Genomic DNA, 57,671 nt, shown 5'->3' on the forward strand with positions numbered 1-57,671 from the left:
CGAGATCTACGCCGACCGCGAGGTGATGGACCGCACCGACCTGATCGTGCAGTGCGTCGCGACGTCGGCGATCTCGGACGCGGCGCTGCGCGGGCTGCTCCGGGCGGTGGAGCGGGGGACCGGACTCGCCGGATGGCACCGCGGCATCGCCGACTCGTACGGCAGCAACGCGGACTACCTGCAGCTCATCGGCGGGCAGTTCGTGCCCCGACCGTGGCCGCAGGACGGCGACCGGCCGGCCGACGACGCCGGCCGGTCCTGCTGCTACACGGTGGATCTGACCGACCAGGGCCGCACGCACGAGATCATGGCCGGCATCGAGGACTTCACGCTGCGCAGCGAGCCGTACTGGGTGCTCACCGACGACCTGAACGACGTCCTGGCCACCACGACGTACGGCGCGAGGCCCGACGACCCGTGGCGGCGACCGCTCACCTCGCCCGCGGTATGGACCCGTCAGTGGGGCGACGGCCGTGTGTTCGTCGCCACCCCTGGCCACAGCCTCGTCGTGCTGCGCGATGCCCACGTGCGCGCCATCATCCAGCGCGGGATGCTGTGGGCGTCGCGCACGGCGATGGCGGCGTGAGGGCGTTCGGCGTCAGAAGCTCGTGACGAGGTCGCCGAGCACGGCTTCGAGCTTCGACGGATCGGTAGCGTCGTAGTAGTGCGCGCCGGTGGCGCTCGAGATCGACTGCAGCGTCGGCACATCCGCGTCGGCCCCGTAGGCCAGCGTGAAGATCAGCACCGGCGTCGCGTGGTGCATGTCCTTCAGGTCGGCGATCATCTGGTCGGCGCCGATCGTCGGGGCGTTCGGCGTGTCGTTCTTGCCGTCGCTGAGCAGCACGATGGCGTTGATGTGATCGCTCGACCACGACGCGGCCTGCTGCTTCGCGAAGTCGTCGACCGCCTGGTACAGCGGGGTGTCGCCCATCGAGCTGATGCCGTTGAGCGCCCCCAGGAAGCCGTCTCGCGAGGTGCCGATGTCGGTCACGGGTGCCACGAGCCCCGGCACGAGCGCGCCGTCCGGCGCCTGTGCGAATCCGGCGAGGCCGACGTCGTCGCCCGTCGTGAAGTGCCCGAGGGCCGCCTCGATCGCCTTGCGTGCCTGGGTCAGCTTGGTGTCGGTCGGCGAGATCGGCTCGTCCATCGAGCCCGACACGTCGAGAAGGAACAGGACGTTGGCGCGCTTGCGGACCTCGGGGAACGACGCCTGCACGGCCGTCACGACGTCGGCGCCCGGGAACGCGAGCGCGGTGGTCAGCTCGTCCGACAGCTGACCGACATCGCGCACGCTCTCGTCGAGCGCGCGGTTGAGGTCGCGATAGCCCGCGCCCCGCACGACCGACTGTCCCTGTGCGGTGAGCGCGTAGCGGATGAAGTCGGCGGCGGCCTCGGACTCGACCGGGTCGATCCACGCGCCCGTGAGACGCATCGCGGGATTGTCGGCGGCGAAGTAGCCGTCGGTGGGATAGATCGGGATCAGCTGCTCGACGGGCGGATCCGCCTGCGTGCGGTTGATGCCGTCGCGGCTCGTGATGCCGCGGTTGTAGTCCCACACGGACTTCTCGTCGACGATCACGGCCGACAGGAAGTCGGCGGACGATCCGGATGCCTCGGCCTGACGCGCGTGCCACAGGAAGTGCTCGGGCGTGGCCATGTAGTGGCTCGTGGAGGTCTCGTTCTCGTGGACGGTGGCCTGCACGGCCGGGTCCTCCACCTCGGCGGCGGTGAGGTCGGCGATCGAGCCGGCGGCGGTCCCGTACGAGGCGTACATCGCCGCTTCGCCCGAGGTGGCCACGAGCGGGCTCGTCTTTCCGAGCTTGAAGGCTCCCCACTCGGGGTGGCCGAGGCCGCTCCACAGGTCGGCATCCCCGGCGGCTTCGAACACGGCCGACCAGGTCGGGGCCTCGGACGACCAGCCGATCGCCTGGGCGAGGGGCTTGGGCATCGCCAGCACGATGTTCGAGATCGCGACGCTCGTCCCCTCCTTCGCGATGGCCGTCGCGCCTTCGGACTGCGCGACGTCGACCCAGGTCGACGAGTCGGGCAGCCACACGGTGGGCTTCTGGTCGTCGGGGGAGTTCGGGAAGCCGGCTGCCACGACGGCGGCGGCCGCGCCCGACTTCTCCTTGCTCGCGGTCACGGTGACGCACGACCCGGCGACGTTGCGGGGCTGGGCGTTGTAGGCGCTCGCGAGGTTCTCGACCATCTCGGCGTTCTCGTACGACGACAGCACGCGGACGGCGACGCACGGCTCGGCGCCCGCGGTGGCGGCCGGCTCGTCCTCGGGGAACACGATGGGCTTGACGACGGCCGGTGCGGCGGGAGGCGGGTCGGCGGCGGCGGCCGTCCCGGAGCCGGCGAGGTTCGAGACGATCGCGTACGACACGGTGCCGATCGAGCCGACCAGCACGACGATGCCGGCCACGGTGGTCCACAGCATGATCTGCTTGCGGCGCTTGCGGCGGCGCTCGCGACGCACGTCCATCGCGGTCGGGCGGCCCGGCTTCGCCCCGGCGGGAACGGTCGAGGAGGGAACCCGCGCAGCCGACGATTCGGGGACGGAAGAGGTCGGCAACGCCGCCGTCGGGGGCGGCGAGGACTGGCCGCGGCGAGGTCCGGGCGCGTCCTCGTCACCGCGCGTGCGATCGCGCATGGAGGCTTCCTCGAAGTCGGGTCTGGCCGTGAGGCCGATCGGGGGGTTACCGGCCGGGTCGTCCGGTAAAGCCACAGCCTAACGACGAACGTGCCGCGAGGCGAGTGCGTGCACGCTGTGAGATCACCCGGAGGCGGTGTTCAGCATCCCGATCAGCACGGCGGTCCACCAGCCGACCTGCGAGACGATGGCGCTCCACACGCACCACAGCCGCAGCCGGGCGGGCAGCATCGAGAACCGCACGCGGCCGGGGAGGCGCGCGAGCTCGTCGGTCAGCCGCGTCATCGCGACGCCGTTCATCGCCGCCACGAGCACGGCCAGCATCTTGAGGTCGGTGAGCGGATTGGTGAGGTCGGGCTGCAGGAACGCACCCGAGAAGAACAGCCCGGCGATGCCCAGCCACGCCATCGCGCTCACTGTGCGTTCGACGCGGCGCAGGTCTTCGAGCTGCGTGCGGCGCAGCATCCACAGCAGCCCGCTCATCTCCAGCAGCACCGCCGAGCCGAGCCCCACGATCACGGAGGCGAGGTGGACGAACAGCGCGGGCCGGTGCACCCAGTCGTGCGGGACGACCTGCGCCCCGACCCACAGCGACAGCGTGAGCGAGAGCAGCACCGCCCAGTAGCCGAGTGCGCGGCGATGCCTCGCCGCACGGCGGCTCTCGGTGAGGGTGGCGGACACGGTGCCTTTCGGGGGTGGGCTCGGCGCAGGGAAACGCGCGACCGCCCCCAATCGCATCGGTGAAGAATCCCCGAAGCGAGATTATCGGATGCCGGGCCCGGCGAGATCCGGCCGCCCGGGCGATCTGCGTCAGGCGTCGGCGGCGACCCGCGGCGGCGCCTTCACGAAGACGAGCAGCACGAAGCCGACGGCGAGCACCAGCGCGATCGCCAGGATTCCGTACAGCGTCTGGTTGGCGGCCGCCGCGATGAACACGCCCCACAGCAGCGCCGCCATCCAGCTGGCCGCGCGTCCGGTCGTGGCGTAGAGGCCGAAGATCTCGCCCTCGCGGCCGGCCGGGGTGACGCGCGCGAGGAACGAGCGGGATGCGGCCTGCGCGGGTCCGACGAGCGCGGCGAGGACGATGCCGGCGACCCAGAACAGCGCGCGGCCCGCACCGGCGCCGAGGAACACGGCGAGGCAGCACGCGATGATGCCGCCGATCGCGGCCAGGATGACGGGCTTGGGGCCGAAGCGGTCGTCGAGGCGTCCCACGAAGATCGTCGAGAGGCCGGCGACGAGGTTCAGGACGATGCCGAAGATCACGAGGTCGGTGAAGCCGAAGCCGAAGACGCGTGCGGCGATCACCGAGCCGAAGGTGAAGACGGCGGCCAGGCCGTCGCGGTACACGGCCGACGCCAGCAGGAACCAGAAGGTGGGGCGGCTCTCGCGCCACAGCCGGATGACCGAGCGGACGAGCTCGACGTAGCCCTCGAAGAAGTTGACCTTCTTGGTGTCGGCGCTGGGCGGCGGCTCGGGCACGCTCCGGAAGATCGGGATCGAGAAGAGGAGCGTCCAGACCGTCGCACCGGCGGCGATGAACTGGAACGTGATGCCCTGCGTGCCGTCCAGGACGCCGCCGAGGATGAGCCCCACGACGATCGCGAGCGCCACGATGCCGCCGAGGTAGCCGAAGCCCCATCCGAGCCCCGAGACCCGTCCGACGGTCTTCGGCGTCGACACCGAGACGAGCAGGGCGTTGTAGTTGGCGCCGGCGATCTCGCCGACGACACTGCCGAACGCGATCATCGCCACCCCGAACCAGAAGAGGTCGGCCGTGCCGCCCACGAAGGCCATGCCGAGCTGGCACAGGATCAGCAGGCCCGTGAAGATGCCGAGCATGAGCTTGCGGTGTCCGGTCGCGTCGGCGCGCTGGCCGAGGACGGGCGCGAGCAGGGCGATCAGGATGCCGGCGGCCATGATGCCCCAGCCCAGATTCGCATCGAGCGCACCGAGGGCGTGACAGTACTCGGTCACCGCGTTCGCGCCGGTGTCGCAGTCGATCTTCTCGCCGTCGACGATGCCTGACGCAGCCACGGCTGGGTCGAGGAAGAACGGCGACACCAGGAAGCTCGGCACCCACACGAACGTGAGCAGCACCGTGTTGAACGGCTGCGTGGCCCAGTCCCACAGCGCCCATGCCAGCACGCGGCGGCGCGGCACCGGTGCGTCCGAGAGGGCGCCGGTGTCCAGCGCCGCCGTCGACAGCACGGGTTCGGACGGGCGCGTGACGCGCTGCGTCTCGGGGTCGGGTGCGGGGGAGCTCATGTCGCTCAAAGTAGGGCCCTTCGGTGAACGGCGGGTGCCGCCGCAGCGCGTCACCTCGGCGTGGCGCGTGGCCAGGCTACTGGAGCCGGTGCCCGCCCGGGTCGCGGCATCCCCTCTTCGTTCGCGGCATGATGAGAGGAGTTCGTGCCGGACGAGAAAGGAACACGCCTTGACATCGCGCAAGCAGCGCCCGCTGGTCGCACTGATCGGAGCAGTGCTGTTCTGGCTGTCGGCCAGCCTCACGCTGCTGTTCGGCGCGGCAGCCGTCTGGCTGTTGATCAACGGGCAGCAGCCGGCCTGGATCATCCTCGCCGTGACCGTCCCGGTCTGCGCGCTCGCGGTCGGGCTCATCAAGATCAGCCGGATTCCGTTCGGCGACGCCCTGAACGTCGGATTCTGACCGCCCGGGCCGGTAGCTACTGACCGGTCGCCGAGGTCGACGGCTCCGGCGCCCGTGCCTCGTCCGCGTCGACGGCGTACCAGAGCCGGATGCTCTCGTCGCCGCCCGGACCCGGTGCGTGACTGATCTGCACGGAGGTCGCGAGGTGGCCGGAGCTGCCGCGCAGACCGGTGCGCACGCGCGGCTCCCCGGCGCGGGACGGCTCCAGCGCGGACGCCAGCTCACTCCGCCACCGCTCGATCTCTTCGACGCTGAACCCGAGGACGTCAGCCGCGGCGATGAGCTCGTCGCGCGCCGCGTCGCCGCCGTTGACCTCGACGAAGACGTTGACGGTGTCGACGCGGCCGTCACGCGGTGTCACCGAGACCTGCTCCGCCTGTGCGCTCCAGCTGCCCGCGGGAGTCTCAAGGGTGACGGGGATCAGCTCGCCGTCGGCGCGCGACACCACGGCCATGGTCGTGCCGAGCCCGACGGACGGCGAGGGGATCGCCGCCGTGACGTCCCACTCCATCGGCGCTCCCGCCACGATCTCGTCGATCGTGGGCATGCCGGAGCCCGGCGCGACGTCGGTCACGCCCGGGTCGGGTGGTTCGATCGTGACCGTGCACGCCGTCAGCCCGCAGGTCAGCGCCGCTGCCAGCCCCAGTGCCAGAGTTCGTCGAGAGGTCGGCATGCGGCTCCTATTCGGCGTCCGTGCCCGGCAGCTCGCCGCGCATCGCCATCTGCAGCAGCACCCCTGCGGCCGTGCCGTCCGCCGGTGTGGCGGTGACGCGGAGCACGTCTCCTCCCTGGTGCGCGACCTCGGAGCCCTCGAGGAGCTCTGAGTACGGACGCCCCGACGGCGTCCGCCCACCGTCGATCGCCGAGGCGATCGCCTCTGCGCGCGTGTCGTCCGCCCCCACGACGCACATCACGTTCGTCGCGTGGGCATCGCCTCGCACACCGACCGCGTACGGCGTCCGGACGTCGTCCACGAAGATCAGCGCCGCCGCGACGTCGCCCAGGCAGCCGGCCAAGGCGACGACGCTCGGATCCTCGGCGAGCGTCACCGGATCGTCCTCGCCCCGCGTCCGCAGGTCGACGTCCGGACCCGAGAAGACGACCGAGTCCCCGTCGGCGTGAACGAAGGTCGCCGCCGAGGCGAGTGAAGCGACGTGCGAGCCCGCACTGACGAGAACGCCGCTGTCGTCGGTGGTCTCCCATCCCGATCGCGTGGCAGCGCTGCCCACGCTGTCCGCGGTCTGGCCCCCGGCGACCAGCGTCACGGACTGCGGGATCCTCCCCACGGTGACGAAGGCCTCTGCGGCGTCCACGTCCACGCCGAGTTCCGATCCGAGTGCCTGCGGAGCGAGGTCGCCGAGGCCGATGTACCGCACCGACTCGGCCTGCCGGCTGTCCATCCCTTCCGCCTGCGAGGCACTGCTGAAGGCGATGTACGAGCCCTGAACGCCCTGCACGGCGGGGATGTCCGACAGGAACTCCGTGAGACCCCTGTCGGCCGTGCTCTGCGGCGCGCACCCCGTGAACATGGCGGCCGCGATCAGCGCACCTGCCCCGACGAGCTTCTGTCTGCCCCGCATATCGATGTCCTCGTTCGTACGTCTGTCAGTCAGGGCGTGGGACCCGTCGGCACTCTCACTGTATCCAGGTCGCCCAGGGCGTCATCGCCACGCGGGCGGCATGATGAAGGGACACGAGCGGGGGGAGCAGTCCGATGACGACGGTGCCGCCCGCGCGCTCGGGCCTCTCGCGATCGCTCGGGCGCGCACTCGCGCTCGTGGCGGGGCTGTCTGCGATGCTGACGGTGCTGCTGCTCGCGTTGCTGCCGCTCGGCGATCCGGCCAACCTGCCGCTGCTGGTGCTGCCGGCGATCTTCGTGATCTACGTGGTTGCCGGCCTCGTGGCGTGGGTGCGCCGCCCGCGCAGCGGGATGGGACTGCTGATCGTGGTGGCCGGTCTCGCGGTGTACGCCGGCAGTCTCTTCAACACCGAGGTGCCGGCGCTCGTGGCGATCGGATCGGTGTGCGCGACGCTCATGGTCGCGGCGATCGTGCATCTGCTGCTGGCGTTCCCCACGGGCCGGCTGCCCGACAGGCTCTCGGTGCTGCTCGTGGTCGCGACGTACGCGGTGTGCCTCGTGCTGCAGGCGCCGTTGTACCTGCTCGACCAGGACGGTCCCTTCCCGCCGTTCGCGATCGCCCACCTGCCGCGCGCGGCCGCCTTCTTCAGCCTCCTGCAGACCATCGTCGCCACGGCGCTGATGATCGTGGTCGCCCTGGTCCTGTGGGGGCGACTTCGCCGGGCGGATGCCGCGCACCGGCGCGTCCTCGTCCCCCTCTTCTCGTACGGCATCTTCACGGTGCTGTTCATGCCGCTCATCGCGATCGTGATGGACCGGGTGCTGCTCATCGACCCCACGTTCCGCGGGTTCGCGCAGCTCGCCGTGATCGCCGGCATCCCGATCGCGTTCGCCCTCGGCACCGTCCGCGGCGGCTTCGCCCGGACCGGCGAGCTCGAGGAGCTCGTCGCGTGGCTCGGAGCCGGCGGACAGACGCGCGAGCCGCTCGCGACCGCACTGGAGCGGGCGCTGGGCGACCCGTCGCTGCGCCTGTACTTCCGCACCGACGATCACGATGCGTTCGTCGACGCCGAGGGGCATCCGGCCGATGACGCGGCGCGCTCGGATCCGCGCCGCGGATGGCAGCCGGTCGTGCTCGACGGGCGCGAGATCGGCGCGATCGAGTACGACGCCGCCCTCGTCTCGGATGCCGACCGCGTCAGCGCGGCCGGCAGCGTCGTGGCCATCGAGGTCGACCGCGAGCGCCTGACCGCCGAGCTGCGGGCCAGCAGACGAGCGCTGCTGCGGTCGCGTGAGCGTCTGGTCGAGGCGAGCGACCGCGAGCGCCGCCGCGTCGCGCGCGACCTGCACGACGGCCTGCAGGTGCAGCTGGTGCTGCTGGCGCTGGAGGCGCAGCAGATCGCGGCGGCGCCGGCCGATGCCGTCGCCCAGCGGGCGACCCGTCTGCGCATCGACATCGACACGGCCGCGGCGGACCTGCGTGCGCTCGTGAGCGCGCTGGTCCCGGCGGCACTGATCGAGCGCGGTCTCGAGGCGGCCGCCGAGGACCTCGCCGACCGCATGCCCATCCCGACGCGCTTCGAGGCCGATCTGTCGGGCGGGGCGCTCGGCGACCTCGTCGAGGCGACGACGTACTTCGTGCTCACCGAGGCGCTCGCCAACGTGGTCAAGCACGCGCGGGCGTCGGTCGCCCGCGTCCGCCTCGTGCGGCGCGACGGACGCCTGCGGCTCGATGTCGAGGACGACGGCGTCGGCGGGGCGTCGATGGATGCCGGGACCGGCCTGCGCGGGCTCGCCGACCGCGTCGAGGCCATCGGCGGGACCCTCTCGGTGACGAGTCTGCGCGGCCACGGCACGCACGTGCGAGCGGAGGTGCCATGCGCGTAGCGATCGCCGAGGACGAGACGCTCCTGCGCCGCGGCATCGAACTGGTGCTCCGCGACGGCGGTCACGATGTCGTCGCCGCCGTCGGCGACGCAGATGAGCTGATGGATGCCGTCGCGCGCACTTCTCCGGATCTCGTGGTCACCGACATCCGCATGCCGCCCACCCGCACCGCCGAGGGGTTCGAAGCGGCGCTGCGGATCCGTCGCGAGCACCCCGGGACGGCCGTGGTGGTGCTGTCGCAGCACGTCCAGCGCCGCTACGCGCAGGAGCTGGTCGCGGACGGCGCGGGCGGCGTCGGCTACCTGCTCAAGCAGCGTATCGCCGACATCGGCTCGTTCCTCGACGACCTCGAACGCGTCCGGGCCGGCGGCACCGCCCTGGATCCCGACGTGGTCGCCGTGATGGTCGGGCGGGCGCGGCACTCCGAGTCCCGGATCGGCGGGCTCACCGCCCGGCAGCAGGAGGTGCTGGCGCTCGTCGCCGAGGGGCGCAGCAACGCCGCCATCGCAGCGCGGCTCTTCCTCACCGAGAAGGCGGTGGTGCAGCACGTGTCGCGCATCTACGACACCCTCGGCCTTCCGCCCGATGCCGACAGCCACCGTCGCGTGCAGGCGGTGGTGCGCTACCTCAACGGCGAATGACCCGGGTGGGGACCTAGGTCCCCAATAGGCCTCGAACCCGTGCCCTCGCGGCGCGTCTTCGGTAGCGTGCGAGCGGGGACAGCCGTCTGGGGCGGCTGTCGACGAGCCCGTTCACCCGACGCGCACGTCACGTGGACCTGGGGTACACGCCATCGACGGCGGCGGCTCGTGGAGCCGCCGCCGTCGTGTACGCCCGTCGCGTGGTGCGAGTCAGCGCAGGCGAGGGTCGTTCGCCGCTGCGGTGCTGACCCGCAGCCCCAGCGCATCGGCGACCTCGGCCCAGTCGACGTACGAGAAGCCCGTGGCATCCTCGCGACCGGGGTCGACGTCGGTGCCGGTCTCGGGCTCGTCGTGCGTGACCAGCAGCCCGTGCGGGTGGCCGTCCACGGGGCGGTTCGTGATGGCGAGGCCGTCCGAGCCGTTGACGTCGTCGACGCCGTCGATGCCCGCGACGCGGAAGGTGCCCACGAGGTCGTTGCGTCCCTGCGTGCGGTAGACGGCGAACGTGTCGTCGCCCTGGCTCGACACCACGATGTAGCCGGTGGCGCCGGTGGCGTAGTAGATGTCGACCCCCTCGGCGTCGGCTTCGAGCGCGTCGCCGCCGAAGCCCTCGTCGTCGGGGTCGACGGGCACGCACTCCTCGGTCTGCGGGTCGTACACATCATGCACGCCGAAGTCCTTCACCGTGTCGACGAGCGACGGCTGGCCCTCACCGAACGGGAGCGGCACACGCCAGAGCCCCACGTCCTCCTGTGCGGCGTAGAGGACGCCGGTGCGCTGGTCGACGCTGAGCCCTTCCAGCTGAGGGCCAGTGCCCGGCTCCTCGCACGGGTTCCACGTCGTGCCGTCGCGAAGCGGGAACGACGAGGGCATGACGGTCGACCGCACCTCGGTGTAGCCGAGTCCGCCGCCGGTCTCGACGATGCGCGCCGTAGCGAGCGTGGGTGCTCCTTCCTGCGTCACGACGGCGTAGTCAGCGCCGCCCGCCGGCTGCCAGACGGCGAGGCCGTACGCCGTGTGGTCTTCGGCGACCGTGTCGCGGTCGGGGCTGAACAGGAAGGGCTGGTCGGCCGCGGTGACCTCCACGAGCGGGGTCGCGGCATCCGCGCCCGCGGGATCGATCGTGAAGAAGCGGAGCTGGTCGTTGTACCGATCCGAGACGACTGCGACGTCCACCTGACTGCCGTTCAAGGGCACGTCGTATGCGATGTCGACGTTGTTATAGCGACCCGCGACGCCGTCGGCGCGCGGCGCCGGCGTCGCGGCCAGGGACTGCACCTCTTCGTCGTCGAGGTCGTAGACGCGCAGACCGCCCTCCTTCGCGGTGACGATCACGATCGACGCCGCGGGGTCCTGGGGGTGCACCCAGATGGCGGGGTCGTCGCCGACCGCCGAGCCGCCTGCCTCGTCGTCGTACAGGGCCGGGGTCTCGTTGTCGGTGGTGACCGTCGCGTGCGGGACGGGCTTCTTCTCTGAGGGCTGAGCGGATGCCGCACGCGGCGCCGCGGCGAGGACGAGGGCGCACGCGGCCATCGCCGCGCCCGCCGCCAGGGGGAGTCGTGTGTTCATGCGCGAACTGTGCCGCCGCCGGAAGAACGCCGGGTGTCGGGCAGGTGGACGACACCGGCGGGCACCGCCGCGGCGGTAGGCTCCCGGCAGGCGGGAGGTGTGTCATGTCGGACGACACCCACAGCGTCGCCCCGGATCAGCCCGCGCGCCGACGCCGGGGGCGTTCGGCGCGTGCGCGCGCCCACCTCGAGGAACTCGACGGAGGTCCCGAGGCGTACGTCATGTACTTCAAGGAGCGCGTGTACGCGACCTTCACCGGGCTCGCGATCGTGCTCGTCGTCGCCGCCAACGACCACGCCGATCCCGAGCACGCGTTCTTCGCGGTGATCCTCGGCGTGCTCGGCATCACCGCCGCCGGCTTCGTGTCCGATGTCATCTCACACCTCGCGGTCCACCAGACGTTCCCCGTGGGCGGCGACCTCGCCATCCTGCTGCGGGTCGCGGGCGGTGCGATCAGCACGGTCATCACCCCGGGCATCCTGCTCCTGCTCGCGTGGATCGACGTGATGCCGGTGGATGCCGCACTCCGCGCCGCCGCGATCGTCTACATCGTGACCCTCGGCGTGATCGGCTGGTTCGCCGTGCGCCGCTCGCGTCTGACCTGGGCGAAGCAGCTCCTGGTGCTCGGCATCCTCGTCGCCCTCGGCTTCGCCGTGATCGGACTGCAGACGCTCGCCCACTCGATCTGACGCGGGGTGAGCGACGTCGGCTCGCAGAGATCGCCTGACCCCGAGCGTTCCGGGTCGGACGTCCGAGCGGGGCGAGATCTCCGAGCCGCGTGCGGCCTGCCATTCGCGCTCCAGCAGCGCGTAGTGGCCGGTGTCGGTCCACTCGCCCTTGAGCCACATGTGCTCGACGAAGTGGCCCTCGTGCCGCATCCCGAGCCGTTCGCACAGGCGCACCGACGCGGTGTTGCGCGGGTCGAGCTCGGCGTACACGCGGTGCAGTCCGAGCTCGTCGAACGCCAGGCCCAGCAGCAGGCGCGCGGCTTCCGTGGCGTAGCCGCGGCCCTGCGCGTGCGGCGCGAGGATCCAACCGATCTCGGCGGTGCGGTCCTCGACGCTGTGCAGCTCGAAGTACATCGTGCCCACGAATCGCCCGGACTCGGAGCGGATCGCCGGTTGGAGGTAGTCGCCCTTGCCGGCGAGACGGGTGGCCGCGGCATCCTGTTCCAGGATCTCGGCCACCTGCTCGCGCGACCGCGCCTCGTACAGCAGGTACCGGCAGACCTCGGGATCGCCCTGCATCTCGGCGAGGTCGTCGAGGTCGTCGGGACGAAGCAGGTCGAGCGTGACGCGCTCGCCGCGCAGCGGGCGGAAGTCCCAGTCGAGGCTCATGCCCCCATCCTGTCGGCGGCCGCCGCCTCGCGCGGAGGATTGTGCATGAACTCGAGGCGGATGCCGTCGTCGTCCTCGACGAACGACGCGTAGTAGCGGTCGTTGAAGCGCGGGTAGAGCTTGGGCTCGCGCACGGCGGTCCAGCCGGCATCCATCGCGATCGCGTGCAGGCGGTCCACCTCGTCGCGCGAGTCGACCGCGAAGGCGAGGTGCTGCCAGCCCACGCGGCCGTGCCGATGCGGGCCGGTGCCGGGCTCGCGGGCGGGGAACAGGATGAGCTCGACCTCGCCCTCGGTCCACCACGAGACGCTGGCGTCGGCGTCGGTGCGCTCGAACCCGAGGGCCCGCATGATCGGGTCGTACCGCGCGATGCCGCGCTGGAGGTCATCCACGGTGATGCCCAGATGGTCGAAGACAGCCATGACGGCAGCCTGTCACAGGTGAACTTGAGTCGCGCTGTATCAACTTTGACTTGACGGATGTCGCACCCCGGGTTTATGGTTGAGCCATCGCGACTCAACCTCTGTCGGGTCGTGAGCAGACTTCCGATCAACCCCGGGTGGCGGCATCCGCCGCCGTCCAACAGAAGGAGAGAACAACATGGCACGTGCTGTGGGAATCGACCTGGGTACGACCAACTCGGTCGTGAGCGTCCTCGAGGGCGGCGAGCCCAAGGTCATCGCGAACGCCGAGGGCTTCCGCACGACCCCGTCGGTCGTCGCGTTCACCAAGGACGGCGAGGTGCTCGTCGGCGAGACCGCCAAGCGCCAGGCCGTCACCAACGTCGACCGCACCGTCTCGTCGGTCAAGCGCCACATGGGCACCGACTGGAGCTTCGACGTCGACGGCAAGAAGTGGACGCCGCAGGAGATCTCCGCCCGCATCCTGCAGAAGCTGAAGCGCGACGCGGAGGAGTACCTCGGCGACACCGTCACCGACGCCGTCATCACGGTCCCCGCGTACTTCAACGACGCCGAGCGCCAGGCCACCAAGGAGGCCGGCGAGATCGCGGGCCTGAACGTCCTGCGCATCATCAACGAGCCCACCGCGGCGGCCCTCGCCTACGGCCTGGACCGCGGCAAGGAGGACGAGCTCATCCTCGTCTTCGACCTCGGTGGCGGCACGTTCGACGTCTCGCTGCTCGAAGTGGGCAAGGACGACGACTTCTCGACCATCCAGGTGCGCGCCACCGCCGGCGACAACCGCCTCGGCGGCGACGACTGGGACCAGCGCCTCGTCGACTACCTGATCAAGCAGTTCAAGGACACCACGGGTGTCGACGTCTCGGGCGACAAGATCGCGCTGCAGCGCCTCAAGGAGGCCGCCGAGCAGGCGAAGAAGGAGCTGTCGTCGTCGACCTCGACGAGCGTCAACCTGCCGTATCTGTCGCTCACCGACTCGGGCCCCGTGTCGCTGAGCGAGACGATCACGCGCGCCAAGTTCGAGGACCTCACCAAGGACCTGCTCGACCGCACCAAGAAGCCCTTCGAGGACGTCATCCGCGAGGCCGGCATCAAGGTCGGCGACATCGACCACGTCGTCCTCGTCGGCGGCTCGACGCGCATGCCCGCGGTCGCCGAGCTCGTCAAGCGCGAGACCGGCAAGGACGCCAACAAGGGCGTCAACCCGGATGAGGTCGTCGCCGTCGGCGCGGCCCTGCAGGCCGGTGTGCTGAAGGGCGAGCGCAAGGACGTCCTGCTCATCGACGTCACCCCGCTGAGCCTCGGCATCGAGACCAAGGGCGGCATCATGACGAAGCTCATCGAGCGCAACACCGCCATCCCGACCAAGCGCAGCGAGACCTTCACGACCGCCGACGACAACCAGCCGTCGGTCGCGATCCAGGTCTTCCAGGGCGAGCGCGAGTTCACGCGCGACAACAAGCCGCTGGGCACGTTCGAGCTGACCGGCATCGCGCCGGCTCCGCGCGGCATCCCGCAGGTCGAGGTCACCTTCGACATCGACGCCAACGGCATCGTGCACGTGTCCGCCAAGGACAAGGGCACCGGCAAGGAGCAGTCGATGACCATCACGGGCGGCTCGTCGCTCGCGAAGGAGGACATCGAGCGCATGGTGCGCGAGGCCGAGGAGCACGCCGCCGACGACAAGAAGCGCCGCGAGGCCGCCGAGGTGCGCAACCAGGCCGAGACGCTCGCGTACTCGATCGAGAAGCTCATCAAAGAGAACGACGACAAGCTGCCCGAGGACGTCAAGTCCGAGGTCCAGGGCGACGTCGACGCGCTCAAGACGGCGCTGGCCGGCGAGGACGATGAGGCCGTGAAGACCGCGTTCGACAAGCTCAACCAGAGCCAGGGCAAGCTCGGTGAGGCGATCTACGCCTCGAACCAGGCTTCGCAGTCTGCTCAGGATGCCGGTCCCGGCGCGTCGGGCGACGGCCAGGGTTCGTCGAACCCTGACGAGGACGTCGTCGACGCCGAGGTCATCGACGAGGACGAGACGAAGTAACCATGGCCGACAAGGACTTCGAGAACGAGGTCCCCGGCGGCGAGGACCCGGAGGCGAACGCCTCCGGGTCCGACCCGCAGGAGGGCCCTTCGACAGACGCAGGGACCGGAGACGACGAGCTGACCGTCGACGACATCCTGGGCGCTGAGCAGAACGCCGATGCCGCCGCGGAGGACGCGGTGCTCGCCGACCTCGAGTCGGCGCTGCTGACCGACCTCAAGCGGCTGCAGGCCGAGTATGCCAACTACCGGCGTCGCACCGAAGAGCAGCGCGAGGTCGAGATCGAGCGCGCCCAGGGAGCGGTCGCCAAGGGCCTGCTGCCGGTGCTCGACGACCTCGACCGCGCCGAGAAGCACGGCGACCTCGAGGCGGGCTCGGCGTTCGCCGCGATCGCCGAGAAGCTGCGCGGCGTGGCCGAGCGCATCGGTCTGACGACCTACGGCGAGGCCGGCGAGGTGTTCGACCCGCAGCAGCACGAGGCGATCTTCCAGGTGCCGACGCCGGGAGCGACCGAGCAGACGATCATCGAGGTCGTCGAGATCGGCTACCGCCTGGGCTCGGTGGAGCTGCGTCCGGCGAAGGTCGTCGTCGCCGTTCCCGCCGAGTAAGCCCGAGGAGGATCCATGGCCAGTCAGGACTGGTTCGACAAGGACTTCTACTCGGTGCTCGGTGTCTCGAAGGACGTCAGCGATGCGGACCTGAAGAAGACGTACCGCAAGCTCGCCCGCAAGTACCACCCCGACTCCAACCAGGGCGATGCGGCGGCCGAGGCGAAGTTCAAAGAGATCAGCGAGGCCTACTCGGTGCTCTCGGACGCCGAGCAGCGCCAGGAGTACGACCAGATCCGGGCCATGGGCTCGGGGGCGCGCTTCACGGCGGGCGGCCAGGGCGGCGCGGGCGGCTTCGAGGACGTCTTCTCGATGTTCAACCAGGGCCGTGGCGGCCGCCAGCAGGCGCAGGACTTCGATGACATCTTCGCCATGTTCAACCAGCAGCAGGGCGGCAGCTTCGGCTCGGGACGCTTCGGTCAGTCGACCGGCGGGTTCCGCGGCTACGGCGGCCCCACCCGTGGCGCCGACGTCACCGCGCGCACGACGATCGACTTCGTCACCGCGACCAAGGGCGAGACGATCACGCTGCAGGGCGAGGACGGCAAGCCGTTCAAGGTGAAGATCCCTGCCGGCGTGGCCGACGGGCAGAAGATCCGGCTGCGCGGCCGCGGGCGTCCGTCGCCCGACGGGGGCGAGTCCGGCGACATCGTCGTGCAGATCACGGTGCGCCCGCACCCCGTCTTCACGCGCGATGGCCTGAACCTGCGTGTCACGGTTCCGGTCACGTTCACCGAGGCGGCGCTGGGCGCCACCATCGAGGTGCCGACGCTCGGCGGCGACCCCGTCAAGCTGCGCGTCGCGCCCGGGACGCCGTCGGGTCGCGTGCTGCGCGTCAAGGGCCGCGGCGTCGAGACCACGAAGGGCACCGGCGACCTCCTCGCGGAGGTGCAGGTCGCGGTGCCGTCGCACCTCGACGACGCCGCGCGCGAAGCGCTGGAGCGGTTCCAGAGCCTGGAGCCGAAAGAGAACCCGCGCGCCGACATGATGGCCAAGGCGCGGGGATAGCGGTCACGCGCCTGCTCCCCTGTCACAATCTGTCGGGAGCTCCCACGATTCGTGACAGGGGAACAGCGCCAGAGAAGAGGTGAGGCAGATGGCTGAAGAACGAGAGATCGACGCCGACGCGCCCATCTTCGCGATCGCCGTCGCTGCCGAGCTGTCGGGCATGCACCCGCAGACCCTCCGGCAGTATGACCGGCTGGGCCTCGTGGTGCCGGCCCGCACCCAGGGCGGCTCGCGTCGCTACTCGCTGCGCCATGTCGAGCAGCTGCGCGAGGTCGCCCGCATGTCGTCGGACGGCATCGGCCTGCCCGCCATCACGCGCATCCTCGAGCTCGAGGCCCGGGTGCACGAGCTGCACGGCCGCGTCCGCGACCTCGAAGAGCGCGTGCGCGCCGAGCTCGAGAAGAGGCCGGGCGCGCGCGTGTTCGCCGCCGGCTCGACCGGCTCGGTCGTGACGCTGCGTCACGGCACCCGCGTGCGCCGCGCCACCGAGGTCGTCGTGTGGCGGCCCCGCACCCCCATCGAGGCGGGGGACGAAGGCCCCGGCCCGAAGGACGAGCGCGCCGACTGACCGACGCCCGACGGCGTCCGCGCCGCCACCCGGTGGGACCTCTCCTCCGCTGAGCCCCGATACGCCGCCGTTCGAGCCGGTGTCGCCCAACGGGTGAACGACCGGGTGAAATTCAGATGAGGGCCCTCTCATCTTCGCTAGCGTCACGCCCGAAGTCCCTCGACAGCGTTGCGCCTCGAGGGCGGTGATTCCATCCGCGAACGTGCTCTGTGTTCGCGCGAGAACTCGGGGGAGAGCGGCATGGCGAGTCGTCGGCGCGCTGGTATCGGCACACGAATGGGACGCGCGGCGCGGAGGGTCGGCAAAGCGACGACGGCCACAGTGGCCGCGGTCCTCATGGTCGTCTCGGGCATGGCCGCCACGGCGAACGCCGCGATCGTCGCCGAACACGAGATCACGGCGAACTGGGCGGCGCCGGTCCCCACCAGCGTCCTGTACGGCAACCCGGTCATCGCCGAGTGGCACATCAACACGAATGACGCCGAGCAGCCCGAGACGAACCAGGACGTCACCAACGTCACGGCGACGCTGACGGCGAGCAACGGAAAGTTCGCCAGCATCCCCACGGTCTGCAAGACCACCGGTGTCACCCCGGTGTCGTCGCTCTCGGCCGACGGTGTGACCCTCGTCTGCAACGTCGGCACGGTCAAGTCAGGGACGGCGACCGTCCTCCAGACGCCCATCCGTGCCACGAGTGTGGACGGCCAGCCGCTCTCGGCGTCGGGTTCGGTCAGCTCCGACCAGGCGGCGGCGCCGTCGGCGGTCGCCAGCCAGACGCCCCTGCCCGTGACCTACAACTACGGCATGGATCTGGTCATCTCCACGCCGTCGAGCAACCCGGCGGAGGGCGGCCAGCGCACCCGGTACTTCGAGGGTGCCGCGGAGCGTCAGTACATGATCGTGGACTGGGCTGTCGCCGCGAACGTCGGCAGCCGCCCGGGACCGGCCAACTACTCGTTCATCCTGAACGTCGCGACGTCGACGACCGGCGCGAACCCGAACCTCATCACCCCGGAGGAGTGCCGGCCCGTCAACGGCGAGGTGGCCGCCGGCATCCCGTTCTCGGCGACCAACCGCGCCGACCGCGCAGCGTTCCCCGGAGGCTGCACGATCACGAAGCTCAACGCGACGCAGTACCGGGTCACCCTCACCGGCATCGACTACAGCCTCACCAAGATTCCGGTGAAGGACTCGAAGGGTCAGAACCTGCCGGCCGGCAAGAACTACATCGCATCCGGCGCGCTGATCCTGTCGCACCCGTCGCCGGTGACGGTCACGCAGACGTTCAACTTCACCGCGAACGCTCCGGCGTGGACGTATCCCGGCACGACGCAGACCACGGCCGACCCGACCGCGAACAACACTGACGCGATCACGCTCTACACGCAGGGAGACTTCAGCAATCACTGGGCGGGCACGCCCGCATCCTCGCGCTCCGCATGGGATGACCAGCTCTTCGTGTCGGCGGGGACGGGATCGACCTGGACGCCCGGCGCAGGCGGCACCGCCCTGCCCCTGTACATGCAGGCCAACAGCCTGGCGTGGAACGACTATCGCGGACCGGGAAGCGCCAACCTCGCCGGCGTCTGCACCATGAACCAGTCCGCCACCACCTTCCCTTCTCCCGAGAGCAACAACTTCGTGCTGCGGTACATGGACGGAGCGGGCTGGGATGCCGCGCGCGGCGGATACCAGCAGATGTCGACGCTTCGCTACTGGTACACCACCGCGAACATCGACACGCGCACTTTCACGTGTGACTCGACTGCCGTCAACTGGGTCAACGCGACCCCGGCCGGCGGAGTGGTGGGGGGCGACCCCCGCACCCCCGGCACGAGCGTCGTCGCGCTCCCCGCGAATGTGACGGCGCTCAAGGTCACCTGGAACCCCGCCGTCGACAAGCCGTTGCAGGTCTTCGTCCGCGGCTTCGGCTACATCAAGGCCAACGCCACGCCGTGGGTCGCCGGTGCGCCGAACAACATCCTCGAAGAGGGCTGGACCGTCGGCTCCTTCAACCGTCCCAACACCGTCACCGCGGCAGCGAACACCTGGTACAACGTCGGGCACACCAGTGGGAGTGTGGCCACGGCGACGCCGTGGAGCCCGTACACCGGTGCAGCGGGCGGCACCAACGGCTACCGCGACGTCTTCCGCATCGTCGGCAACACCGGCACCATCTCGAAGTCGGCCAGCCCGCAGACCGCCGGTCCCGGCCAGCCGGTGACCTACACGGTGCGCGCTGCGACGAACAGCACGACGACCCCGCCGACGAACAGCAACCTGACCGTGGTGGACCTGCTCCCCGCGGGCATGCAGTACGTCGCCGGCTCGGCGAAGATCGACGGCACCGCCGTCACGCCGACCTCGGCGACCGTGAGCGGGCGGCAGCAGCTCACCTTCGCCATCACGAACTCGCCGGCGAACACCCAGAGGGTGATCACCTATCAGGCGATGCTGCCCGCGAACGCCACCGTCGCGCCCGGCACGACCCTCACGAACACGGCGGAGGTGCGCGTCCCCGGCGACAACCGCGAGCTGGCGCTGCGCCAGGCCTCGGCATCCGTCGTCGTCCCGAACAACGGCACGACGACGTTCGGCAAGAGCTCGAACGCCACGTTCGTGCCGTACGCGGGCGGCAGCTCGTTCTGGCGCATGACGCTGAACTCGCTCGATCCGTCCTCGAACGCCTACACCGACACGATCGACATCCTCCCGTACAAGGGTGACGAGAACGGCACGAACATCGACGGCGGCTACGAGGTCACCCGCGTGAGCGTGCCCGCCACCACCTGGCGCGTGTTCTACACGACCGCCGACCCCTCGACGCTGAGCGACGATGCGCGGACGAAGTCGAACGGCACGAACCCGGGGAGCATCGCCGGCAACACCGTGGGATGGACCGCCGTCACACTGAGCGGCACGAATGCGCCCATCCCCGCGGACGCCACGGCGATCCGCGTGATCGGCCCGGCGCTGGCCCCCGGCGCGCAGCAGTCGTTCGACGTGCACTTCACCACGGCGTCGCCCACGAGCACCGAGTGCTCGGCGCCGGCCGCCGGCGACAACAAGCCCGGACAGGTCATCGTCAACGCCGCGACCAGCATCGCGGCCCACACCGGGCTGCCGATGAAGTCGTCGGCCACCACGACCATCGCCGACTGCAACCAGATCGAGATCAAGAAGTACGTGCTCGAGAAGGGCGGCGACCCTGATGACGCCTCAGCGTGGCACGACGCCCAGGACGCGAGCGACTTCCCGCAGTACGCCCGCGACGACTCGGTGCCGTACCGCATCACCGTGACCAACCGAGGCACCGGCACGCTCACCGACGTGGCCGTGACGGACCCGATGTTCCCGCAGTGCGCGTTCACCGTCGCCTCCCTCGCCGCCGGCGCGTCGCAGTCGCGCGACTGCACGGCGGGACCGGCCGCCCTCGGCACGACGATCAACGAGGCGTTCGTGAACGTCACGCCCCCGGTGGGCGAGCCGCTGACGGGCAGCGACCCCGCGGGCATCGTCGTGCCGCTTCCGCCGACGATCACCAAGACCTCCGACCCGGCGTCGGGCACCCCGGTCCTGGCCGGTGATCGGGTCACCTACTCCGTCGCGGTGACGGAGCCTGAGGACAGCCCCGCGCCGTTCCTGTCGCCCAGCTTCGTCGACGACCTCACGGCCGTGCTCGACGACGCCGACATCGATGAGGAGAGCATCACCGTCACGACATCGGCCGAGGACGGCGACCCCGGCTCTGCCGTCCTCGACGGAAACGCGCTGCGGTGGTCGAACGATCGCATCTTCCCCGGCGAGACCGTCACCATCAGCTACACGGTCGTCGTGAAGGACTACGACGAGGTCGGCGACTTCCGCCTGCGCAACGTCGTCACTCCGGGCACCGACATCGAGTGCGCCGCGTGCACGACCGAGCACCCGGTTCCCGGCATCCACTTCACGAAGTCGGCGACGCCGTCGACCATCAACCCCGGCGGCACCGTGACGTACACGGTCGAGGTCCGCAACACCGGACAGGTGGCCTACGGCGAGAACGGCTTCGCGGCGGCGTCGGTGACCGACCCGCTGACGGACGTGCTGAAGGATGCCACGTGGGCCGGCACCTCGTCGCCCGGCGTGACCTTCGACCCGGCGACGGGAGTGAGCTGGAGCGGTCCGCTCGCGGTCGGCGCCACCACCTCGTTCAGCTTCGACGTGCAGGTCAAGGCCGCCGGCGTGGACGAAGACGCGCGCGACGACCGGCTCGAGAACACGATCGTCTCAGACACCCCCGGAAGCAACTGCGCCGAGGGATCCGCCGACCCCGACTGCGAAGCCACGGTGCTCGTGCAGTCGTACACCGTCGAGAAGTCGACGGCCGAGGCGCCCGTCGTCCGCGGCGACGTCGTGACGTACACGATCACGGTGCGCAACACCGGTGAGGTCGGCTACACGGCCGAGGCCCCGGCGTCGTTCGACGACGACCTGGCCGATGTGCTGGACGACGCCGACTTCGTCGCGGGCAGCGCGACCGGCGGCGCCGTCTTCGCGGACGGCCACCTCACATGGTCGGGCGCGCTCGCGATCGGGCAGGTGCGATCGTTCACCTACTCGGTGGCGGTGAAGCAGAACCCGAACCCCGAGAGCATGGTGCTGAACAACACGGTGACCCCGACGGGCACCGGTGGATCGTGCGCGGGCGAAGGCCTGTGCGACACGTCGACGCCCATCGCCCAGTTCCACGTCGCCAAGTCGTCCGACCCTGCCTACGTCAACCCCGGCGGCACCGTGCACTACCGCGTCGTCGTCACCAACACCGGCGGCGTGGCGTTCACGGACGGGTTCCCGGCTTCGTTCCGCGACTCGTTCGCGGGAATCGTCGACGACGGCGAGCTCGCCGCGACGATCGACGACGACGGTCAGATCGTCGACGGCAGCGTGACGTGGACGGCGGGTGACCTGCGCTACCAGGGCTCCGTCCTCGACTGGTCGGGCCCGCTGGCGGTCGACGGCACGGTGACGATCGAGTACGACGTGCTCGTCGACAACCCCGATCGCGGCGATCATCTGCTGGCGAACCGCATCACGACGCCCACGGGCCTCGCGAACTGCGACACGGGATCCACCGACCCCGTCTGCGAGACCGAGACGCCCGTGCAGTCCTACGAGCTCGTCAAGACGGCTGACACGGACGTCGCCGAGGTGGGCGACGCGGTGACCTACACGATCACCGTCCGCAACACCGGCAACGTGCCCTATCCGGCCGGTGCGGGCGAGCCGCAGGCCGCGATCTCGGACCCCATCGGCGACGTGCTCGAGCACGCCACCAACCTGGACGACCTGCAGGTCGTCTCGGGCGGCGGCACCGCGACGTACGACGCGGCGGCGCAGACCATCCGGTGGGCCGGCGACCTGCCGGTCGGTGACGGCACCGTCGTCATCTCCTACACGGTGCAGATCACCTCGGCCACCGAGCCTGACGAGCGACTGCTCAACCGGGCCAGCACCGACAGCCCCGGCGGCAACTGCGACCCGGCGACCGACTTCGACGTCGCCGACCCGCGATGCTGGGTCGAGATCCCGACTCGGTCGTACCAGGTTGTGAAGTCCGTCAACGACACCGTCGTGGAGCCCGGGCAGCAGGACCTCACCTACACGATCACGGTCACCAACACCGGGTCGGAGGCGTACACCGGAACGGCCATCGGCGACGAGAACGCGGCCGAGATCCGCGACGACCTCACCGACACCCTCGGCGACTCCGGCAGCCCCGTGCTCGTCTCACAGCCTTCGGGCTGGCAGGTGACGTTCGAGGACGGCGTGCTCGTCGCCGCGGGTCCGCTCGACGTCGACCAGACCGTGACGTTCGTCTACACGGTCGACGTGGACGACCCGGATGCCGGCGACCACCGCATGGACAACCGCGTCGAGACCCCGCCCGGCCGCGGCGGCAACTGCACGCCGATGTCGACCGACGGCGACTGCGACGCCACCGTGCTCGTGCGCGAGTTCACGGTCGAGAAGACGGTTCAGCCCGAGGTCGTCGAGGTCGGCGACACGGTGGTCTACACCGTCACCGTGCGCAACACCGGTGCCGTGGCCTACACGGATGCCGACCCCGCCGGCTTCAGCGACGACCTCACGGACGTCCTGCGCGATGCCGACTGGGGCACGGTGCTCCAGGGTGGCGCGGTCTTCGACGGCGACTCGACGCTCACGTGGTCGGGTGCGCTCCCGATCGGCGGTGAGGCGGTGATCCGGTACACCGTGGTCGCCCACGGCGAGACCGACGACGACATCCTCGTGAACGATGTCGACCCGGTCGGACCCGGCGGCTCGTGCGCCGCCGAGGGCAGCTGCACGACCGAGGTGCCGATCCGCTCATTCGAGTACGAGAAGGAGGTGGACGCGACCTCCCTCACCGAGGGCGACGACGTCACGTACACCATCACGGTGCGGAACACCGGCGCCGTCGCGTACACAGAGGACGCACCAGCGGACGTGGTCGACGACCTCTCCGGCGTGCTCGATGATGCCGGCGACCTCCGCGACATCACCATCACGCCCGACCAGGGCGAGGCCACGGTGGCGGGCAGCGCGCTGCGCTGGGAGGGGCCGCTCGCGGTCGACGGGACGCTGACCATCAGCTACACGCTCACGGTCGATGACCCCGACGCCGGCGATCACTACCTCGTGAACACGGTGACGAGCACGACCGGCGCCTGCACCGAGGAGGGCGCGTGCACCACCGACACACCGGTGCGCAGCTACCTCGTCGAGAAGTCGTCGACGCCCGGCGTCGTCACCCCCGGTGGGGACGTGGTCTACACGGTCACGGTCACCAACACCGGTGCCGTCGCCTACACCGACGACGACCCCGCGTCCTTCACCGACGACCTGACCGACGTGCTGGACGTGGCCGGCGAGCCGTTCGACCTGACCGTCGAAGGCGCCAGCGACAACCCGCCGACGTGGCATGCGGATGACTCCGAGCTGCGCTGGCAGGGCGAGCTCCCGGTGGGAGGCCTCGTCACGGTGAAGTACACCGTCACGGTCGACGCGACCGTCGACGAGGACGCCGACTTCCTCCTCGAGAACGTGGTCGCACCGACCGGTCCCGGCGGCGAGTGCGGCCTCTGCGAGACGATCACCCCGATCCGCGCCTACGACACCGTGAAGACCTCGAGCCACGCGCAGGCGGAGCCCGGCGACGTCGTGACCTACACCGTGCGCGTCGAGAACATCGGTCAGGTGGCGTATGCCGCGCCCACGCAGGCCACGTTCACCGACGATCTGTCGGGCGTGCTCGACGACGCCAGTGGCCCGACGGGCCTGACGGGCGGCGCGACCTTCGCCGACGGCATCCTGTCGTGGGCGGGCGACCTTCCTATCGGGGGTGTGGCGACGATCACCTACTCGGTGACCGTGCTCGACCCGCAGCAGACCCCGACGCCGCCCGCGGACGGGATCCTGCGCAACGCCGTGGTGACGCCCCCGGATGGCGGCTGCGCCGAAGCGACGGCGCCGGACTGCGTGACCGAGACGCCGGTGCGTGCGCTCCACGTCGAGAAGTCCGTCGACCAGGAGGTCGCGCTGGCAGGTGACGTCATCGAGTACACGGTCGAGGTCACCAACACCGGTGCCGTCGACTTCACGTCCGACGCGCCCGCCGCCTTCGACGACGGCCTGGCGCGGCTCATCGACGACGTGACGACCGTCACGGCGGAGTCGCTCCAGCTGACGGCGACCGCCGGTGAGGCGACGTACAACACGACGACGACCACGATCCACTGGGAAGGCCCGCTGGCGGCGGGTGCGTCCGCGACCATCACGTACCGCGTGACGATCGCGAATCCCGACAGGGGCGATCACACGCTCGTGAACCGGATCGTGACGCCGCCCGGCATCCCGTCCAACTGCGAGGCGGAGTCGGAAGACCCGCTCTGCACCACGACGACGCTGGTGAAGTCGTACCACCTGCAGAAGTCGGCCGACCGCACGGAGTTCTTCCCCGGTGACGTGGTGGAGTACACGATCACGCTCGAGAACACCGGCCAGGTGGCCTACACGGACCAGGAGCCGGTGGTGTGGGACGACCCGCTCACGGACGTGCTCGACGACGCGACGTACAACCTGGACGCGGTCGCCACGTCGTCGATGGGCGGCGCGCTGAACCCCGTGACATGGGATCCGGATGCCGGTGCCCTGGCGTGGAGCGGCAAGCTCGACGTCGGCGAGGTCATCACCTTCACGTACAGCGTGTCGGTGCGCAACCCCGCTCCCGAGGGGGCCGACAAGGTCCTGTTCAACCGGGTGACCTCCACGACGCCGGGGGGCAACTGCTCGCCGACGAGTGAGGACCCGGTGTGCGAGGTCGACCTCGGCGGACCGTCGGTGCATGTGACGAAGACGTCGTCGAAGCAGACCGCGTTCGCGGGCGAGGTGGTCGAGTATGCGATCACCGTCACCAACGACGGCGGCATCGACTGGACCGCGGAGCGTCCGGCGCAGATCGACGACTCGCTCGTCGAGGTGCTCGACGACGCCGTCTACAACGACGACGCCACCGAGGGGGCGGAGCTCGTGGGCTCGCGCCTGAAGTGGCAGGGGCCGCTGGCCGTGGGCGAGTCGGTGACCATCGAGTACTCGGTCACCATCAACGCGCCGCGCACCGGCGACGGGATCCTCGACAACGTCGTGACGACGCCGGCCGAGGTGCCGAGCAACTGCTCTGCGATCGCCGTGGAGAACCCGGGCGATCCGTCTGCCGGTGCCGATCCCGCAGCCTCGACCGACCCCGACTGCGCGACGCGCACGCTGGTGCAGTCGTACGCGACGGTGAAGACATCCGATGCCGGCGCCGAGGTGAAGCCCGGCGACACGGTCACGTACACCATCACGGTCACCAACACCGGCCAGGTCGCCTACACCGATGAGTTGCCCGCCACCTTCGTCGACGACTTCGCCGGCGTCCTGGACGACGCGCGATACCTGGAGGACGCGACCGGCGGCGCGACGTTCGACGGCGCTCGGCTCACGTGGGCCGGGCCGCTCGAGATCGGTGCGGTCACGACGGTGACGTACAGCTTCGTGGTGAGCGAGCACGGCGGCGACAACATCATGCGCAACGTCGTGTTCAGCGACGGCGAGATCGGCGGCAACTGCGTCGATCCGAGCGTGGACGGCTGCCTGGTCGAGACGCCGGTGAAGCGCCCGCTCGCCATCACCGGTGGCGGCGGCGTGGAGTGGCCGCTGCTGGCGCTGCTGGTCGGCCTGCTGTCCGCCGGCGGCCTCTTCCTGTGGCTCGGCCGGCGGCGACGCACCCGGCGGGTGGCGTGAGGACGCTGCGCGCTCTGACGATCGCCCTGCCGGCGCTGCTTCTCGCAGCGCCGGCAGGCGCGGCGGTGGCTGAGCCCGACGCCCAGCTGTCGGTGCACCTGTCAGACGGCGTCGAGGAGGCTCGAAGCGGCGACGTGCTCGAGTACGTGGTCACCGTGGAGAACGATGGCCAGACGCCGTTCTCGGGCGTCGTCAGCCTGCTTGCGGGCAACTTCGTCGAGTTCGGCGCGGCGGAGGGCACTGTCGAGGAAGGCACTGCGAGCTGGGCCCTGGAACTCCCTGCCGGAGGATCCGCCACATTCGAGGCCGTGGCCCTCGTGGCCGAGGTCCCCGCCGACGCCTATCAGGTCGTGGGCCTGGCGGAGGTGACAGGCGCCTCGGGGGAGGTCATCGTGCGCGCCGCCGATGCGGACGCCGTTCCCGGGGCAGAAGCCCCACCCGCCGTCGCCGGCATGACCACCGCCGCGACCGGTCTGCCCCTCTGGGTCCTCGGCGCCGGGGTCGTGAGTGCCGCTGTGCTCGGGGCATCCTCCCTCGCGATCTTCGGGGTGCTCATCGCACGTCGGCGTCGCCGCCTCGCCCGCTGACGGAGCGATCAGGTCTGAAATCGATTCCACGCGGGCGCCCCAGGACGTCGTGACCTGTCGTGGCTCGACGCGGCGACCTGCCGCGAGCGCTGCGTTGTGAAATCGATACAGAATGGCGGGATGCCGCATCCCGAGCCGTTTGGCCCATTTTCCGCTCGTCGTGCGCGGTTTCATGCGGCGCCGAGGGGTCCTGGCGGCGATTCGGTGCCGGATGATGCCGTAGTGGGCCATTGCGCATGAAATCGATTTCGTCTACTCTGGCCGAGACGAGGTCAGAGGCGATCCGTGCAGGACGACGGGTGCCGCTCGATCAGGTCGACCGGGCTCCCCTGACCGGCCACAGCTCCGACTCACCGAAGAGTCGTGTTCCTGAGGAGGGACGAATGCACAAGAGAAACAGCAGGCTCTTGCTCGCCGTCGCGGCGGCGACGGCCGCGGGCATGGCGCTCGCGGGTTGCAGTGCCGGCGGCGGCGACGACTCCAGCGCCGACGGCGTCACCACCGTGCAGTTCTGGCACCGCACGTTCACTCCGGTCGAGAACGACTGGTACGCCGACATCGTGAAGAAGTTCAACGCGTCGCAGGACGAGATCAAGGTCGTCGACACCGAGGTGCCCGCCGACGCGTGGGACCAGAAGATGAAGTCGGCGCAGGCCGCCGGCAAGGCCCCCGACATCTACACGTTCTCGGCGAGCATCACCGACGCCGTGAACGCGGGACAGCTGCACGAGCTCAACGACCTCGTTCCGCAGGACAAGCTCGACGAGATCATCGATCCCGCCCAGCCGATCTCGCAGCTCGACGGAACGTACTATGCGTACCCGCTGCTGCTCGAGCCGCAGACGGTGCTGTTCTGGAACAAGGATCTGCTGCAGGCGGCCGGGCTCGACCCCGAGACCGGTCCGACGAGCTGGTCCGAGCTGCTCGACATGTGCGCCACGATCAAGCCGACGCTCGCTGACGGGCAGTACTGCATCTCGCCGGCGAGTGATGCCGTCACCTTCGCCTGGTCGTCCGTGGGTCAGCAGTACAACTTCGCCGGCCACACCGCGCTGAACGACGACTGGACCGCGCCCGACATCGACGACGACGGCTACCGCCAGCTGATGGCGAACTACAAGACGCTGTGGGACGAGGGCTACATGCCCCAGCAGGCGCTGGCCGCCTACGTCGAGGGCAAGGACTTCGGCGAGGAGAAGGTCGCGTTCAAGGTGTCGGGATCGTGGATGATGTCCGAGATCGGCTCCGACTACCCCGACCTGCTCACCAAGACCGGCATCGGCGCCTTCCCGGACGCCGACGACGCCCTCGGCGACACGGCCACCACGCTCGGCAACTTCCGCTGGGTGATCGACGCCAAGTCGAAGAACCCGCAGGCCGCTGCCGACTTCCTGACGTGGGCGCTCGCCGGCGACCCCGACCTGCTGGTCCCGTTCTTCGTCGACACGCAGTTCACGAAGGTGCCGGTGCGCACCGAGGTGCAGGACGCCGTCTCTGCCGATCCCAAGGCCGCCGACGCGCCCTGGTCGCCCATCGTCATGAACGACATCGTGCCGACCGCCATCCCCGAGCCGACCTACCCCTGGGATGTGTCGCTCGCGGTGGGCACCGCGATGGAATCGGTCATGAAGGGTGCGGCGTCGACGGACGACGCGATCAAGACCGCGGAGGATGCCATCAACACGGTGATCCAGCGCGACGATCTGCCCAGCAAGGCACCCAAGTCCTGACGGACGGAAGGGGTCCGGGCCCACAGCGAGGTGAGGAAATGACCGCGACGCAGACGATGATGACCGAGACCGAGACCATGGTGCTGCCCGACGGCCGCCGCGACAGGCGCCGACACGACCGGTTCCGGTACCGCGACGGCAGGATCGCGTACCTGCTGATCCTTCCCGCGGTGGTGCTGCTCGGGATCTTCGTGATCTGGCCGGCGATCTATGCGGGGTTCCTGTCGTTCCAGGACTGGAGCTTCTACAAGGACCCTCAGTTCGTCGGGTTCCGCAACTACACGAACGTGCTGAGCGATCCGCTCTTCTGGGAGGCGATCGGCCGCGGTTTCGTGTTCGTCGCGATGACCGTGCCCCCGATGCTCATCCTCGCGTTCTTCTTCTCCAGCCTCGTGGTGAGCGTGTCGCGCTGGTTCGCGAGCGTGCTCAAGGTGAGCATCTACATCCCCACGATCATCTCGTCGGTCATCACGTCGATCATCTTCGTGCTGATCTACAACTACTCCGGCGGCATCCTCAACGCGATGCTCGGCGGCTTCCGCATCGACCCGATCGCGTGGATCGGCGACCCCGCGTGGGCGCTGCTGGCGATCGCGATCCCGGCGATCTGGCTGGGCATGGGCCTCACGTCGCTCATCATGGTGGCCGCCATGGTCGACATCCCCACGGAGTACTACGAGGCCGCGGCCATGGAGGGAGCGAACTGGTGGGAGAAGACCCGGTTCATCACGATCCCGCAGATGAAGAACGTCTTCCTCTACCTGCTCATCACGGGGTTCGTGGCGGCCATCCAGCAGTTCGAACTGCCCCTCGTGATGACCGGCGGCGGCCCGCTGAACGCGACCACGCTGCCGAACCTGTTCATCTTCAACCACTTCCGCAACGACATCAACGTCGGCTATTCGATCGCCGCGGCGCTGCTGCTGTTCGTCGTGCTGGGCACGGTGTCGGCGCTGGTGTTCCGCTTCGTCAACTCCGAGAGGCTGGTGGACTGACGTGACCGCCGTTCAGGATGCCCCCGTCACGACGGCGCTCGTCCCGCGCCGCCGGCACCGCGACACCGCGTGGTGGCTGTACGCCATCGGCAAGGCGATCGTCGGGATCGTCTTCGTCCTGGCAGCACTGTTCCCGCTCGCGTGGATGGTGATCGCCGGCTTCAAGTCGAAGACCGAGGTGATCCAGACCCCGTTCCAGTTCTTCCCCGAGGTGTGGCGCTGGGAGAACTACGCGCAGATCCTCGCCGACCCGACGTTCACCCGCACGATGCTCTGGACGTTCCTCGGCGCCGTGCTGTTCACCGTGCTCGCTCTCACGGTCAACTCGCTGGCGGCGTATGCGTTCGCGCGGCTCGACTTCCGGTTCAAGCGGACGCTGTGGGTCATCGTCATCACGACGATGTTCATCCCCGGCATGACGATCCTCCTCACGAGCTTCATCGTCGTGACGAACCTGCAGATGCTCGACACCCTCGCGGTCCTGGTCATCCCGGGCGCGGCCAGCGCCGGCATGATCTTCTTCATCCGCCAGTTCTATCTGAGCATCCCGTCGAGCCTGGAAGAGGCGGCGATGCTCGACGGCTGCGGGCGCCTGCGCATCTTCACGAAGCTCTTCCTGCCGCTGTCGAAGCCGCCGTTCGTCGTGATGGGGATCACCGCGTTCCTCGCGTACTGGAACTCGTACGTGTGGCCCATCATGACCATCACGAGCCCCGACCAGTTCGTCGTGCAGCAGTACCTGGCCACGTTCCGCTCCGAGCGCAGCACCGAGCTCGGTCTGCTCATCGCGGGGTCGGTCCTCGCCGCGGCGCCGGTCGTCATCCTGTTCCTCATCTTCCAGCGCCAGATCATCGGCAACATCAAGATGGCCGGCCTCAAGTAGCACCGTCGCGCTGAAGTGACCGCGTCCCGGCAGAGCCGGGTCGACGCGCGACCGTGAAAGACCTCCGCCGAAGGGGCGGGGGACCATACGAAAGGCGCAATGATGCGACGATTCAGAACGACCACCGCCGCCCTCGCGGCGATCGGTGCGCTCGCGATCGGGGCGATCGTCCCGGCGGGAGCAGCGGCGGCGCCGACCGTCGAAACCGCTGTGCCGGCGGCATCCCCCGATCATTCCCCGGCCGTGGTGGTCGGCAAGATGACGGGACCGAAGTCCACGAGTGCCACCGACACACGGTGGCGGGTCACCGGGACCGACCTCGGGATCATGTGGGACAACGGCCAAGGAGAGATCCTCACGGCGTTCGGCGACACGTTCGGCGACTGGACCGGTCCCGGTGGCGGAGGCGGCGACTGGCGATCGAACGTGCTGCTGCGCAGCAGCGACGCCGACCTCACCGACGGCATGACGTTCGACTCCGCCGTGGAGGACGCTCCCGGTCACGCCGGCGAGCTCATCCCGTCGCTCAAGATCAACGGGCAGGAGATCACCACGATCCCGACCGCAGGCATCGCCGTGGGATCGCGGCAGTACCTCGCGTTCATGTCGGTGCGGCAATGGGGCGACCCGGGAAAGTGGGACACCAACTACAGCCGCATCGCGTACTCGGACGACAACGGCGACACCTGGAACTCGACCGACGGCCCGCAGTGGACGAACACCGCCGACGGGCAGGACCCGTTCCAGATGGTCGCGTTCGAACGCCACGACGGCTGGGTGTACATGTTCGGCACGCCCAACGGCAGGTTCGGTGCGGCGCATGTGGCGCGCGTGCCCGAGGCGCAGGTGCTCGACAAGGCCGCCTACACGTACTGGAACGGCTCGGCGTGGGTGGCTGACGAGACGGCGGCCGTCGCCATCGTGCCGCCGAACGTCGCGGAGCTGTCGGTGCAGTACAGCGACTACACCGGTGGCTGGCTCATGACGTATCTCGACGAGAACCTCGACCTCGTGCTGCGCACCGCTTCTTCGCCGGAGGGACCGTGGAGCGACCGCCAGCGGCTCGCCAGCTTCGCGGACTACCCGGGGCTGTACGGCGGGTACCTGCACCCGTGGTCGGACGACGGCGACCTGTACTTCTCGCTGTCGCAGTGGGAGCCGTACAACACCTACCTCATGCGCGCCGAGATCGACCGCGAGGGCAACGTCGTCAACCCGAACCTCATCGAGGACCCGGGCTTCGAGCGTGCGGTCGACGGCACCATGCCCGCGCCGTGGGCGTGCACCGGCAACTGCGGCATCGACATCAACCACACGTGGGCCTACGGCGGCACCAAGCAGGGCTGGATGCGCTTCAACGCCGGCTGGATCGACGTGCACCAGGACGTCGCCGTCGAGCCGAACACGACGTACACCTTCACCGGGTTCGTGGTGACCGGCGGCACGCCGGCCGAGGGCTCGATCGGCGTGCGCGAACTCGGCGCGGGAGGGGCGATGATCGGCGAGACGACGTTCGAGGCGGTGGGCGCGTACACGCGCTACTCCGTCACGTTCCACAGCGGCGACCGCACCGAGGTGCAGGCCTTCGTGGGCACGCACCTGAACGGCGACCGCTGGGTGCAGTTCGACGACCTGTCGCTCGTCAAGGCGAAGGAGCAGCTGCCCGGACTCACGGTCTCGGTGGCCTCCGACCCCGTGGCGGGCTCCGAGGTGGTGCGCGACGACGTCGTGACCTACACCGTGCGGGCCTCGACCGACAGTGCGACGGCCGAGGGCGTGGCCGTGGCCGTGGACCTGGCGGGACTGGTCGACGATGCGACGCTGGATGCGGCATCCCTTCGCTCCTCTCTGGGTGCCCCGGTGCTCGACGGCACGACGCTGCGGTGGGCGGGCGACATCCCGTCCGGCGCGACGCTGGAGCTGTCGTTCGCGGCCACGGTGCGCCGTGACGCGTCGCGCACGGACTCGAGCCTCGTCGTGACGACGTCGGCCACAGCCGACCGCGCGATCCTGACGTCGTGCGAAGGCTGCGTGTCGACACTCACCGCGGTGCACTACGACCCGCGCCCGCCGCGGCCCGAGTTCCCCGACAAGCCCGGCAAGCCCGACAAGCCGGGCAAGCCGACCAAGCCGTAGAACCCGACGCCCGCCGACCGGCTTCACCGGTCGGCGGGCGTCCGGCCGCACCGGCGGCTTCCTAGGATGGGCTGACCACGGAAATCGGGATGCCGCACACGCGGCAGCGGGAAGGCGGACGGATGGCGGGCGACCGGCTGGCAGCGGTGTACGAGTCGTTCGACGAGCGGTTCGCCGACGTCGGCGGAGACCATCACCTCGAGCGTGTGTTCGACGACGGCCGCTGGCTGGAAGGGCCGGCGTACCACCCGGCGCACCGCTTCGTGCTGTTCAGCGACATCCCGAACGAACGCGTGCTGCGCTTCGACGAGCGCACGCGCCGCGTCGACGTCGTCGACGCGGCTTCCGGATTCGCCAACGGCCGCACCGTCGATGAGCAGGGCCGGTTCGTCTGGTGCGAGCACGGCGGCCGGCGCGTCGCGCGCCTCGAACACGACGGCACGACAGCCGTCGTCGCCGACGCCTTCGACGGGCTGACGCTTAACAGCCCGAACGACGTCGCCGTCCACCGCGACGGCTCCATCTGGTTCACCGATCCGACCTACGGCATCCTGAGCGACTACGAAGGCCTCGCGGCGACCCCGCAGCAGGCGGTGCGCGGCGTGTACCGCGTCGACCCGGACGGCTCCATCGCGCTGCGCCTCGCCGACCTCGACCAGCCGAACGGCATCGCGTTCGACCCCGACGGCAGCACCGTCTACGTCACCGACAGCGGCACGCCCGCCATCTGGCGCGCCGCGGTCGGACCGGACGGCACGACGGGCACGCCGGAGCGGATGGCGCAGGCGGACGTCGTCTACGACGGCATCCGGGTCGATGCTCTCGGGCGGCTGTGGGTCGCCGCCGCCGACGGGGTGCGCTGCCACGCGGCCGACGGAACGCTGATCGGCCGCATCCCGCTGCCCGAGACGGTCGCCAACCTCGAGTTCGGCGGTCCGCGTCGCAACGTCCTCTACATCACGGCGACGACGAGCCTCTACGTCCTGCGCACCACGGTGCGCGGGCGCAGGCTCGCGAGCGGCTGAGCCGCGCCCGAGCGCCTCAGTCCTGAGGTGCGCGCGGCGGAGTCGCGCCGATGTCCGGCACCGGGGCGGTGCCTAGGTGCACCTCCATGTCGTCGGCGCTCGGCGACTTGGGGCGGCGGGCCGTCGGCCGGTCGAGGTAGAACATCGCCGTCGACGCGATGTCGTCGCGCAGCGGCAGGTAGCGCCAGCCGCTGCGCCAGCCGAGGGCCTGGATGTCGACCTTCGGGATGCCGGAGCCGAAGAAGATCGGGTCCAGCAGGTGCCAGCGGTACATCCCGAAGCGCTGCTGGCTGACGTACAGGCCGTCGGGGCGGATCACCTGCGGCATGCCGAGGTACGGGGTCGAGAACTCGGTGTAGCCCTTGCCGGGGACGTCGAAGTTCCACGCGCCGCCGAAGTAGTCCTCGGTGCCGGTGCCGCAGATCGTTGGGTAGTCGGTGTCGTCGTCGAGGTAGAACTTGATCTCGCCCTCGCCCCACCAGCCGTTCGAGTTGACGCCCCACGCGATGTACGTGCCGACGTACTGGCCGCGGCCCTCGATGCCCTCCAGGATCGTGTGCGGCACGCGATCCTCGAGCGGGTTCGAGCGGCGCCACTGCGCGTGGAAGTACCCCTCGTTCGAGTAGTCGCCGCCGATCTCGTACGTCACCTGGTAGTACACCCGCACGTCGACGACCGAGGTGTTCTCGATCGTGAGGCGGGCGCCCCTGCGGAACGGCATGGGCCAGTACGAGTTGAAGCCGCCGTTCGGGTTGGCGGCGACGGCCTGGGAGTTGACCTGCGCGAAGACGCCCCAGCCGTTGCAGAAGAAGTCGCCGTACGGCACCTCCACGGCGGGCTCGTCGGCGCCGTCCCAGTAGGCCCGCAGGATCAGCGTGCGCCAGTTGTCGGTGTGCGTGGTGATCCAGATATGCGTGATCTTCCCGCCGCCCTGGATGTTCGCGAGGTCGAACGTCTCGCCCGCCTTGATGTCGACGCTGGGCGAGATCTTCCAGCCGGGACCGAGGTCGCGCGCGCACGAGGCGCCCGTGCCCTCGGTGGCGCGGCCGCCGCCGCCGACCGCGCCGTCGAAGTTCTCGGGCGAGATGGACCGCGTCTGCAGCGACCGCAGCGACGCGATCGACGACAGGTCGGGGGAGGGGAGCTGGGGAGCGGTCACGGGTGGCACGTCCTCGTGTCGGCGCACCGAGGCGGTGCGAGGGTCGATCGGATGTCGATATTTTGGAATCGATTTCAACACTGTATTGTTGGCTGACCGGCATGTCAACGCGCGCCGGAGCACGGGGAAGCGGGTCACATGGCCACGATCTACGAGGTCGCGAAGCTCGCCGGTGTGTCGCCGGCGACGGTGTCGCGCGTCTTCAACGGCATGGGGGTGTCGGACGAGAAGACGCTCGCGGTGCGCGAGGCGGCCCGGCAGCTGAAGTTCACGCCGAACCGCACGGCGCGCAGTCTGCGGCGCCAGGCGTCCGAGGTCATCGCCCTCGTGATCCCCGACATCGAGAACCCGTACTTCACCGAGATGGCGCGGGGCGTCGAGGATGTCGCCTCGCAGGCCGGCTACTCCGTCGTGCTGTGCAACACCGACTCGCAGATCGACAAAGAGGCGACGTACCTCCAGATCGCGATCTCGGAGCATATGGCCGGCGTGATCCTCGCCGCCGCCTCCGACCACACGAACCTGGACGAGCTGATGGCGACCGGTCGGCCCGTGGTCGCGGTCGACCGCGGAACCGGATACGACATCGACGGCGTCGTGATGGCCAACCGCACGGCGGGCCAGGCTGCGACCGAGAACCTCGTGCAGGCGGGGTACCGCCGCATCGCCTGCATCACCGGACCGCAGCACATCGAGACCGCGTACGAGCGCGCGCAGGGCTGGCGCGCCGTGCTCGCGCGGCACTTCCCCGACGGTGACCCGGACGAGCTCCTGCGGTACTCGACGTTCCGCGTCGACGGCGGACGCGAGGTGATGGAAGAGCTGCTCGCTCTGCCGGAACCGCCGGACGCGGTCGTCGCGTGCAACAACATGCTCGGCGTCGGCGCGATCCAGGTGCTGACCGAGCACGGCCTCACGCCGCCCAAGCTCGGGGTGGCCGTCGTGGGCTCGCTGCCGTTCACGACGCTGTCGCCGACGGCCGTCACGGTGGTGCGCCTGCCGGCCCGCCACATGGGCGTCACCGCGGCGAAGATGCTGCTGGAGCGCATCAACGGCGACGACCAGCCCGCACGCACGGTCGTCCTGCGCAACGAGGTCCAGCCGGCGCGCGCTCTGCTGCGCGGCTGATCCCGCAACCGGTGTTTCATCCCGGGAGCGCTTTCGTGCGGTTGATCATGAAATCGATTTCGTCTACAGTGGACGCATTCGCCCGACGCCGTCCGCGTCGCAGGCGCTGTCGCGATCGAGGAGGATGCGATGACCGTCCGCTGCACGCTCGGTGTCGACATCGGCACGTCCAGCAGCAAGGGCGTGTTCGTCGACGAGAGCGGTCGCATCGTCGCGACCGCGGCCCGCGCGCACGACGTGTCGCGTCCGCGGCCCGGCCACGTCGAGATGGACGCGCGCCTGTGGTGGGACGAGTTCGTGTCGCTCGCCCGTGAGCTGCCCGAACGTGCGCGGGAGCAGGGGATCGACCCCGAGATCACCGCCGTGGGGGTGAGCGGCATGGGCCCCTGCGTCCTGCTGGCCGACGAGCAGGACGAGCCGGTGCGCCCGGCCATCCTCTACGGCGTCGACATGCGCTCGGGCACGCAGATCGCGCGTCTGACCGACGAGCTCGGCGCCGACGAGATCGTCCGCATCGGCGGCTCGACGCTCACGTCACAGGCTGCCGGCCCCAAGATCGTGTGGATCGCCGACGAGGAGCCCGAGGCCTACGCCCGCGCGCGGAGGCTCTTCATGCCCGCGTCGTGGCTCGTCCGCCGGCTCACCGGCGCCTATGTGCTCGACCACCAGTCCGCCAGTCAGTGCTCCCCCCTGTACGACGTCGAGGCCGAGGTCTGGCACGAGCCGTGGTGGCGTCGCTGCGCCCCCGGGATCGAGGCACCTCGCCTGGCGTGGGCGGGCGAGGTGGCGGGAACCGTGACGGATGCCGCGGCCGCGGCCACCGGCATCCCTTCCGGCACTCCCGTCATCACGGGGACCGTCGATGCGTGGACCGAGGCGGTGAGCGTCGGCGCGCACGAGGACGGCGACCTCATGCTCATGTACGGCACGACGATGTTCCTCATCGCGACCGGCACCGAGACCCTGCGCACGCCCTCGATGTGGACGACCGTCGGTGCGTTCCCCGGCACCCGCAACCTCGCCGGCGGGCTCGCGACGTCTGGCGCGCTGACCGCGTGGCTGAAGGGGATGACGGATGCCGACTACCCGGCGCTCCTCGCCGAGGCCGAGGTCTCGGGGCGCGGCGCGCGGGGGCTGGTGCTGCTGCCGTACTTCGCGGGCGAGCGCACGCCGATCCAGGACCCCGACGCGCGCGGAGTGATCGCCGGGCTCACCCTCGACCACACGCGGGGCGACCTGTACCGCGCCGCGCTGGAGGCCACGGCGCTCGGCGTGCGCCACAACGTCGAAACCATGCGCGCGGCGGGGGCCGACATCCGGCGCATCGTCGCCGTCGGCGGCGGCACGCAGGGCGACCTCTGGCTGCAGATCGTCTCGGACGCCACCGGTCTCGTGCAGGAGGTGCCGCGCACGACGATCGGCGCGAGCTACGGCGCGGCATTCCTGGCCGCGGCCGCGACGGCCGACGTGACGCCCCGCATCGCCGATTGGAATCCCGTCGCACTGACGGTGCACCCCGACCCGGACGCTCGCGCGTACTACGACGAGCTCTTCGACCGCTACCTGCGCCTGTACGACTCGACGAAGCAGCTCGTCCACGAGCTCGCCGCCGAGCAGCGTCAGGCGCTGCCTCAGGAGGCGATGGCATGACCGGCCGGACCGACCCGCGACGGCGGGCACGCGGCATCCCGCACACCGCCGAGCGAGCGGCGTTCCCACTGGGCGGCATCGGCACGGGGAACGTGTCGCTGGGCGCTCGCGGCGAGCTGCGCGACTGGGAGCTCGAGAACGCGCCCGACAAGGGGCGGATCAACCCGTACTCGTTCTTCGCGATCCATGCCGCGCCCCTGGGCGACGACGGCGCGGATGCCGGCGCCTCCGTCACCCGCGTGCTGGAGGCGCGCATCACGGGGCGCCGCGACATCGACGCGGGCTTCCTGTTCGAGTGGCAGGCGGGTCTTCCCCGGCTGCGGGGCGCGACCATGCACGGCGATTACCCCGTCGTCGACATCGACTTCGACGACGATGTGCTGCCGGTCGACGTGTCGCTGCGGGCGTTCACGCCGCTCGTGCCGCTCGACGCCGATGCGTCCGGCATCCCCGCCGCCGTGCTGCGGTACCGCGTCACCAACCCTGCCGACCGCCGCGTGCGCGTCACCGTGGCAGGCAGCGTCAGCCACACCGCGGGCCGCGGCGACGGGCCGTTCGGCATGCGCGCGCCGCAGACGGTGCGCTGGCGCGACGAGGACGGCGTGCGCGGCCTCGACTTCGGCATCCGGCTGCCCGAGGACGACCCCGGCTACGGCACGCTGAGCCTCACCACCACCGACGAGTCCACCACTGCGAAGCCGCAATGGGTCACCGGGTTCTGGCCCGACGGCGCGCGCCTGTTCTGGAGCGACCTGTCGGACGATGGGATGCTGCAGCCCGAGCCCCGCCTGACGCTCGAGGACCGCCCGCGCGGACTGTTCGCCGACTCCGCCACGGCCGGGCCGATGAGCGAGGAGGAGCTGTTCGAGCGCCTGCCGCGCCTGCGCACCGGTTCGCTCGGGATCGTGCACGAGCTGGCACCGGGCGAGAGCCGCGACTTCGAGTTCGTGCTCGCGTGGAGCTTCCCGAACCGGGTCCGCTCGTGGCGCGGCAACATCGTCGCCGACGATCGCTCCGACCCGGGAATCGTGCGCAACCGGTACGCCGTGCTGTGGCCGGACGCGTGGGGTGCGGCATCCCATCTGCATCGCGAGCTGCCCGCGCTCGAGGCGACCACGCTCGCGTTCGTCGAGGCGCTCTACGGCGGCACGCTCGACCCTGTGATCGCCGACGCCGTCGGCGCGAACATCGCGGCGACGCGGTCGACCACGGCGTTCGTCGTCGAGACGCCGAACCCGGATCTCGGCGACGGACCGGTGCTCGCCGCGTGGGAGGGGTCGTTCTACCACGTCGGCTCGTGCGAGGGCACGTGCACGCACGTGTGGTCGTACGCGCAGACGATGGCGTGGCTGTTCCCGTCGCTGGAGCGCAGTGCGCGCCGCGTCGAGTTCCTGCTCGAGACCGACGACGCCGGTGCGCAGAAGTTCCGCAGCAACCGCGTGTTCGGCGGGGAGCCATGGTTCATGGGGCCCGCGGTCGACGGACAGCTCGGCACCTTCCTGCGCCTGCACCGCGAGTGGCGCTTCTCAGGAGACGACGCGTTCCTGCGCGAGTCGTGGCCCGCGGCCGTGCGCACGCTCGAGCACGCGATCCGGGAATGGGACCGCGACGGCGACAGCCTGCTCGACGGCGAGCTGCACAACACGTACGACATCGAGTTCCACGGCATCGACCCGCTCGCCAACGGCATGTTCGCCGCAGCGCTGCGCGCGGGCGCACGCATGGCCGCGCATCTCGGCGACACGGCCCGCGCGGCGGACTGGCTCGACCGGGCCGACCGGGTCGCTCTGGGCATGGACGACGTGCTGTGGAACGGCGAGTACTACCGGCAGGTGATCGACGACGTCGACGCCCACCGCTACCAGTACGGCGAGGGCGTGCTCTCGGACCAGCTGCTGGGCCAGTTCCACGCGTGGATCAACGGCCTCGGCGACCTGCTTCCGCGGGAGCGCCTGCGCAGCGCCCTCGGTGCGATCGTCACGCACAACTTCCGCACCGACCTGTCGGCGCACGAGAGCACGCAGCGCGTGTACGCCCTGAACGACGAGGGCGGGCTGCTTCTCGCCTCGTGGCCGCGCGGCGGACGACCCGCGATCCCGTTCGTCTACTCCGATGAGGTCTGGACGGGCATCGAGCATCAGGTGGCGGCATCCCTCGCCTACGCGGGTCTCGTCGACGACGCGCTCGCCGTCGAGCGCACGCTGCGCGCCCGCTACGACGGCGAGTACCGCAGCCCGTGGAACGAGATCGAGTGCGGCAACCATTACGCCCGCTCGCTCGCGTCGTGGGCGCTGCTGCTCGCCTTCAGCGGTGTGCAGTGGGATGCCCCGGCCCGCAGCCTCTCGTTCGACCCGGCTGCCGCCGGCCCGTTCCGCGGGCTGTTCACCGCCGGCGGCGCCTGGGGACGCGTGGAGGTCGACGGCGACGAGGTGACGCTCCGCGTCGACGGCGGAACGCTCACCCTGGATCGTCTCGAGCTGCGCGGTCGCCCCGTGCACGTCGACGGCGCCCACCCCCTCATCCTGACGGCCGGCGAGAGCGTCACCGCTCGCCCGTCCGCCGTCGCAGACCCCTCACCTCAGGAGACCACATGACCGGCTACGCCCTTCCCCCCGTCCGCGAGCACCAGGCCGTGCCGCCGAAGACCGCCTACCTGATCGCGTCAGGCGACCTGCGCGAGTCGGCGAACGCCGCGGGGTGGCCGACGCAGGTCGAGCTCGAAGCGGGCGTCACCGGCGTGCTGAACGACCTCGGCTGGCAGGTCATCCGCGCCAACGACGTCGACCCCGCGACCGGGCACGGCTTCATCTCGAGCCAGCGGATGGGCCTCGAGGTGTTCAAGAACATCCCGTCCGATGCGCCGCTCGTCGTCGCCGAAGCGGTGTGGCAGTACTCGCACCATGTGCTGGCGGGGCTGCGGACCCACCGGGGCCCGATCCTCACCGTCGCGAACTTCGCCGGCGACTGGCCGGGACTCGTCGGCCTGCTCGGCCTCAACGCGGGGCTCACCAAGATGGGCAGGGAGTACGCCTCCATCTGGTCGGTCGACTTCACCGACGACTGGTTCAAGGACGGCATCAAGGAGTGGACCGAGACCGGCACCATCACCCACGACGCGTCGCACGTGCGCCCGCTGCCCGAGCTCCCCGACACGCCCGAGGTCGCCCTCGGCCGCGCGCTCGGCGACCAGCTTCTGGCCGACAAGGCCATCATCGGCGTGTTCGACGAGGGCTGCATGGGCATGTACAACGCGATCTTCGACGACGAGCTGCTCAACCGCACCGGCATCTACAAGGAGCGGCTGTCGCAGTCGGCGCTGTACGCCGAGATGCTGAACGTGACGGATGCCGAGGCGGACGCCGCGCGCGACTGGCTGACCGACCGCGGCATGACGTTCCGCTTCGGCACCGACGAGGCCACCGAGCTCACCGAGGCTCAGGTGCGGTGGCAGCTGAAGATGTACATCGCCGCGCTGCGCATCGCCGACGATTTCGGGCTCGACGCCGTCGGCATCCAGTACCAGCAGGGCCTGAAGGATCTGGTGCCGGCATCCGATCTCGCCGAAGGCATGATCAACTCGACAGAGCGTCCTCCGGTGCTCTCGCGCGACGGCTCGCGCGAGCTGTTCGCCGGGCGCGCGTTCCCGCACTTCAACGAGGCCGACGAGGGTGTCGCCGTCGACGCGCTCGTCACCGACCGCGTGTGGACGGCCATGGGCCTCGTGCCCGACAACACCCTGCACGACGTCCGATGGGGCGAGGAGTACGACGGCGAGTTCGTGTGGGTGTACGAGATCTCGGGATCGGTGCCCGCCTCGCACCTCGGCGGCTGGGACAAGGCCGAGGGCTGGCGCCAGGGCCCGGTGTTCTTCCCCGCGGGCGGGTCGACGATCAACGGCGTCTCGAAGCCGGGCGAGGTCGTCCTGTCGCGCGTCTACATCGCCGACGGCGTGCTGCAGGCCGACATCTTCCGCGGAACGGTCGTCGAGCTTCCCGCCGAAGAGACGCAGCGCCGCAAGGACGCCACCAACCCCGAGTGGCCGATCGCGCACGTCGTGCTGCACGACGTCACGCGCGACCAGTTCATGGCGCGGCACAAGGCCAACCACGCCCAGGTCGTCTACGCACCCGATGCCGAGACCGCCGACAAGGCGCTCGTGGCGAAGGCCGCGATGCTCGACCGCATGGGCATCCGGGTGCACCTCATCGGCCGCGTCGACGCGCTGTGACGCGCCGCGAGGACGAAGGGATGCCGCACGACGTCGACGGCCGGGAATGGGCCGAGGCCGTCGTCGACGGGCGCTGGCTGCGGCCCGCGCCCGTCGACGGCCCGCGCGAGCCGCGGTGGGGCCACCCCGATGGGCTGCAGCTCGGACTGCCGCCGATCGGCGGTCCGCGCGGTCTGCTGCGCCTGTACACGCCGTACCTCGGCCAGCCTCGGGACCGGCTGCTGAACTTCATCGCGGTCGAGCCGATCCCGGCCGGCAGCACCGAGCGCGGCTACTCCGAGCTGGAGCGCAGCCGCCTCGACGACGTGCCCGGGCTGCGGCTGTGGTCCTCCGACGACCCCGACGGCGGCGGGCTGCGTGACCCCCGCGAACCGTCGCGCGGCGTCGTGGCGGTCGTCGACGGTGTCGAGACGCTGTCGGTCGACATCGTGGTCGAGCCGTTCGAGAACGGCGCCGACGTGTGGGTGCGGGCGATGTTCCGCGCCGACCGTCCGCACGAGATCTCGGTCGCCGCGTACCGGCGCGAGTCCTCGGTGGAGCTGAAGGCGTGCGTCCTGTCGGCAACGATGGGCAACTGGGCGCGCCTGCGCACGCTGCGGCTCGCAGACGGCGAGGTGCGCGCCGCGGACCTGTGGCCGGAGTACACCGGCGTGCACTTCGCCGAGCACGCACGCTTCGGGATCGACCGGCTGAGGCGCGATGAGACCGGTGCCGTCTCGGTGTCGGCGGTGCCCGATGAGGCGGAGCCGCATCTGGCCGCCCACGCCCCCGGCACCGCCGCGCACTGGAGCTACGTCGGTGTGCCTGCGGTGCAGACGTGGCGCGTCGAGGATCCCGACCCGGCCCTCGTCGCCCAGGTCAACGGGCGGTACACGTACTGGATGAGCCAGGCGCCCATCCCCGGTGGCATCGCGTTCGAGAACTTCGAGCTCGTCGAGCCGTTCCGGCAGGGGCGCGCATTCGCGTTCTCGGCAGAGCCGCTGTCGCACGAGTCCTGACCCGTCTGGGCGAGGTGAAAGCGCGGGTGAAAGCTGCGGGCTGCACGCCGATCCGTTGATAGAACCGAAGCAGCCGGGCTGCAGACCTCCCGCAGCACGGCCCTCCCTGGTGGCGGTCCCCAGTCGCCACCCACCGAGGCGCACCCGAGCCTCGGCACGGCCCCACCGGACCCCAGCCGGTGGGGCCATCCCCTGTCTGCGACGAGGTTGGACCCGAGCACCATGGGACCGGGTGAAAGACCGGGTGATAGACGTGAGAGTCTTCTCAGATTCCCGATAGGAACGTTTCAGGAAATGCGTCGATCTCGCCGCACGACCGGAGCGTCCAACAGGGGGGAAGCTTTGCACCGTCGTCTGTTCATGCCTGAAATCCCGGCGAGCCCGCACCCGTCCACGCGGTCGCGTGTCGGTCGGGCGCCGTTCCTCGCCGCCGTGATGACGGCAGTCACCGCCGTCGTCCTGTCGGTCGTCCCGGCTGTCGGGGCGCAAGCCGCCACCGTGTACGAGATCGACGCGGCCTGGGCCGACGGCACGCCGTCCACGGTCCGCAACGGCGACGTCGTCACCGGGGTCTGGCACGTCAATCTCAACGATGACGCGCCCGCACCCGACAATGACCCCGTCGACGACGTGACCGTGACGATCACGGCCGAGAACGGCCGCTTCCCGGCGGTGCCGAACCTCTGCCTGACGAGAGGCGTCGATCCCGTCTCGGCAGTGTCGGAGGACGGCCGGACGCTCACCTGCAACCTCGGCACGCGCCAGGAGGGCACCGCGGTGGTTCTGCAGGCGCCGATCGTCGTCGACGGCGGGACGGGCTCGCAGGTGAGTGCGGAGGGCGCCATCGGCGGACAGACGGCGTCGCTGTCGCCGATCGAGGTCGTCAACGTCTTCGGCATGGACATCCGCTGGAACGCGGGCACCTCGTCGATCGCGCAGGGCACCGGCTTCTTCGAGACCGACTTCGAATGGACGCTCGTCACCCAGGTGGGCAGCGACCCCGGACCGCAGACGGTCACGTACGATGTGTCGATCGTGTCGCCGCAGGGCGGCGCCGTGCAGATCGCGCCGCAGGCGTGCACGCCCTTCGACATCCCCCTGGCCGCGACCGGGCATCCGTGGTCCGGAGGCAGCCATCCTGCAGACCAGATGACGGGGTTCGTCGACAGCTGCACCATCGTTCCCACGGGTGTGCCCGGACAGTTCCGCCTCACCCTCTCCGGCATCGACTACGAGCCCGCCGACCCGCCGACCCGCGACTCGGCCGGCAATCGCCTCCCCGTCAGTGAGGTGGCGGTGGCGTCGGGGTCGATCTGGGTTCGCATCCTCACCACGCAGGCGGGTTCGGCGATGCTCACCTCGAACGCGCCGGTGTACACGTCGGTGGCCGGGGCGACCGCGCAGGACGACCCCGCCAACAACACCGAGTCCAAGTCGTGGACTCTCCTCGGCACCTACTCGTCCGGGTGGGGCCGCGGATACACGAACAGCGGTGGCACCACGTGGGACCTCACGTACCGGGTGTCGGCGGGCACCGAGGTCGGCCAGTACATGGACACCGGATGGCAGCGCTGGCCGGATCGCCCTGACACGCAGCCGGTCGGCATGTGCTCCGCCTTGGACACCAGGTACGTCACCTTCGACCGTGTCGAATGGGGGAACCCCGGCCCCGCGGGCGTCCAGGGCGCGACCATCGAGTACTACACGGGCTCCGCGCCGACGCTGAACCCGGACAGCCCGAGCTACGACCCCGATGCGTTCTTCTGCGGCGACGTCGGACCCGAGTGGAGCACGACCCTGCCCGCCGACCCGACGCAGGTCCGCGCCGTGCGCGTCATGATGAGCCAGGGTCAGGCTGAGGCGTACGCGAAGGCGGCCAGCATCACTCCGGTCGTGTACGTCGACATCAAGCCGGACACACCCGCCGGAACCCACGTGTGGAGCTTCATGCAGAGCATCCTCGACGACGCGAACGGCCTGCCCTACTGGACGGACGCCTCTGAGATCCTCGGTCCGATCTCGCCCACGCCCGGTTGGCGCTACCCGTACACCTACGGCTACCGCGACGTCCTGCGCGTGGTGAGCGCGACTCCCTGGGTCGTGAAGTCGGTCGATCGTGCGGTGGTCAGCCCCGGCGACCCCGCGACGTACACGCTGACCTACTCGGCCAACGGTGCGGGCGCCGTGCCGGCCACGGTCGACGGCTTCCAGCTTGTCGACACGCTCCCCGTCGGCGTCACCTACGTGGCGGGGACGGCGAGCCCCGAGCCCGTGGTCTCGACGAACGGCTCGGGTCAGCAGGTGCTGACGTGGACGCTCGACGGCGTGACCACCAACGCGGACCATGCCTTGACCTACCAGGCCGTCGCCGACGGCTCGGTCACTCCCGGCCAGGCGCTCACCAATGCGGTGTCGGCGTCTTACGGCGGCATCACGAAGTCGCACTCGGCACAGGTGACCGTCGCGACCGACGGCTACACCGAGATCGGCAAGGTCGCCGACTCGCCGTTCATCCCCAACGTCGACGGCGAAGGGACCGGCGAGGGCTCGTGGACGGTGACGCTGCGGTCGTTCGACCCGCTGCCGCAGGAGTTCACCGACACGATCGACATCCTCCCGTACGTGGGCGACGCGCGAGGCACCGACTTCGCCGGCTCGTACGAGCTGACGGGAGTGGATGCCGCACCCGGCGCGACCGTGTACTACACGACCGCCGACCCGGCGACGCTCTCGGACGACCCGGCCGACGCCTCCAACGGCGCGGCGGGCGACCCCGCGGGCAGCACCGCAGGGTGGTCGACGACGTTCGCCGCGGACGCCACGGCCGTGCGCGTCATCGGGCCGGAGCTCGCGGCGGGTGCGACCCAGCGGTTCACGGTCACGATCGCGACCGAGGGCGTCGAGGGCGGCGACACGCTCGTCAACCGGGCTCAGGCCCGTGCTGAGCACACCGCGCTGGTGATGCGCACGTCGGCGCCCATCACCGTCGCCAACTACTACTCCGCCTCGCTGAAGAAGTACGTGCAGGATGCCGACGGCACGTGGCGCGACGCGAACGACGTGACCGACTACCCGACGTACCGAGTGGGCGACGAGGTGCCGTACCGCATCGTGATCACGAACACGGGTCAGGGTACGCTGCGCGACCTGCGGATCACCGACGACCGCGTCCCGGAGGGGGCGTTCACGGTCGACGAGCTGGCGCCCGGCGACGATGAGGTGCACGAGTACACGATGACGGTCCAGGGCGGCGACGTGGTCAACACCGCCTGCGCCTCCGCCGCGATCCCCGACGATTCCGGCATCGCACCGACGATCAACTGCGACCCGGCCGGCATCGAGGTCGTGAACTACGCCGTCGCGAAGTCGTCCGACCCCGCGGCAGGCACGGTGCTGCACCCGGGCGACGAGGTGACGTACACCGTCACCGTGACGCAGGAGGGGACGGCTCCCGCGCCGGCGGAGTTCGCCGACGACCTCGCCGAGGTGCTGGACGACGCAGACCTGACGGCCGGGCCCACCGCGTCGATCGGCACGGCCGCCGTGGTCGACGGCGTGCTGTCGTGGAGCGGCACGGTACCCGTGGGCGGGGTCGCGACGATCACGTACACGGTGACGGTGAAGGATGCCGCAGCCCTCGCATCGGGCGGCAGCTACACGCTCGTGAACGGCGTGACCAGCCCGGGCTGCCCCGAGGCGGGCTGCCCGCCGGTGGAGCATCCGATCTCGGCCTTTGACGTCGTGAAGTCCTCCGACCCGGCGGACGGCGCGAACGTCGAGATCGGCGACACGATCGAGTACACGGTCACCGTGTCGCAGCGCGGCGAGGCGGCATACCAGGGCGCGACCTTCGTCGACGACCTGTCGGACGTTCTCGATGACGCCACGTGGAACTCCGACGAGGCGGCGGACGGCGGAACGGCATCGTTCGACCCCGCGACACAGCTGCTGTCATGGTCGGGTGGTCTCGCGGTCGGCGAGGTCGTGAGGATCACGTACTCGGTGACCGTGACCGGTGCCGGAGACACGCATCTGCACAACGTCGTGACCAGCGACGGCTGCGCGTCGCAGGCGGCGTGCGAGACCGAGCAGTACACGGCCACGTACACGACGGTGAAGTCGTCGGATCCGGCGTCGGGCTCGGACGTGCAGGTCGGCGACGTCATCACGTACACGGTGACCGTCACGCAGTCGGGCGAGGGTCGCGTGGTGGGGCAGTTCTTCACCGACGACCTGGCCGGCGTGCTCGACGACGCCGCCTACAACAACGATCTGTCGGCGGATGCCGGCACGGCGACGTTCGATCCGGCGACGGGGGCGATCTCGTGGTCGGGCGAGCTGGGCCCGGGTGACGTCGCCGAGGTGACGTACTCGGTGACGGTCACAGCCGCCGGCGACACCGAGATCGGCAACGTCGTGCAGTCTCCCGGCTGCGAGACCGCCGCCGGCTGCGAGACCACGCACCAGACCGGTCGGTACGCGGTCGTGAAGTCCAGCGACCCGGCCTCGAGATCCGACGTGCAGATCGGCGACACGGTGGCATACACCATCACGGTGTCGCAGATCGGCGAGGCGCCCGTGACCGACGCGTCGTTCACCGACGACCTGTCGGACGTGCTGGATGACGCCGAGTGGAGCAACGACCTCGAATCCACCGCCGGCATGGTCGGCTTCTTGACACCCACCGTGTCGTGGTCGGGCGACCTGGCCGTCGGGCAGGTGGTGACCGTCACGTACTCCGTCGTGGTCACCGGCCACGGCGACAAGACCCTCACCAACGTGGTGACGAGCGCCGGCTGCTCGGACGAGGCGACGTGCACGACGACGCACCAGACCGGCGCGTACACCGTGTCGAAGTCGTCCGATCCGGCTCCGGGCAGCGACGTCGCCGTCGGCGACGCGATCACCTACACCGTCACGGTCGCGCAGATCGGCCCGGGCGCAGTCGACGGCGCATCGTTCACCGACGACCTGTCGGCGGTGCTGGACGACGCGACGTGGAACGGCGCGGTGACCGCGTCGGCCGGAGAGGCCTCCTTCGACGCCGATGCGGCCACGCTCACCTGGGCGGGCGATCTGCCGGCGGGCGCGGTGGTCACGGTGACGTACACCGTGACCGTCACCGGCGACGGCGACATGACCCTCACCAACGTGGTGGTGCCCGGCGAGAACGGCGAGTGCGTGCCCGCTGCCGACGGCAACCCCGAGTGCACGACCACGCACCAGACCGGCCGGTTCGAGTATTCGAAGATGGCAGACCCGATTCACAACAGCGATGTTCAGGCCGGTGATGTTGTCACCTACACGGTCGTGGTCCGCCAGGTGGGTCCGGCCGGGGTCGCGGCATCCCTCACCGACGATCTGTCGGACGTGCTGGATGACGCGGACTACAACGGGGACGTGACCGCGTCCGCGGGGGAGGCGGGTGTCGACGGCACCTCGCTGACCTGGGCGGGCACGCTCGGAGTCGAGGAATCGGTCACCATCACCTACTCGGTGACGGTGACCGGGGCCGGCAACACCACGCTCGCGAACGTGGTCACGTCACCGTCGCCGGCAGGGGAGTGCGTCGCCGCGGCGGGCGGCACCGAGGGATGCCGCACGGTCCACAAGACCGGAGGGTACGTCTTCGCCAAGACCGCCGACCCGGTCACGGGCAGCACCGTGCACAGCGGCGACATCGTGACCTACACGGTCACCGTCACCCAGCGCGGTGAGGGGGCCGTCACCGGCGCGACGGTGTCGGACGACCTGTCGGGGGTCCTGGACGACGCATCGTTCAACGACGACGCGGCGGCCACGGCCGGAAGCGTGACGCGCGACGGCGACACGCTCGAGTGGTCCGGCGACCTCGCGGTCGGACAGACGGCCACCATCACGTACTCCGTGACAGTGACGGCCGCGGGACCTGCTCAGCTGCGGAACGTGGTGACCAGCAGTGACGAGCGGGCCATCTGCGACCCCGCGGGCACCTGCACGACCGAGCACGACGTGCCCGCACCGCCACCCCCGGCGCTCGCGATCACGGGCGGCACGATCAGCTGGGCCGCCGGCATCCTCTCTGCACTCCTTCTGCTGGTCGGCACCGCAGTGCTGGTGCTGCGCCGGCGCCGGGAACCGACGGCGCGGTGACGTCGTGACCTGATGGATGCATCGCTGCCGCGCTCCGCCCCACCCAGGCGGGGCGCGGCAGCGCGTCGCGCCTAGCGACTGCAGCGCGACAGCGCAAGCGGGGTTCGCGTCGGGAGGGCGCGGACGTACCGTGACCCCGAACCGACAGAAGACTGGGGCCAGAAGAAGGATTGAATTCGACGTGTGGCTACTGCAGCGGCTTGATGTCGGTGCGCCCCGTGTGCCCTCCGACGTCATCTCACGGCCGCGACTGCTCGAGCTCCTGGATGCGGGCGCGCCCCTGACCGTGGTGCGCGGCGCGTGCGGCGCCGGCAAGACTGTGGTGCTGCGCGAGTGGGTGCAGCACACCGACCAGAACGTGCTGTGGATCACCGCTGACCCGGCAGCGGCCGACAGCGCGGGACTCGCGCGGACGATCGCGCGCCGGCTGCATCGGATGCCGAGCGATCGAGCGCCGGAGGACCGTGGCCCCGAGCACCCGATGGCGGACACGGGCGAGGGATGGCGCGCGCTTCGCGACGCCCTGGCCGAGGCGGCGGCGCCGCTCACCATCGTGGTGGACGACGCGGCCACGCTGCACCGCGACGCGCTCGTCGAGCTCTGTGAAGCCGTGGCCGCCGTCGCCAGCCTGCGGGTGATCGCGGCCGCCAACAGGCGCACGGTGCTCGACGGCGACGGCGTCGCGCTGCTGGTCGACAGGTCGGTCATCGCCCCGATGCAGCTGATGTTCGACGAGGACGAGATCCGTCGGGCGCTCGACGTCGACGCCCATGCCGCGCACGAGATCCTCGCCGTCACCAACGGCTTCCCGGCGATCATCCACGCCCTGTCGCGGCGCGCGGTCCGCGGCGACGAGGACGCCATGCTCCGGTCGGCGGTCGAAGCCGTGGAGGAGTACATGCGGATCCGCGTGAACCGATCGGGCTACGACCCGGCCCTCATCTCGGCGCTCGTGCGCATCAGCGCGGCCGACGCGGTGGATGCGGCTCTCGCGCGCGAGCTGAGCGGCGACGCCCGGGCCGTGCACTATCTCGACGACGCCGAGACCTACGGATTCGGCGCGTGGGCGGGCGAGGGCTCCGAGCGGATCTTCGCCTTCGCACCGTTCGCCCTCCTGCTGCTGCGGCGCGAGCTGGAGCGCCGCTTCCCGCGGGATGCGCCGGCGCTGCGGCGCGCGGTCGTGGACTGGTCGCTGCGCTCGGGGCGTCCCGTCGACGCGCTGCGCATCGCCGTCGACGTGGACGACCTCGTGCTCGCGCGTCACGTGGTGACGGCGTCGTGGTTCCAGCTGCTCGAGCACGGCAGGGAGATCCGGCGGATCCTGGGCGGACTGCCGCTCTCGCGTCTGCGCGACGAGCCGCTGCTCGTCATGATCCTCGCGGTCTGCTACAACGCCGTGCGTGCGCGACGGGTGCGCGGCCTGCAGCTGTTCCGTGTCGCCATCTCGGCGGCGAACGCTCCACGCACCGACGTGTCGACCTCGGACCGCCTGTTCATCTGGGTGGCCGAGAGCGTGGCGCTGCGGATGCTGGGACTGCACGAGCGGGCGGCCGGGGTCGCCGTCCGGGCTCTGCGCGTGCTCGCCGACACCCCCGAGGACGAGAAGGAGCCGTACGCGTCACAGGTGCCGCTGCTGTGCGCGCAGCTCGGGATCTCGCTGTACTACGGCGGCAATGTCCGGCAGGCCATCGAGTGCTTCGGCTACGGCGCGGCGGTGGCGGCGGCCGGCGAGCTAGAGCACGCCATCAGCAACCTGTCGATGCTGAGCGGCATCCATGCCCTCAACGGCGACCTCCCGGAGGCACGGCACTACGCGCAGCTCATCCGCGAAGGCGAGTGGGGCGCACGCTACCTCGACGGCTACCAGGGCACGTTCTACCGCGTCGCCGAGGCCATCATCGCGGTCGAGGAGTCGGACGGCGAGCGTGCCGCCGAGCACGCGGCCGCGTTCGCTCCTCACCACGCCACCAGCGAGCACTGGATCGCGATGGCGACCGTCGAGGCCCTCGTCGCCGTGCGTCGCGGGCAGGCCGCCCTCGGAGCGGCCCGACTCGAATCGCTTGTGGCGCTGCGCGGACGCGAGGGTCACAGCGCCGGCGCACGGCGAGGCCTCGCCCGTGCGCGGGTCCTCCTCGAGCTGGCGCAGGGTCGCGTCGCCGAGGCGAAGTCCGTGCTGCACCGCGACGGGCACGAGGACCGCTTCGAGACGATCGTGGATCGCGCGCGCGTCGCCCTCGTCGACGGGCGCCCGCGCGACACGCTGCGCATCCTCAGCCAGTCGCGCGTGCGGCCGACGACCTCCCGCCTCGGCGCCTCCGCCAGCGCGCTGCGACTGGCCGCGCTGTTGCGCACGGGAGGCGCGGCCGCGGCGGGCGGCGAGGTGCACAGCCTCGCGGCCCAGCTGTGCGACCGCGGGATGAGGTTCCCGCTGGCGACCCTTCCGCCTGCCGACTCGCGCGCTGTGCAGGACGTTCTCCGGGATGCCGCACCTTGCCACATCCCGGCCGTCGAGTCGGTCCTGCCCGAGACCGCCGGCAGGCCGGAGCTCACCGAGCGCGAGCTCGTCGTCCTGCGCGCCCTGGCCAGCGACCAGCCCCTCACAGCGATCGCGGCCTCCCTCGGAGTCTCGCCGAACACGGTGAAGACGCAGGTCAGGAGCATCTACCGCAAGCTGGGCGCGGCCGGGCGCGAAGAGGCCATCGGCCTGGCGGCCGTCCACCACCTGCTTGCGGACGACCGGCCGCACTGACCCGCCGCAACTCCCGAGCGCCGGTCTGAACGCCCGCGTGGATGCCGCACCGCCGGTGATCGGCCGGGGTGAGGCATCCACTCGTCACATCCGTTGCGCGTGCCGCGTGCGCCGGATCGTCAGGAACGCGCCGAGTGCGATCGCGGTCAGCGCCCCGAGCGGCACGAGCGGCGACACCGCGCCCCCACCGGTCGCGGGAAGCGGTGTCGGGGGCTGCGGCGCGTCGGCGACGTTGGTCAGCGTGAGCTCAGCCGTCAGCGGCGTGCTCGTCTCGGACATCGGCAGGGTCACCCGCCCACGCGTGTCGGGCGTCAGCGTCTCGCCGCCGACCGACCACGTCGGCGTGCCCCAGTCGATGCCGTCGACCGGAGCGGGTGCGACCTCCTGCGCCTCGATGATGGTGCTCACCGGGTAGTACGACGAGTACAGCGTCACGTTCGGCTCGAGTTCGACCCGCGTCTGCTGTTCGCCGTCGATCCACCAGTCCACCGGGAAGGTGGTGCCTTCCGGCACGCTGGCGGCCCCGTCGCCGGCGACGACCTTCGTGACGGCCCAGCGTGTCAGAGCGACGACGGAGTTCGTCACTTCGAGCACGGGCGTCGCGCCGAGGCCGACAACGACAGAGCTTCCCGGGGTCCAGGTCGTACCGCTCCACGTGTACCCGGGCGGGAGCAGCGAGGCGTCGGGGGTCTCTTCGACGAGGTGCACCGTCGTGCCGATCGGGAAGGTGATCGTCGCGCCGGACTCGTCGACGGGGCCCGCAGGCGTGCCGTCGGCGGGGATGGTGAACCGCCCGGCGGTGACTGTCAGGTCGGGCTCGTGCGCGACGTAGTCGATCGTGAACGAGTCCGTCAGCAGCTCGTCCGGGTCGATGCCCGCGAGATCCTTCCGCACGAGGAACGTGCCCGTCAGCAGCGAGACGTCGTTCGTCAGTGTGGCGTGCACGACAGCCTGGTCGTCCTCGCCGATCACGAGCTGCGCGGCGGAGAACCGCGCGCCGAGCCAGGTCAGGCTCCGGATCGCGGGCGGCGCGAGCTCGGCGTAGGTGATGACCGTGCCGTAGGGGAAGAGCATCGGCTCGCCGGACCCGTCGACCGGCCCGACGGCGGTCCCATCGCCCGGGAGGCGCAGCGTGCCCGTGCGTACTTCGCCGGTCGGCAGGGTCGCGGTCCAGGCGACCGTGAACTCGAGTCCGGGCGGCACCTGGTCGGCGGGCACGCCCTCGAACGCCTTCGAGAGCGTGAACGTGCCTTCGCGCAGTGCGTTGGTGACCTGGATGGAGATGTCGCCCGCCTCGGGCAACGGGATGTCGACGATCGCGGAGTCGAGTGGGCCGGCGCCCTCGAAGTTCTCGGGCCGGTACGTGGTCGTGACTCCGTCGACCGTGACGTCGATCACGGGCAGCTCCCACGCCGCGGGATCGACGGGGTCGCCATTCAGGGTCGGCACGAGCTCGGCGAGCTCGAGCGTGTCGGCTCCGGCTTCGACGTCGGCGATGGGCTGCGGATCTCCGAGCGGGAGGCCCATCGTGGTGCGGGTGCCGGGCGGGTCGGTGTTGTAGCTCACCGCGTAGCCGTAGGCGGGGTCGGCGGCATCCCCCGTCGCCGACTTCACGATCGTGATGGTGCGCTCGGCGTCGACGGGGGTGACCGCGTTGGTCAGCTCGACGGCCACCGTGCCGTCGTCGCCGATGACGAACGTGCGACCGGGGTCCCAGCCGACACCGGACCACTCGTAGCCGTCGGGCGGAGTGACGCCGGACAGGTCCTCGGTGAGGACGATGCGCGTGCCCACGGGAAACGGGATGCCGACGTCCACCACCGTGCCGTCGAGCGGGACGTTCAGCGTGCCTTCGTCGATCTGGGTGATGCCGTCCCACGCTGTCCACTGCACGGGGACGGTCGCCCCCGCCGGAACGTCGACCGGGTCGCCGCCGAGGAAGTCGATGGACTTCCTGACGCTGAACGTGCCGGTGAGCTGCGTCGCGGTGTTCGAGACGACGACATCCGCCGTGCCTTCGCCGATGGTGAGCGGATTCGGCGTGATCGTCGCGTCGCCCCACTCCCATCCGGGCACGCTCTCGGGCTCGATCTCTTCGAACGTGATGACCGTGCCGACCGGGAACAGCTCGCCCGCGTCGAGGGGGCTGCCGTCGGCGGGCACCTCCAGGCTGCCGACCGACACCTCGCCGTCGGGGTCGACGGCGCGGTAGTTGACGGTGAACGTCGTGCCCTCGGGCAGGTCCGCCTCCTCGATGCCCGACAGCTGCTTGCGCACCGTAAAGGTGCCGTTGACGGCGTTGCACGGGATGTCGCCCGCGAACAGATACGAGTGCACCTCGCCGCCCCTGATCGTGACGTCGCGGCCGATCACCTGTCCGTCCAGCGGTGCCGCCGTCACCGTGACGGACGCGTCGGGGGCGTAGATCGAGCCGTCCATGCGGGTCTGGCCGGCGGTGACCTCCACGTCGCCTGTGAGCTGCGACAGGTCCCACACGACGTACGGGGCGTACTGCCCCTGCGGGTCGATGCGCGCGCCCGTCACCGTTGTCGTGCCCGAGGGCACGCGGATCACCAGCGGATTGGCGGTGCCCGGTGTCGGGCTGCCGGGCGAGAACTGGATGAGCGTGGCGCCGCCGAGCAGCGAGTAGTCCAGCACATTGGGCTGGTCGGCGCTCAGGGGCCCGAGGACGACGCGGTCCCCCGCATCCTCCGCGACGGCGACCTCGTACCCGATGCCGCCGACGGGGTCGGCGATGTCGGCGAAGCAGGCCGCCGCGTCGTCCCACGACGCCTGCCGATTCGCCTCGACGTAGTCGGCGACCGCGGTGCTCGACGTGTCCGCCGTGTAGATGCTGCCGCCGCCGGTCGCGCCGGACGGCGGCGCGGCGCTCTCGGGGTACTGCTGGTGCACTGCGTCGATGAGCGGCGTCTGGTCGGGGTTCGAGGGGTTCTCGTTCAGGCGGATCCAGTCCGACCGCGCGAACGGCTGCCAGGGCCCGTCGCGCTGCACCATCTTCAGGTCGCCCCACAGCGCCGGATCCGCCGTTCCCGCGCTCGTGATCGCGAGGATGCCCGTGCTGTCGGTGCTGTACTCCCCGACGAGGAAGCGGGTCGGATCACCGTCGACGGTGGGCAGGTCGTAGTTCCCGGTGCCGGCTGACACATGGATGATCGAGTACGTGCCGCTGCTGCCCTGCACCGTCGCCGTCCCGCCCACGGCGATGCTGCCCTCTGTCTCTTGATTCTGCAGGAGGGCGTCCTCGCGGGCGTACACCGTGAAGCCGCCCGCGATGGCGAACGGGTTCACCGAGTCCGGATATGCGGCGGAGGCCGGAAGCGCGGTCACGGCGACCGCTCCCGTCGCGGCTAGGGCGGTCGAGAGCGCTGCGGCCAGGAATCGACGGAGGCGGGGACGATCAGTCGTGCTCACAGGATGCTCCTCTTGCACACCCTGGTCTCCCCCGGGGCAGTGCGACGCAGTCGGGCGCTGTCGTGGCCAGTACACCACACCAGGTCCCGGGCGTCACGTGACTCTGCAGCAGAACAGGCGGATGATGGGGGCCATGGCGGATCTCGACGATGTGCGCGCCATCGCGCTCGATCTTCCCGGCGTGGTCGAACGCGTCGACGGACAGCGCCGCGCCGTCACCTGGCGGACATCCACCGGAGTGTTCGTCTGGCAGCGAGGCCCCAGCGGCCGCGATCTCGAGCAGCTGAGCGCGATCGGCCGCGAGTGGCCCGACGGCGAGGTGGTTGGCGTCCGCACCGACGGCGAGCAGGGCAAGCTCGCGCTCATCGAGACCTTTCCCGACGTGTTCTTCACCATCCCGCACTTCGACGGCTACCCGGCGGTGCTGCTGAGGCTCGACGCGATCGATGCTGAGCTGCTGCGCGAGGTCGTGACCGACGCGTGGCTGCTGAAGGTGACGAAGAAGGTCGCGAACGAATGGCTGGCAGCGCACCCGCCCGCCTGATCCCTGCGACGGCCGCTGCCGCCGGAACGACGAGAGACCGGATGCCGCAGCCGCGGCATCCGGTCTCTCACTGTCGGAACGTGCCCGCGATCACTCGCGCGCGAGCGCCGCGAGGGCCTCGAGCTCGAGGTCGAGGTACTGCTCCTCGCTGACGTCGACGCCGACGCCGAGCAGCTTGCCGCCCGTGAAGGGGAAGCCGCCGGAGTACTGTCCGCTCACGGAGTCCCCGCTGTCGAAGCCGACGCACAGGCCGTCACCGGCGAGCGTGAACTTGCCGACCTGTGCGCGCATGGGACCCTCGGCGACGACCTGGTCGTCGACGTAGAGCCTGGCGGTGCCCAGCGACTCGCCGTGCTCGCCGGCGCCCTCGCGGACGAACTCGACGCCCAGGGCGTGCTTGCCCGGCGTCAGCGCGCCCGAGGTGAACGTCTGCTCCGGCGGGATGCCGAGGAAGTTGTACACGTAGTTCAGCGTGTTGTCCTTGATGAACAGCGCGTGCCCGCCGAAGCGCGAGCCGTGGGCGAAGAGCACGCCCTCGGCACCCTCCTCGAGGATCACGTCGGCGATGATCTTGTACGACCTGCCGCGCACGTTGACCGCGACGCTCTCGGCGACGGCCGTCGTGTCGGGGTAGTAGATGTATCGCGTGCGCGCCGGCTCGCTCTGCGGCCGCTCGATCGTGAGCTGGTCACGGGCCGATCGGTCGTCGAGGGGCAGCACGTTGTTCTTCTCTGCCTCTTCGAACCACGCGTCGATGAGCTCCTGCAGCTTCTCGGGATGCTCGGCGGCGAGGTCCTTCGACTCCGAGCGATCGACGTCGACGTGGTACAGCTCCCAGCGATCCTCGTCGAAGCGGCCGTGGCCGGTGAGCGGAGCGTGGATGGCGGCGGCCTTCCAGCCGTCCTTCCAGATGCCGCGCGTGCCGAGCATCGCGTAGTACTGCACCTTCTTGGCGGTGGGCCCGTCGGGTTCCGCGTCGAACGAGTACTTCATCGAGACGCCGTCGAGCGGGCGCTGCTCGACGCCGCGGAACACCGACGGCATCTCGACGCCGATGACGTCGAGGACCGTCGCGACGATGTCGGTCGAGTGGTGGTATTGGTGGCGGATCTCGCCCTTGGCCTTGATGCCCGCCGGCCAGTGGATCACCATCGGGTCGCATGTGCCGCCCGAGAACTGCGAGTACCGCTTGAACATCTGGAACGGGGTCGAGAACGCCGTCGCCCACCCCGTCGGATAGTGGTTGTACGTCTCGGGACCGCCGAGCACGCCGATCTTGTCGAGGTTCTCCTTCAGGTCGTCGGGGAAGCCGTTGAAGAACTTGTTCTCGTTGACCGAGCCGTCCGGTGACCCCTCGCCCGACGCGCCGTTGTCGGCGCAGTAGAAGATGAGCGTGTTGTCGAGCTGCCCCGAGTCTTCGAGGTAGTCGATGATGCGGCCGATCTGCGCGTCGGTGTACTCGCTGAAGCCGGCGAACACCTCGGCCATGCGGGCGAACAGGCGCTTCTCGTCGTCCGACAGCGTGTCCCAGGGCTTGACGTAGTCGGCCGCGTTCGCTTGGTCCTCGGGCATCGGGTTGATCGGCGTCAGGGCGGTGTCGGCGGGGACGATGCCGCGTTCCACCATGCGGGCGAGCACCCACTCGCGGTACGCGTCGTAGCCGTCGTCGAAGGCGCCCTTGTACCTGTCGATGTACTCCTTGGGGGCGTGGTGCGGCGCGTGGTTGGCGCCGGGGCAGAACCACGTGTACCAGGGCTTCGACGGGTTCGACGCGTTCTGGTCGCGGATGAGCCGGATCGTCTGGTCGGCGAGGTCCTTCGACAGGTGGTAGCCCTCTTCGGGCGTGTACGGCGGCTCGATGAAGTGGTTGTCCTCGGCCAGGTCGGGGTACCAGTTGTTCGTCTCGCCGCCGAGGAAGCCGTAGAAGCGGTCGAAGCCCATTGCGAGCGGCCACTGCTCCTTGCTGCCGCCGGTCGAGACG

The 57,671-nt window shown here is 70.3% G+C and carries 34 protein-coding genes and 1 pseudogene (2 of these 35 only partly in view); 24 read left to right on the forward strand and 11 right to left on the reverse strand.

The genetic code is table 11. From position 1 onward, the window contains the following. On the forward strand, positions 1-586 hold the 3' portion of the coding sequence (locus tag JNB62_RS14120; protein ID WP_220301532.1) for a ThuA domain-containing protein. Its footprint begins 155 nt before the window's first position; the window shows 586 of its 741 coding nt (coding positions 156-741); the start codon falls outside the window, past its left edge; it ends in the stop codon at positions 584-586. A gap of 12 nt (positions 587-598) precedes the next feature. Here JNB62_RS14120 and JNB62_RS14125 read toward each other — a convergent pair whose 3' ends face one another. The 3 genes from JNB62_RS14125 to JNB62_RS14135 form a co-directional block, all read right to left on the reverse strand. Then, positions 599-2,656: a vWA domain-containing protein gene (locus JNB62_RS14125; protein ID WP_220301533.1), complete on the reverse strand. Its 2,058-nt coding sequence runs from the start codon at positions 2,654-2,656 to the stop codon at positions 599-601. A 123-nt stretch (positions 2,657-2,779) separates the two neighbouring features. Next, a complete protein-coding gene (locus JNB62_RS14130) occupies positions 2,780-3,337 on the reverse strand; it encodes a hypothetical protein (protein ID WP_220301534.1) in 558 nt (185 codons plus the stop codon). A gap of 129 nt (positions 3,338-3,466) precedes the next feature. Then, positions 3,467-4,924, reverse strand: coding sequence for an MFS transporter (locus tag JNB62_RS14135; RefSeq protein ID WP_220301535.1), 1,458 nt, complete (start codon positions 4,922-4,924; stop codon positions 3,467-3,469). 169 nt (positions 4,925-5,093) lie between these two features. On the opposite strand from JNB62_RS14135, the gene JNB62_RS14140 reads away from it, so the two are divergent. Beyond that, entirely contained in the window at positions 5,094-5,324 is a 231-nt protein-coding gene (locus JNB62_RS14140) for a hypothetical protein (RefSeq protein WP_220301536.1), read from the forward strand. A gap of 16 nt (positions 5,325-5,340) precedes the next feature. Here the strand turns inward: JNB62_RS14140 and JNB62_RS14145 are convergent, their stop codons facing one another. Further along, positions 5,341-5,997, reverse strand: a complete 657-nt coding sequence (locus tag JNB62_RS14145) for a hypothetical protein (protein WP_220301537.1) — start codon at positions 5,995-5,997, stop codon at positions 5,341-5,343. A 7-nt stretch (positions 5,998-6,004) separates the two neighbouring features. Continuing rightward, positions 6,005-6,904 carry a hypothetical protein gene (locus tag JNB62_RS14150; protein WP_220301538.1) on the reverse strand — a complete coding sequence of 300 codons (900 nt, stop codon included), beginning with the start codon at positions 6,902-6,904 and terminating at the stop codon, positions 6,005-6,007. A 134-nt stretch (positions 6,905-7,038) separates the two neighbouring features. On the opposite strand from JNB62_RS14150, the gene JNB62_RS14155 reads away from it, so the two are divergent. Both JNB62_RS14155 and JNB62_RS14160 read left to right on the forward strand, forming a co-directional pair. Next, entirely contained in the window at positions 7,039-8,790 is a 1,752-nt protein-coding gene (locus JNB62_RS14155) for a sensor histidine kinase (RefSeq protein WP_220301539.1), read from the forward strand. Further along, the gene (locus JNB62_RS14160; protein ID WP_220301540.1) at positions 8,781-9,431 is read left to right on the forward strand and encodes a response regulator transcription factor; all 651 of its coding nucleotides are present in this window, start codon (positions 8,781-8,783) and stop codon (positions 9,429-9,431) included. The genes JNB62_RS14155 and JNB62_RS14160 overlap by 10 nt, the downstream gene beginning before the upstream one ends. 210 nt (positions 9,432-9,641) lie before the next feature. Here JNB62_RS14160 and JNB62_RS14165 read toward each other — a convergent pair whose 3' ends face one another. Then, positions 9,642-11,000, reverse strand: a complete 1,359-nt coding sequence (locus tag JNB62_RS14165; protein ID WP_220301541.1) for a phytase — start codon at positions 10,998-11,000, stop codon at positions 9,642-9,644. 104 nt (positions 11,001-11,104) lie between these two features. On the opposite strand from JNB62_RS14165, the gene JNB62_RS14170 reads away from it, so the two are divergent. After that, a complete protein-coding gene (locus JNB62_RS14170) occupies positions 11,105-11,689 on the forward strand; it encodes a hypothetical protein (RefSeq protein ID WP_220301542.1) in 585 nt (194 codons plus the stop codon). Positions 11,690-11,932: 243 nt separating this feature from the next. Here JNB62_RS14170 and JNB62_RS14175 read toward each other — a convergent pair. Then, a pseudogene (locus JNB62_RS14175) lies at positions 11,933-12,337 on the reverse strand (GNAT family N-acetyltransferase); the annotation flags it as partial. Continuing rightward, positions 12,334-12,759, reverse strand: coding sequence for a VOC family protein (locus JNB62_RS14180; RefSeq protein WP_220301543.1), 426 nt, complete (start codon positions 12,757-12,759; stop codon positions 12,334-12,336). The pseudogene JNB62_RS14175 and the gene JNB62_RS14180, both read right to left, overlap by 4 nt. Before the next feature lie 178 nt (positions 12,760-12,937). On the opposite strand from JNB62_RS14180, the gene dnaK reads away from it, so the two are divergent. From dnaK to JNB62_RS14235, 11 genes are all read left to right on the forward strand, one after another. Further along, positions 12,938-14,803: a molecular chaperone DnaK gene (gene dnaK / locus JNB62_RS14185; protein ID WP_220301544.1), complete on the forward strand. Its 1,866-nt coding sequence runs from the start codon at positions 12,938-12,940 to the stop codon at positions 14,801-14,803. Between the two features lie 2 nt (positions 14,804-14,805). After that, complete coding sequence (locus JNB62_RS14190; protein WP_220301545.1) at positions 14,806-15,411, forward strand: nucleotide exchange factor GrpE; 606 nt, start codon at positions 14,806-14,808, stop codon at positions 15,409-15,411. Positions 15,412-15,426: 15 nt separating this feature from the next. Further along, positions 15,427-16,419: a DnaJ C-terminal domain-containing protein gene (locus tag JNB62_RS14195; RefSeq protein ID WP_220301546.1), complete on the forward strand. Its 993-nt coding sequence runs from the start codon at positions 15,427-15,429 to the stop codon at positions 16,417-16,419. 88 nt (positions 16,420-16,507) lie between these two features. After that, entirely contained in the window at positions 16,508-16,987 is a 480-nt protein-coding gene (locus JNB62_RS14200) for a heat shock protein transcriptional repressor HspR (protein ID WP_220301547.1), read from the forward strand. A 321-nt stretch (positions 16,988-17,308) separates the two neighbouring features. Next, positions 17,309-26,314: a DUF7927 domain-containing protein gene (locus JNB62_RS14205; RefSeq protein ID WP_220301548.1), complete on the forward strand. Its 9,006-nt coding sequence runs from the start codon at positions 17,309-17,311 to the stop codon at positions 26,312-26,314. After that, positions 26,311-26,901 carry a DUF11 domain-containing protein gene (locus JNB62_RS14210; protein ID WP_220301549.1) on the forward strand — a complete coding sequence of 197 codons (591 nt, stop codon included), beginning with the start codon at positions 26,311-26,313 and terminating at the stop codon, positions 26,899-26,901. The genes JNB62_RS14205 and JNB62_RS14210 overlap by 4 nt, the downstream gene beginning before the upstream one ends. A 383-nt stretch (positions 26,902-27,284) precedes the next feature. Then, positions 27,285-28,631: an ABC transporter substrate-binding protein gene (locus JNB62_RS14215; RefSeq protein ID WP_223231157.1), complete on the forward strand. Its 1,347-nt coding sequence runs from the start codon at positions 27,285-27,287 to the stop codon at positions 28,629-28,631. A 38-nt stretch (positions 28,632-28,669) separates the two neighbouring features. After that, entirely contained in the window at positions 28,670-29,626 is a 957-nt protein-coding gene (locus tag JNB62_RS14220) for a carbohydrate ABC transporter permease (RefSeq protein WP_223231158.1), read from the forward strand. Between the two features lies 1 nt (position 29,627). After that, positions 29,628-30,509, forward strand: coding sequence for a carbohydrate ABC transporter permease (locus JNB62_RS14225; protein WP_220301550.1), 882 nt, complete (start codon positions 29,628-29,630; stop codon positions 30,507-30,509). 102 nt (positions 30,510-30,611) lie between these two features. Continuing rightward, positions 30,612-32,645, forward strand: coding sequence for a DUF4185 domain-containing protein (locus JNB62_RS14230; protein ID WP_223231159.1), 2,034 nt, complete (start codon positions 30,612-30,614; stop codon positions 32,643-32,645). A 122-nt stretch (positions 32,646-32,767) separates the two neighbouring features. Then, on the forward strand, positions 32,768-33,670 hold the full coding sequence (locus JNB62_RS14235) for an SMP-30/gluconolactonase/LRE family protein (protein WP_220301552.1): 903 nt from the start codon (positions 32,768-32,770) through the stop codon (positions 33,668-33,670). 16 nt (positions 33,671-33,686) lie between these two features. On the opposite strand, the gene JNB62_RS14240 is transcribed toward JNB62_RS14235, so the two are convergent. Further along, positions 33,687-34,829 carry a glycoside hydrolase family 172 protein gene (locus JNB62_RS14240; RefSeq protein ID WP_220301553.1) on the reverse strand — a complete coding sequence of 381 codons (1,143 nt, stop codon included), beginning with the start codon at positions 34,827-34,829 and terminating at the stop codon, positions 33,687-33,689. A 138-nt stretch (positions 34,830-34,967) separates the two neighbouring features. Between JNB62_RS14240 and JNB62_RS14245 the strand changes: the two genes are divergently transcribed. The 7 genes from JNB62_RS14245 (at position 34,968) to JNB62_RS14275 (ending at position 51,714) form a co-directional block, all read left to right on the forward strand. Continuing rightward, a complete protein-coding gene (locus JNB62_RS14245; protein ID WP_220301554.1) occupies positions 34,968-35,957 on the forward strand; it encodes a LacI family DNA-binding transcriptional regulator in 990 nt (329 codons plus the stop codon). A gap of 129 nt (positions 35,958-36,086) precedes the next feature. Continuing rightward, the gene (locus JNB62_RS14250; RefSeq protein ID WP_220301555.1) at positions 36,087-37,607 is read left to right on the forward strand and encodes an FGGY-family carbohydrate kinase; all 1,521 of its coding nucleotides are present in this window, start codon (positions 36,087-36,089) and stop codon (positions 37,605-37,607) included. Further along, entirely contained in the window at positions 37,604-40,201 is a 2,598-nt protein-coding gene (locus JNB62_RS14255; protein WP_220301556.1) for a GH116 family glycosyl-hydrolase, read from the forward strand. The genes JNB62_RS14250 and JNB62_RS14255 overlap by 4 nt, the downstream gene beginning before the upstream one ends. Further along, positions 40,198-41,835: a fucose isomerase gene (locus JNB62_RS14260; protein WP_220301557.1), complete on the forward strand. Its 1,638-nt coding sequence runs from the start codon at positions 40,198-40,200 to the stop codon at positions 41,833-41,835. The genes JNB62_RS14255 and JNB62_RS14260 overlap by 4 nt, the downstream gene beginning before the upstream one ends. A gap of 20 nt (positions 41,836-41,855) precedes the next feature. Beyond that, positions 41,856-42,833: a hypothetical protein gene (locus tag JNB62_RS14265; protein WP_220301558.1), complete on the forward strand. Its 978-nt coding sequence runs from the start codon at positions 41,856-41,858 to the stop codon at positions 42,831-42,833. 360 nt (positions 42,834-43,193) lie between these two features. Beyond that, positions 43,194-48,965, forward strand: coding sequence for a DUF7927 domain-containing protein (locus JNB62_RS14270; RefSeq protein WP_220301559.1), 5,772 nt, complete (start codon positions 43,194-43,196; stop codon positions 48,963-48,965). 220 nt (positions 48,966-49,185) lie between these two features. Then, a complete protein-coding gene (locus JNB62_RS14275; protein WP_220301560.1) occupies positions 49,186-51,714 on the forward strand; it encodes a LuxR C-terminal-related transcriptional regulator in 2,529 nt (842 codons plus the stop codon). Positions 51,715-51,798: 84 nt separating this feature from the next. On the opposite strand, the gene JNB62_RS14280 is transcribed toward JNB62_RS14275, so the two are convergent. Beyond that, positions 51,799-55,146 carry a DUF5979 domain-containing protein gene (locus JNB62_RS14280; protein WP_220301561.1) on the reverse strand — a complete coding sequence of 1,116 codons (3,348 nt, stop codon included), beginning with the start codon at positions 55,144-55,146 and terminating at the stop codon, positions 51,799-51,801. Between the two features lie 133 nt (positions 55,147-55,279). Here JNB62_RS14280 and JNB62_RS14285 point away from each other — a divergent pair, with 133 nt between their 5' ends. Further along, on the forward strand, positions 55,280-55,690 hold the full coding sequence (locus JNB62_RS14285; protein ID WP_220301562.1) for an MmcQ/YjbR family DNA-binding protein: 411 nt from the start codon (positions 55,280-55,282) through the stop codon (positions 55,688-55,690). Between the two features lie 90 nt (positions 55,691-55,780). Here the strand turns inward: JNB62_RS14285 and JNB62_RS14290 are convergent, their stop codons facing one another. Further along, positions 55,781-57,671, reverse strand: partial view of an arylsulfatase gene (locus tag JNB62_RS14290; RefSeq protein ID WP_308291814.1) — the 3' portion only. 497 nt of this gene lie beyond the right edge of the window; the window shows 1,891 of its 2,388 coding nt (coding positions 498-2,388); its start codon lies off the right edge, out of view; the stop codon is at positions 55,781-55,783.

The organism is Microbacterium jejuense, from assembly GCF_019511665.1.
Lineage (GTDB): Bacteria > Actinomycetota > Actinomycetes > Actinomycetales > Microbacteriaceae > Microbacterium > Microbacterium jejuense_A.

Bases quoted from the DNA above. Each gene is read 5' to 3' on its own strand.
- JNB62_RS14235 (WP_220301552.1), top strand. From the start codon at position 32,768: ATGGCGGGCGACCGGCTGGCAGCGGTGTACGAGTCGTTCGACGAGCGG.
- JNB62_RS14220 (WP_223231158.1), top strand. From the start codon at position 28,670: ATGACCGCGACGCAGACGATGATGACCGAGACCGAGACCATGGTGCTG.
- JNB62_RS14260 (WP_220301557.1), top strand. From the start codon at position 40,198: ATGACCGGCTACGCCCTTCCCCCCGTCCGCGAGCACCAGGCCGTGCCG.
- JNB62_RS14170 (WP_220301542.1), top strand. From the start codon at position 11,105: ATGTCGGACGACACCCACAGCGTCGCCCCGGATCAGCCCGCGCGCCGA.
- JNB62_RS14190 (WP_220301545.1), top strand. From the start codon at position 14,806: ATGGCCGACAAGGACTTCGAGAACGAGGTCCCCGGCGGCGAGGACCCG.
- dnaK (WP_220301544.1), top strand. From the start codon at position 12,938: ATGGCACGTGCTGTGGGAATCGACCTGGGTACGACCAACTCGGTCGTG.
- JNB62_RS14180 (WP_220301543.1), bottom strand. From the start codon at position 12,759: ATGGCTGTCTTCGACCATCTGGGCATCACCGTGGATGACCTCCAGCGC.
- JNB62_RS14145 (WP_220301537.1), bottom strand. From the start codon at position 5,997: ATGCCGACCTCTCGACGAACTCTGGCACTGGGGCTGGCAGCGGCGCTG.
- JNB62_RS14250 (WP_220301555.1), top strand. From the start codon at position 36,087: ATGACCGTCCGCTGCACGCTCGGTGTCGACATCGGCACGTCCAGCAGC.
- JNB62_RS14270 (WP_220301559.1), top strand. From the start codon at position 43,194: ATGCCTGAAATCCCGGCGAGCCCGCACCCGTCCACGCGGTCGCGTGTC.
- JNB62_RS14150 (WP_220301538.1), bottom strand. From the start codon at position 6,904: ATGCGGGGCAGACAGAAGCTCGTCGGGGCAGGTGCGCTGATCGCGGCC.
- JNB62_RS14165 (WP_220301541.1), bottom strand. From the start codon at position 11,000: ATGAACACACGACTCCCCCTGGCGGCGGGCGCGGCGATGGCCGCGTGC.
- JNB62_RS14230 (WP_223231159.1), top strand. From the start codon at position 30,612: ATGCGACGATTCAGAACGACCACCGCCGCCCTCGCGGCGATCGGTGCG.
- JNB62_RS14195 (WP_220301546.1), top strand. From the start codon at position 15,427: ATGGCCAGTCAGGACTGGTTCGACAAGGACTTCTACTCGGTGCTCGGT.
- JNB62_RS14215 (WP_223231157.1), top strand. From the start codon at position 27,285: ATGCACAAGAGAAACAGCAGGCTCTTGCTCGCCGTCGCGGCGGCGACG.
- JNB62_RS14135 (WP_220301535.1), bottom strand. From the start codon at position 4,924: ATGAGCTCCCCCGCACCCGACCCCGAGACGCAGCGCGTCACGCGCCCG.
- JNB62_RS14245 (WP_220301554.1), top strand. From the start codon at position 34,968: ATGGCCACGATCTACGAGGTCGCGAAGCTCGCCGGTGTGTCGCCGGCG.
- JNB62_RS14255 (WP_220301556.1), top strand. From the start codon at position 37,604: ATGACCGGCCGGACCGACCCGCGACGGCGGGCACGCGGCATCCCGCAC.
- JNB62_RS14155 (WP_220301539.1), top strand. From the start codon at position 7,039: ATGACGACGGTGCCGCCCGCGCGCTCGGGCCTCTCGCGATCGCTCGGG.
- JNB62_RS14265 (WP_220301558.1), top strand. From the start codon at position 41,856: ATGCCGCACGACGTCGACGGCCGGGAATGGGCCGAGGCCGTCGTCGAC.
- JNB62_RS14200 (WP_220301547.1), top strand. From the start codon at position 16,508: ATGGCTGAAGAACGAGAGATCGACGCCGACGCGCCCATCTTCGCGATC.
- JNB62_RS14285 (WP_220301562.1), top strand. From the start codon at position 55,280: ATGGCGGATCTCGACGATGTGCGCGCCATCGCGCTCGATCTTCCCGGC.
- JNB62_RS14160 (WP_220301540.1), top strand. From the start codon at position 8,781: ATGCGCGTAGCGATCGCCGAGGACGAGACGCTCCTGCGCCGCGGCATC.
- JNB62_RS14125 (WP_220301533.1), bottom strand. From the start codon at position 2,656: ATGCGCGATCGCACGCGCGGTGACGAGGACGCGCCCGGACCTCGCCGC.